Raw genomic sequence first — 54086 nt, forward strand, 5'->3', positions numbered from 1 at the left:
AGCACGATCTCGCCGACGGGATCGCGCGCGGCCGGTCGCAACGGGATCGGCATGCTCTCCTTCGGCGCCACCGCCTCCGCCGCCTTCGATGCGCTGGCGTCAAACTGGGCGATCTGCGAAGAGATCGCGCGGGATAACGGCAAGGTCGTCGATCGCCGGAACTGGCGGCTCGTGGCGCCGATGCATATCGCCGAAACGCGCGAGCAGGCTCGTGCGGACGTGCAATTCGGCATCGAAGGCTGGGCGGACTATCTGCGCAACGTCGCGGCGCTGCCGATCGTGCCGGGCGGCGGCGATGTGGTCGATGCGATGCTCGATTCGCATATGGCGGTGATCGGCACGCCGGACGAGGCCGTCGCGCAGATCGAACGTCTCCAGAGGCAGTCCGGCGGGTTCGGCACTCTGGTCCTGTTCGGCACAAACTGGGCGGACTGGACGCAGACCAAGCGATCCTACGAGATGTTCGCGCGCTATGTGATGCCTCGGATCGATGCGGTGCCCGACAACCGCGTCATCTCCGAGGCTGAATGCCGCGCCTCGCGCCCGGTGCTGGCGGGCAAGATTGGGGCGGCCATCCAGGATCGCATTCAGCGGCACATCGACGAGAAGGGTGAGCGCAACATCGCGCCCGAACTGATCGTCGCGCTGCCCAGCCACAAATCGGGCCAGTGATCAGCGGGACAAGAGAACATGGCACGCCGGATCGTCGATCTCTCGGTCTATCTCGAAAATGACGTCCTCTCGGATCCGGCGCCTTATCGACCACGGATCACCTATATTGATCACAAGACATCGCTGCCCGACCTGATCGGCTTCTTTCCCGGTCTGCAAGGCTCTGACCTGCCCGATGGTGAGGCGTGGGCCATCGAGCGGGTCGAGCTCATCACCCACAATGGCACGCATCTCGACGCGCCCTATCACTATGCGTCGACGATGGATAAGGGCGAACGCGCGATCACCATAGACGAAGTGCCGCTGGACTGGTGCTTTCAGCCCGGCGTGAAGCTCGATTTCGCCAAGTTCCCGGATGGCTACGTCGTCACCGCAAAGGATGTCGAGGCAGAACTGGAGCGTATCGGCCACACGCTGTCCCCGCTGGAGATCGTCGTGGTCAACACCGCTGCGGGCAGGCGTTACGGGCGAGACGATTACGTCACTGCGGGCTGCGGCATGGGATATGCCGCAACGATGTACCTGCTGGAACGTGGCGTGCGCCTCACCGGCACCGACGGCTGGAGTTGGGACGCCCCGTTCGCCCATACAAAAAGCCAGTTTGAGGCCACAGGCGATGCCGGCCTGATCTGGGAAGGGCACAAGGCCGGGCGCGAGATCGGCTATTGCCACTTGGAGAAGCTGCACAATCTGGAGTCGCTGCCGCCAAGCGGCTTCACCATCGCCTGCTTTCCCATGAAGATCCGTGCGGCGTCCGCCGGCTGGACCCGCGCCGTCGCGATCTTCGATACCTGACCCTATTTCGAGGGGCCGGCATCATGCGTGAGCGGCCGACCCGCTCGAAATCTTCTGATCGAAACCAGATACAAGACCTGGGAGATGGATGTGCACAGACTCGGCGGCAAGGTCGCGATCATCACGGGCGCGGCGCAGGGTATGGGCACCGCCCACGCCCGTGCCTTCGTGGCGGAGGGCGCCAGGGTCATGCTGAGCGATCTAAATGGTGCCGCCGGCACGGCGCTGGCCAGAGAATTGGGTGAGAATGCGCGCTTCGTCGAACATGACGTCGCCGATGCCGCCGGGTGGCGGCGCGTCGTTGCCGAGGCTGAGGCCGCTTTCGGTGCCGTGACGGTGCTCGTCAACAATGCCGGCATCATCGGCCCCGTCACCAGCACCATCGATCTTGCGGAGGCGGACTATCTCCGGGTCTGCGCGGTGAACCAGCTTTCCACCTTCCTCGGCATGCAGGCGGTGTTGCCGGGCATGGTGGCGGCGGGCGGCGGCTCCATCGTCAACATCTCGTCCATCTCGGGCATGGTCGCGATCATCGGCTCGCCGAACCTCGCTTATGTCGGCAGCAAGTTCGCCGTGCGTGGCATGACGAAGCATGTCGCCGTGGAATATGGCGACCGCAACGTCCGGGTGAACTCAATCCACCCGGGCTACGTGAAGACGCCGATGATGGTGGCTGCCACCGATGAGGATGGCGGCGGCAATGTGACGCAGATTCCACTCCGGCGCATGGCGGACCCGGAGGAGATCGCCCGCCTCGCGGTATTTCTCGCCTCGGACGAAAGTTCCTTCATCACCGGCGCCGAACATGTGGCGGACGGCGGTATGACGGCGGCCTGATCGCTTGATCGATCTGGGAAAAGGACGTCGATGGTGCTCTGCCGAACATATGATCTTCTCGCCGCCGATGATCGGATTGAGGCGCTGCGTGATGCTTTGGTCACGCTCGCCGGACGGGTCCGTGCGATCGCCGGGTGCGAGGGGGTTCAGCTTTTCCAGGATGCCGATGTGCCGGCGCACTTCCTATTTGTGGAGCAGTGGGCGACGGCAGACGCGCATCGCGCGGGCGGCGTTGTTCTCGGCAAGGCGGCCCTGTCGCATGTGCTCGCGGCCCTCGCGACGCCACCGGCCGCTGCCACGCTCATGCCGATCGCCCTGCACGGCTGACGCGAACGCGACCGTCCGTTCAGAATTCGACCCGATCTGCCCCTTTCAAAGCAAGCATCTCGCGTGCCTCGGCTGGGGTTGCGGGTTCGTGGCCCATCTCGCGCAGGATGCGAACGATCTTCTCCACCTGCTGCGCATTCGATACAGCCATCCGCCCGCGTTCGATGAACAGACTGTCCTCAAGGCCGACGCGGACATGCCCTCCCATCAGCGCGGCCTGCGTGAGGAACGGCATCTGATGCCGGCCTGCCGCCAGCACAGACCACTGAAAGGCATCGCGGCCGAACAGCCGATCCGCCGTCCCCTTCATGAACATCAAATTCTCCAGATCCGGCCCGATCCCGCCCAGAATGCCGAAGATCATCTGAATGAAGAAAGGCGGCCGCACCGCGCCCTCTTCCACGAAATGCGCAAGATTGTAGAGATGCCCGACATCGTAGCATTCATGCTCGAACCGCGTCCCGCTCTCCCGCATCGTCGCCATGATCCGGTCAATGTCGCGAAAGGTGTTGCGAAAGATGAAGTCGTCCGAGCCCAGGACATAGTCCTTTTCCCACGGATGCTTCCACGTTTCGATGCGGCGCCCCGCGCCATGGAAGGAGAAATTGATGCTGCCCATGTTCAGCGAGCACATTTCCGGCTTGAAGCGCGCGGCGGCGGCAAGCCGGTCGTCCAGCTTCATCGTCGCGGAGCCGCCCGTCGTCAGGTTCACCACCGCATCGGTACGCTGGCGGATCACCGGCAGGAACTGCGCGAAGACGGCCGGATCGCCCGTCGGCTGCCCGGTTTCGGGCACCCGCGCATGCAAATGGAGGATAGAGGCACCCGCCTCCGCCGCGGCGATCGCCTGATCCGCGATCTCGCCGGGGGTGATCGGCAGCGCATCCGACATGCTTGGTGTGTGCGCGCCGCCGGTAACGGCACAGGTGATGATGATCTTGGCCATGTCTACCCCCGTCGATGGCGAGAAAGGCCGAGGAGCTGGCGGTGCAGCCCCAGCCGGTCGCCGGATACCTGCGCGCGGGAGACCACCCCGCCCGCCACGTCGATCATCGCCGCCATCCGTAGGATTACCGGCGCGCCGGCCAACGCGCGATCGATATCCCCGAAACCGCCGGCGTAGTGCCCTCGACACAGGATGTGCACGGCCGCCCGATCGCCTGCGGTGAAGATGTGGGCGATCTCGACCGTATCGACATCGAGCAGATCGGCGAAACCCGGCCCGCCAACGAGTACGGATTCCACCGCCGGATCGCCGACTATCCCGGGCAGCCAGGCGCGGACGATCGCCTCGGTGGTCGGATCGGGCGGCAGCACCGGCTGGTCCCACGCCGCCAGGGCCGGCGGGCCGACCGGATCGGGCACACCGCTTTTCAGCTGCCGCTTGCGCGCGAAATAATCCTCCTCCGCCCATCCGTGCGCAAGACGTTCGCCTTCCATGCGGAACAGGGTGACGCCGCGCCATGCGGCGACGCGTCCGCCGTCCCGGATCGAGGCGCCATGCTCGGTAAAACGCATGGCGAGGCCCGCGTCGCCGAGGATCACGTCGTGCACGGTCACGGTCAGCCCCGGAAACTGATCGAGTTGGGCGGCGGTGGCCGGCAGATAGTCCGCATCCCGCCCGTCGAACAGATGCCCACCGATCGACAGGCGGTAGCCCGGATCCATCACCCACGCGACCGCGTCATTGTCATGCGAGGTGAGAAAATCGATCGCGAAGCCGCGCAACGCGCGTGCCGGGTGTGGCAGTGTCATGCGGAGTTCTCCGGAAAATTCCGGTCCAGTTCGCGAAGATCCTTCTTCAGGATCTTGCCCGATGCGTTTTGCGGCAGGCCCTTCACGAACCGGATCGACGTAGGGCATTTATACGCCGCGATGCGCGTGCGACTGTAGGCGATGATCGCCGTCTCTTCGGGTGCCGCGCCGGCGCGCGGAACGATATAGGCGCGCGGGGTCTCGCCCCATTTGGGATGAGGAACACCGATCACCGCCACCTGCGCCACATGGGGGTGGGCGGCGAGTATGTTCTCAAGCTCGGCCGGATAGATGTTCTCGCCGCCGGAAACGATCATGTCCTTGTAGCGATCGCATATATAGATGAAGCCGTCCTCGTCGCGTGTCGCGGCATCCCCGGTCTTCAGCCAGCCGTCCGATGTAATCGCCGCCGCGCTTTCGGCGGGTTTCCGCCAGTAACCCAGCATCACCATGTCGGAGCGGATACGGATCTCGCCAACCTCGCCCGGCTCCACCTCGCGCTCGGTGGCGGGATCGACGAGGCGCAGTTCCACCCACGGCCATGGCCGTCCGCAGGATCGCAGACGCCCCGGCCTGGGACCATCGGGATCATGGTCGCCAGGCGACAGGGTGATGACGGTGCCGGCCGTTTCCGTCGCGCCATAGGCATGGCTGAACGCGCAGCCGAACAGCGCCAGCGCGCGGCGCAGCAGCGCTTCGCCGATCGGCGCCGCCCCGTACACGATGCGGCGCAGCGTTTCCGGCCTGCCGCCGCCCCCCTCGCCATGATCGACCAGGCGCTGTACCACGGTCGGCACGAAGAAGGCATGCGTCACGCCATGCCGGTTCGCGGCCTCGACGATGCTGGCCGGATCGAGCTGATCGAGCAGCACGCTGAGGCCGCCCTGGCTCAACGCCATCATGCCGTAGCCGATCCCGCCGATGTGGAAGAGGGGCATCGCGACCAGGTTCACGCTCGCCGCATCGAACCCCCATCCCTCGCGCGCCATCCGCTCGACGAAGGAGAGGTTCGTCTGACTGATGAGGACACCCTTGGGCATGCCCGTGGTGCCCGAGGTGTAGAGCAGCAGCGTCGCCTCGTCCGGATCGACGGCGCGCGTTGGGGGTTTGGCCGGCTCGTTCGCGGATGGGGCGAGAAACGCGCAGAGTTCGGCCGATGCCGTCGATCCGGGGACCCGGCCGGCCAATGCCTCCTGCACCAGGACCAGGCGCGGATCGGCATCCGCGAGGATCTGCGCGATCTCTTCGTCGGCCAGGCGCCAATTGAGGGGAAGCATGATCGCGCCGATCCTGGCGCAGGCGAATGCGAGTTCGTAGAATATCGTTCCCGTGTGCGACAACAGAGCTACCCGGTCGCCCCGCTCGACCCCCCGACAGATCAGCAGACCGGCGAGGCGACCGCTCCGCTCGTCCATGTCGCGGAAGGTGAGCAGCGTGTCACCGTGAGCGAGACACGGAGCACCGGGCGTCGTCTCCGCAAAATGCCGCATCGCCGCGAGCAGGGTGGGCTGCGTGCCGGCCACGTCAGTAGCTCTTGGGCAGTCCCATGCCGTGCTGCGCGACATGGTTGAGCACCATCTCGCGGCTGACCGGCGCCGTCTTGTGCAGCCGCGCGATGAACCACAGGTCGGCAAGCCCGTATTCGAAGCTCAGTCCGTTGCCGCCGTGCACCTGGATCGCCTGGTCCAGCGCCTTCAGCGACGCATCGGCGGCAGTGAACTTGGCCATGTTGGCCGCCTCCGCCGCATCCTCCCCCATGTCGTAGAGCTGGGCGGCGCGGGCATTCAGCAGGCGCGCGGCCTGTACATGGATATAGGCTTCCGCCAGGGGATGGGCGACACCCTGATGCTGGGCGATCGGGGTCGACCACACGGAGCGATCGCGTGCATAGTCCGCCGCCTGCGCCAAGCCGAAGCGGGCGATGCCGTTGTTGATGGCCGCCGCCGATATCCGTTCCGGGTTCAGCCCCACGAAAACCTGCTTCAGCCCGGCCCCCCGGCGGCCGATCAGCGCCGATCCGTCGAGCGCGATATTGTCGTAGAAGGTCGTGAACTGCTTCTCCGGCGTCATCACCGCGGAATCGATCGGCCGATAACTCAGGCCCGGTGCATCGGTCCGCAGCAGGAACAGCGACAACACAGAACGCTCGTCGGTCTCCATCTCCGGATCCCGCGCGACGATCATCACCGCGTCGGACACATCGATGCCGGACGTCCAGTATTTGGACCCGTTCAGCAGGAAGCCGTCGCCGCTTTTCGTGACGTTGGTCTTCACCTTGTGCGTGTTCGATCCCGCGTCCGGTTCGGTGATCGCGAAGCATATCTTGCGCGAGCCGTTGGCGATGCCCGGCAGCCATTCGGCCTTCATCGCATCGGAGCCGTGAGCGGCGATGATCGGCGCGGTGATTGAGTTGATGACGAGTTGCAGCATCGGGCAGCCCTGCGCCGCGCATTCCTCCACCACGACATTATAGTCCGCGATCCCGCCGCCGCTGCCGCCATGCTCCTCGGGAATGTGGACGCCCAGAAAGCCCGCTTTCCCCAGTTCACCCCACAATTCCTCCGGCTCCTCGGCGCGCCGCACGCAATCCTGATAGTATTTGCGTCCGAACCGGCCGACCAGCTTGCCCACGCTTTCACGCAAGGCGCGATGGTGATCGGCCGTATCGACCAGGGGCGAAAAGAACATCGGCTGCGCGGACATCGGCAAATCCTCGTGTTGATCAGGGCCAGTCGAAGAAACCGCGTCCGGCCTTCGCGCCGACCCGGCCTTCCGCAACCATGGCGGAGAGAATGGCGGGGGGCGCGAAGCGGGGACCGTGCGCGGCCTCCAACGTGCGCGCCACATCCAGCCGGACATCCAGCCCGACGATGTCGCTCAGGCGCAGCGGGCCGACCGGATGGCGATAGGCCAGTACCGCGGCACGGTCGATATCCTCGGCGCTCGCCACCCCGTCCTCCAGCATCCGCATCGCTTCAAGCGACGCCGCGAAATCCAGGCGACTGGTGGCAAAGCCCGCCACGTCGCGAACGGTGATCGTCTCCTTGCCGATCCTGGCGCCGAATATGCGCGCGTTTTCCAGCGCATCCGAGGCGGTGGCGGCGCCCCGCACAATCTCGAGAAGCTTGATCGACCATACAGGATTGAAGAAATGCAGCCCCAGGAAATTCGCGGGATCGCGAACGCTGCCGGCCAGCCGATCGATCGACATCGCGCTGGTGTTGGTGGCCAGCAGGCGGGGCCGCCGCGCTGCCGCCAGCGTGAGCACGTCGATCTTCAGATCCAGCCTTTCGGGAACGGATTCGACGATCACCGCTAGATCCTCCGGCAGATCGTCTATCGCGCCAACGCGGCGCACACGCGCCACCACGGCATCCTGCGCCCCCGTCTCCAGCTTCCCGCGCGTGACCGCCTCGTCCAGCTTGTCCGCGATCGTGCGGATCACCGCAGCGGCGCGCCCGTCGTCCGGCTCGACCAGGGCTACCGAGTATCCCGCCAGTGCCGATACATAGGCGATCCCGACCCCCATCGTACCGCCGCCGATCACCGCCATGCCGTCCGAGCTCGTCCGTTCGCTCATCGACCACTCCAGACCGGATCGCGCTTCTCGGCGAATGCGCGTGCGCCTTCCTGCGCGTCGGCCGATGCCAGCACCGCCTCCACCATCGGGCGCTGGCGCGCCCATCTGTCGGCCACCGGCCAGTCGGGCGCCTGCGCCATGATCGCCTTGCTCGCCATCACCGAAAGCGGCGCGTTGGCGGCGATCTCTCCGGCGAGCGCCAGTGCCGCCGCAAGCGCCTCGCCCGTCGGGACGAGGCGATTCACCAGCCCGAGCCGATGGGCCGTAACGGCGTCCATCGGCCGTGCGGTCATCGCATATTCCAGCGCGATCGCCGGCGGTATCCGTTCGCGCAGGCGGACCAGCCCGCCCGACCCTGCGACCAGCCCGCGCGCGGCCTCTGGCAGGCCAAAGGATGCGCCTTCCCCCGCGACGATCAGGTCGCAAGCCAGGGCGAGCTCGCACCCGCCCGCCAAGGCATGGCCCTCCACGGCGGCGATCAGCGGCTTCTTGGTGGGCGCCTCGGTCACGCCGGCAAAGCCCCTGCCCTCCAGCTCGGGCCGTTCGCCGTCGAGAAACGCCTTCAGGTCCATGCCGGAGCAGAAGCTGCCGCCCGCACCCGTGACGATGCCCGCGCGCAGCGCCGGATCGCCATCCAGCCTGTCGAGGGCGGCAGCCATCGCCAGCGAAACCGCGCGGTTCACCGCGTTGCGGCGGGCTGGCCGGTTCAGCGTCATGACCAGCACCGCCCCGTGCCGCTCGACCAGCACCTCGCTCATCGACCGACGCCTGCGGAGCGCGACGGCGCGGACGCGCGGCCGAGGTGATAGTCGGCGAGGTCCGCCGTTTCCGTCATCCGCCACATGTCGAGAATCCGGAAGGGATTGTTCACGACGATCCGCCCCTTTGAGTTGCGCACGTAACCCTCGACGCCGGGATAGGTCCAGACCAGGCCCGCATGGGTTTCATCAACCTTGGCGTTGTACGCATCGTGCACATCGCGCCGCACGTCGACGCTCGAAATGCCCCCCGCGAACATCTGCCGCAGGAGTGACATGACGTAATGCATCTGCCGTTCGAGCACCGAGATCAGGCTGCCGCCGTGGCCATATTGCGTGTTCGGGCCGTAGAGGCAGAAGAAATTGGGATAGCCAGGAACGGTCGTACCGAGATAGGCGCGGGCATCGTCGCCGTCCCAATCCTCATGCAGCTCACGTCCGCCGACGCCAAAGACCCGCATCGGTGCAAGCATGTTCACCACATCGAATCCGGTCGCCCAGATGATGACATCGGCCGAATGCGTGACGCCATCGCTGGTGACGACGGCGTCGCGCAATACCTCTGTGACCGCCCCATTCACCAGACGGACATGCGGCCGCGCCAGCGTGCGATACCAGCCATTGTCAAGCAGCATGCGCTTGCCGAACGGCGGATAGGCGGGCAGCACGCTCGGCAGCAGATCGCGCCGCTCGCCGAGTTCCGCTTCGATATAGGCGGTCAGCCCGCGCCGGTGCGTGTCGTTGATCGCGTTGATCGAGCGCCCCTGCCCGTCCCATGCCGGATCCTGGCGCAGCGCCTCATATTGCTTGTCGTTGAATGCCCAGCTCAGCCGCAAGCGATACCACAGGCGATACAGCGGAAATTCGGCAAGGAGGTGCTGGAGCGCCTCTGGGATCGTCTGCTTGAATTTCGGGAAGGGCGCTACCCATTGCGGCGTCCGGTTGACGATCGTCAGCGAGGCGACATCGTCGGCGATCGCCGGCCCCACCTGCATTGCGCTGGCGCCATTGCCGACGAGCACGACGCGCTTTCCCGACAGATCGAGCCCCTCGTCGGGATAGCGGGCGGTATGGACGCTCGGGCCATCAAACCTGTCCATGCCGGGTATGTCCGGCAGGCGCGGCTTGTTGAACGCGCCGACACCGCTGAGGATCATGCCCGCGGTCAGCACCTCGCTAACGCCGTTCGCATCGACGATCGTGGCATGCCAGACGCCACCCGCCTCGTCCCAGCGCGCCTCCGTCACCTCGACGCCGAAGCGGATGTGGCGGTGCACGTCCCACCTGTCCGCCACATCGCGGAGATAGGCGTGGATCTCACGGCTGCCGGCGAAATAACGCGACCAAGAGAAAGGCGCGTGGGAGAAGGAATAGAGGTGGCTCGGAACGTCGCACGCGGCACCCGGATAGCGATTCTCGAACCACACGCCGCCCAGATCGCCGCGCCGCTCGACGATCCTGTACGGTATTCCCGCGGCGGCGAAGGCGATCGCGGCGCACAGGCCCGAAATGCCGGCGCCGATAATCAGCGCGTTGAACCCGGCCGGGACGGGAACCGGCCCCTCGCCTTCGCGGGATCTCGCCGGATCGGCCAGTTGCAGTTCGTGCCGGATCATCGGCGCGTAGCCGCGCGTGATAGGATCGCCGAGCGAGACACTCATCATCTCGACGAGCAGGTCGTCAGACGGTGTCGGCAGCGCGACGGGATCGCCACGGAACCAGGCGGCGATGGCCCGGCGGGCCGCCGTCCTGATTTCCGCCTGTACCGCCGGGGGCAGGCCGCCATCGTCATTGTCATCGAGCCCGCGTGTGCGTGAGGGCACGAAGCGCCCCTCGATCCATGCGCGATCGCCGGTCAGGTGAACGAGAGTGCAGGCTAGCGTCGGGATGTTCGCCTGCGCGATCGCATCCTCCAGCCAGCTCGGTTCATCCTCTTCGTTCTCCAGGGGCATCGCTCTCGTTCCCAGCGAGCCGCCCGGAGTTCGGTGACTCGTCCGGTCGCTTGCCTAACGCAGCGCCACGTCATCGTCAACGGACATGTTGACGATGACGTGGCGGGAGATATCGTCCACCGCCTCGTCTGATTTCCGCGTGAGCATCGGCAGGCTGGCGAAACCGTGGATCATCCCCTTGGCGCGGGTGACTGTCGCACGGCGACCGGCGCTCGCGATCCCGGCCGCGAGCGCCTCGCCCTCGTCGCGCAGCGGGTCGCAGGCGGCGGTGATGATGCGGGTGGGCGGCAGTCTGGCCAGATCCGCCTTCAGAAGGGACGCATCCCCCTGGGTGGAACCGAGATAGGCCGTCCAAGCCCACCGCATCCAGTCACGCGTAAGGACATGGCCAGCGCCGAATTGCCGCCACGATTCGCTCGCGCAGCGCGGATCCACGACCGGATACAGCAGGCCGAGCGCGCTGACGGGTTGCTCCGCTTGCAGCGCGACATCCACCGCCAGATAGCCCCCGGCGCTGTCGCCGCATATACTTACGCGCTCGCCGTCGTCGGACGTCGCAAACGCCCAGGCGAGGGCCGCAAGGCAATCCCGCCGCGCGCCGGGAAACGGTTGCTCGGGCGCCAGGCCATAGTCGACCGCCACGATCCGCGATCCCGTAGCGACGGCGAGCGATCGGCACAGCGCATCGTGGGTATCCAGCGAGCCGATCACGAAGCCGCCACCATGGATGAACATCACGGTGTGCCGCGGCCGCGGCGATGCGCCATAGACCCGCAGGAAGAGCGTTTTCCCATCTCTCTCCACAGCCACGGTGTCGACCGAATGCACCGCCGGTCCGCGAACCGCTGACAGTGCCGCGTCAAGCGTCTGGCGATATCTGACGAGATCCGTCTTGGCGGCCGGGGGGCGCAGCGCCGTACGCGTATCGTCCAAAATGACAGCAAACGCCGGGTCGGGCTTCTCGACTGAGACCATCCGGGAATATCATCCGGCCGCCGCCGCCGTGTCAACGTTTTCGTTGACACACGCCGGTGCGAAGGCCGGTGCGGCGAAGCGATCCGTCATCCGCCATGAAGGTCCCCCGGTTTCTCATCCAGGTCCAGGGTAAGTATCCGGCGTTCGTTCGGCCGCGATCTTGGCTGCGGCAGCAGCATATTCGACCGGCGTCAGCCAACCTACACCGCTTTTCCAACGACGCTGCGCATCGCTGGAACCTTGAGCGGTTCCGCCAAGCGATGTGTGACGACTCTCGTTATAGTCCCGTCGCCACTCCTCGATCTTGGCTCGCGCGCCCTCCAGCTGTGAATCAGCGTGCAATGTTGACCCCGTTCGGGGCTGATCGGCGTGCAAAATTGACCCCCCTGAACTGAGCGGTTCACGCCCGGCGCTTTGCGCAGGAGCGGTCGGGGAGAATGCTGGTCGTGGAGACGGTGGCGCGCATCCGGCGCGAGTTCTACGTCAAGGGTAAGAGCATCAAGGAGATCGTGCGCGACCTGCGGGTGTCGCGGAACACGGTGCGCAAGGTGCTGCGGTCCGGCGAGACGGACTTCTCCTACGAGCGGACGGTGCAGCCGCTGCCGAAGCTCGGGCCATGGTCGGCGGATCTCGAGCGGCTGCTGGAGGCCAACGAGCGCAAGCAGCGGCGCGAGCGCCTGACGCTGGTCCGGGTGTACGAGGAGCTGCAGGGGCTGGGCTACCGCGGCGGCTACGATGCCGTGCGTCGCTATGCCACGGCATGGCAGCGTGAGCGGTCGGCGGTCACGGCCGCGGCCTACGTGCCGCTGAGCTTCGCGCCCGGCGAGGCCTACCAGTTCGACTGGAGCCACGAGGTCGTCGTCATCGCCGGCGCGACGACGACGGTGAAGGTTGCGCACATGCGGCTCTGCCACAGCCGGATGTTCTTCGTGCGAGCTTATCCGCGCGAGAGCCAGGAGATGGTGTTCGACGCCCACGACCGGGCGTTCGCCTTCTTCGGCGGCGCCTGTCAGCGCGGCATCTACGACAACATGAAGACCGCGGTGGACGCCATCTTCGTCGGTCGTGAGCGGCGCTACAACCGCCGCTTCCAGCAGATGTGCGGCCACTACCTCGTCGAGCCGGTGGCGTGCACGCCGGCATCGGGCTGGGAGAAGGGCCAGGTCGAGAACCAGGTCGGGCTCGTGCGCGAGCGCTTCTTCACGCCGCGGCTGCGCTTCAGGAGCTACGACGAGCTCAACGCCTGGCTGCTCGACCGCTGCACCGCCCATGCCCAGCGTGCCGCGCATCCCGAGCTCAGGGACTACACAGTCTGGCAGGTGTTCGAGGCGGCCGACCAGCCTGCGCTCATCGCCTACCGTGGTCCCTTCGACGGCTTCCACGCCTTGCCGGCGGCGGTGTCGAAGACGCTGCTGGTCCGCTTCGACTACAACAAATACTCGGTGCACGCGAAGGCGGCGGGCGCCCGGTCGAGGTGCACGCCTATGCCGAGCGCATCGTCATCCGGCAGGACGGCGAAGTCGTCGGCGAGCATGCCCGGCGCTTCGGCGCGACCAAACGGTCTACGACCCTTGGCACTATGTGCCGGTCCTCGAGCGCAAGCCGGGTGCGCTGAGGAACGGTGCGCCCTTCAGGACTGGCCGCTGCCGGTGGCGCTGGAACGCGTCAGGCGGAGGCTGGCGGGCCATGCCGACGGCGACCGCCAGATGGTGGGCATCCTGGCGGCGGTGACGACGGACGGACTGGACGCCGTCGAGGCGGCCTGTGCCGAGGCGCTGGCCGGCGGCACCGTCAGCCGTGACGTCGTGCTCAACGTGCTCACCCGCCAGCGCCAGACCGCCGCGCCCGCCAGCATCGCCACGCCCGAGGCTCTGCGGCTCGCCCGCGAGCCCGTCGCCGACTGCGCCCGCTACGACAGCCTGAGGAGGCCTTATGGAACGTCACGCCATCCTGGAGATGATGGGAACGCTGAAGCTCGTCGGCATGCGCCATGCCTATGACGAGGTCGTCGCCGATGCCGTGAAGCGGCAGCACTCCGCTCAGCGCGTCGTCGGCGACCTGCTCAAGGCCGAGATAGACGAGAAGCAGGCCCGCTCCATCCGCTACCAGATGACGACCGCCAAGCTGCCGCTCGCCAAGGAGCTCGCCGACTTCGACTTCGCCGGCACCGGCATCAACGAAGGCCTGGTCCGCGATCTCGGCACGGGTGCCTTCCTCGAAGCGCAGCGCAACGTCGTGCTGGTCGGCGGCACCGGGACGGGCAAGACGCATCTCGCCATCGCCATGGGCCGTGCCTGCGTGCGGGGCGGAGCGAGGGTCCGCTTCTACAACACCGTCGACCTCGTGAACCAGCTCGAGGCCGAGGCCCGTGCCAGGCGCCCGGGCGCATCGCCGACCACCTGTCGCGGCTCGACCTCGTCATCCTCGACGAGCTTGGCTACCTGCCCTTCGCGCTCTCGGGCGGCCAGTTGCTCTTCCACCTCGTCAGCAAGCTCTACGAGCAGACCTCGGTGGTGGTGACGACCAACCTTGCCTTCGGCGAGTGGCCCACGGTCTTCGGCGACGCCAAGATGACGACCGCGCTCCTCGACCGGCTCACCCACCACTGCGACATCGTCGAGACCGGCAACGAGAGCTGGCGCTTCAAGAACCGCGAAGCCGCCTGAAACCCTTCCCCCGGACCCCCATCCCCCGGGTTGACCCGGTGGGTCCACAGGCACCTCCCACGGCCGTCACCGCCTGCGCTCGTGGCGGCGCGCGGCGCCGGCCGCGGGGCCCTCCTGTGGACTACCGGGACAACCCGGCTGCCATCAGAAAAGGGGGTCAAACTTGCACGCCGATACGGGGTCAACTTCCCGAGCCGATTGACACCTATATCGCCGACGTCATCGTCAGGGTTGCCGACGACTGGCTCGCCAGCCGATGGGACGAGCTCATGCCGTGGAACTGGGCTCGCGAACCTGCCAGACTGGCGGCATGAGCGTCGAGACCGTTGCCCGCCTGCACATCGTCCTCGACGACATTGACCCCGCTATCTGGCGCCGGGTCGACGTGCCGGTCACCGCCAGCCTCAAGATGCTCCACGACGTCGTTCAGGCCGCAATGGGTTGGGAGAACTGTCATTTCTGGTACTTCGAGGCCGGCGACCAACGCTCCGGCGTGCCGGACCCGATGTGGCCCGACAGCGGCATGGCCGCCGCAAAGAACGTGAAGCTCGCCGCCCTCGTCGGCCGGGGCGTGCGAGAACTCGCCTACACCTGCGACATGGGCGACGACTGGCGGCACACCATCACCATCGAAACGGTTGGTCCCGGCGCGCCGGACGTCAAATACCCACGCTTCGTCGCCGGCGACCGGCGCTGCCCGCCCGAGGACGTCGGTGGCTTGCCCAGATACGAGATGTTCCTGGAGGCCATGGGCGACCCCACCCATGAGGAACACGACCGACTGCGCGACTGGCATGGCGGCCCTTATAACCCCGACGACATCGACGAACGCTTCACCAGGCGCGCCGTCGCCGCCATCGCCATCCGCCGTCATGCCGGCAAGGTCGCTTACCAGAAGAGCCGGTCAGAACAGCAAGACGGCCCACTGGCCACGCTTACCGTACGACCCTCACCGAAGGCTTCAAGTCACACCTGCCTTCAGCACGAAAGATCGCCCCTCCCAGCCCAAAGCACCCCACGTAGGACCCACGCGCGTTCCCACACGAACGCCCGTTCGCCTTGATCCCCGCCGCTAACCTACTGAGAACGCCTCTAGGGCGCTGGTGCCGCTTACAGGACTCGAACCTGTGACCCCCGCATTACGAACGAAGCCGGTAGTCCGGATTACAGCCACTTTCAGGCACCGAGACAGGTGACCTGATCCGGCCAATCCCGCAGAAAACCGTGCCTCGTCAGAGCTGACACCGGAACCTCACCGGAGCGGCGAAAACCACCGACATCGCACCAACAGGTGCATCGCCAACACGCAAGCGCGCGGTCGGACATCGTAGTTCGGCCGGCGCTTTCGTGCGCCCAATCGACTTCCGACCCGGAGGCCGACACGATGTCGTCTACTCTGTCGATCGGCGCTGCGATCCCCGCGCGCCAAACCCGCAATCTGATCAAGGCCACGAGCGCGCGTCTCACCGGCAAGCCGCGAGGACGCGACCGCAAGGTTCGACGACACAGCTTCGATGTCGACGACCCGCGTGCGCAGGTCTTCCGGCCGATCGGCGACGGCTCGAAGGCAGGAGCGATGCGCTGGATCGATGCGCTGATCCGGACGGCGAAGGAATTCGACGTGGTCCATCGCAAGCCCGGCACGCGCGGGCCGCTGACGCCCTATGGGATCCGCGTCCTGGAGGAGCTGCTGCGCCTGCCGGATTTTCGCACAGGTCGCCTCGACCCCGCGATCGCGCACCTGCAGAAAGTCACGCGGTTCGCTCGCGCGACGATCGTCCGCGCGCTTGCGCGCCTGAAGGCGCACGGCTTCCTCGATTGGGTGCGCCGCTCGCGCACGACAGGAAACGACCGCGAGGCCGGCCCACAGCGCGCGCAGACGTCCAACGCCTACTTCTTCGACATCGGCCGCATGGCGCTCAACGTGCGGCGGCGCTTCCTCGACCTGCTGAGGCGGCGCGAGGCCGCTGTGCAGGCTCGCGCCACGCCACAAGCCCCGCCCCCGTCGCCGATCGAGGCCGGACCGCGCGACCCAGCCCTGGCGGCCGCTCTCGCTCGCCTGGGCGCAGCTGTGGAGCGCGCGAGTTCATGATCGCGTCGCTATCCCTGGCGAGGAGATAGATCAGAAGGAATGGCCTCGCTTAGGCGAGGCCATGCGCCAGATTGTTTCTCCCCCAAGGCCGAAACGGCCCACCATACGAGCCCGACCGCGCAGACGCCGCTGTCGGCGCGTGGCGGCTTGCGCCGCCCCGGGGCTTTGCGAGGGGGAGGAGCACGAACCGTGCCACCCTGCCCTCGCCGAAGCGCCCGCGGCGGTCGGTCAGATCCCGTCCAGCTCGTCAGCCCACGCCTGGAACAGGCGCCGGCGTCGAGGCATGTGCAGGGCGCGGTTGTAGGCGCCCTCCACCTTCCGATTGATCCCCTCCTCCTTCTCGTCCCGGCCACCGCCGACGTGGCCCAGCGCGCGATCGATCGCGCCGCGCTCCTCCGGGAAGCTCTCGTTCAGGATCGTCGAGAAGGTGGCACGCCAGCCGTGCGGCACATGACGCCCGGCGAACCCGGCGCGCGCGTAGAGCGCGCCGATCGCCGCCTCACCGATCGGCACACCAGCGCCGCGGGCGAAGATCAGCGCATCCGCAGAAGGGGTATCATACCCATTCTTCGCTGCCCCGCGCAGCAGCTGTACCGCCTGCGCGCTGAGCGGCACCAGGTGATCGTTGCCCGCGTCCTTCTTCTTCGCCGCGGCGAGTTTCATCCGCGCCGCCGGCACGCGCCAGGTCGGCGCGTCGCCATCTAGATCCTCGATCTCGTTCCACCGCGCACCACGCACCGCAGCCATCCGGACGGCGGTCAGCGCCAGGAAGCGCGAGGCGAGCGCCACCGCCGGCGCAGCCCGTAGATGCTCGACGGCCGCGAGCAGCGCCCGCGCCTCGCCGATATCGACCAAGGCCGGCTGGCGGCGGGCCGGTGCCGGCGGCATCAGCGCACGGCCGATCAGCCCGGCCGGGTCGCTGTCGACGATCCCTTCGGCGATCGCGTGCTGGAAGACGGCCGAGATCCGCTGCCGCACGCGCCGCGCCGTTTCCAGCCGGCCGCGCCGCTCGACCAGGCGCAGCGCGTTCAGCACCACGGGCGGGGTGATTGCGCCGATCGGCATCGCGCCGATCGCGGGAAAGACGACGCGCTCGAGACTGGCGAGGACATCGCGGGCGTGAACCTCGCTCCAGCGTGGCAGCATGTGGGCGTGCCAGCGTCGGGCGATCGTCTCGAAATTAGCGGATTGCGCTATTTCGCAATTCCGGGCTGCGGCCCGCGGATCCTCGCCGCGGGCGAGCTGCTCGCGCGCAGCCTCGCACCGCGTCCGCGCCGCATCCAGCGAGATCTCCGGCCAGGTGCCGAACGTCAGCAGCTGCTCGCGTCCTTCCCAGCGGAAGCGCATGCGGAACGAGCGGCGACCGTTGGGCGCGACGTAGAGGTGCAGCCCGCCGGCGTCGGAGAGCTTGTAAGCGGCCGCGCGCGGCCGCGCGGCTTTCACCGCAGCGTTCGTGAGCATATTGTCCTCAGGTGACGAGCAGAGAATATCCAAGCTGGATCTGCGGCGATTGCGGATCGAAAATCGGACCCAGGATCCCGCGCTCCGCCACTTGGCATGAAGGCGACCTATGTGGCTGGTGCGGGCGCGACGTTGTGACGACCGAGCCGCGTGACTTCGGCTATCCGCCGGCGCCTGCCCCGACCGCGATCACCCGCTGACGATCAGCTCCGTCACGCGCTTGCCGCCGCCGGCCGCGGCGGTGGCGATCGTCCAGGTCGTCTCGACTTCTTCGATCCGGAAGCGGTTGAAGACCGTCCGCGCGCCCGGTGTGTCGTTGATCGAGAGGATGAAGCGGCCAGCGATCGAGCCGAGCTGCTCTGCCAGACGCTCGAAGTCAGCTTGGTCGAACCCATCGCCATAGTCGGTCTCGCAACCCCAATATGGGGGATCGAGGTAAAACAACGTCTCCGGACCATCGTAGCGGCGGATCAGATCGGCATAGGGCAGCTGCTCGATAACGACGCCGGCGAGGCGCTCATGCAGATCCGCCAGCATCGGTTCGAGCTTGGAGACGTCGAAGCGGCCGGCAGTTCGCCGGTCGACGCCGAAGTTTTGTCCCCTGACCTTCCCGCCGAACGCGAGGCGCTGGAGATAGAGGAAGCGCGCTGCGCGCTGAAGATCGGTCAGCCGATCGGCCGGCAGCGCGCGCAAGCGATCGAACTCGGCGCGGCTGGTGAGCCGCCAGCGCAGCATGTCAATGAAATAGGGATAGTGCTCCTGAAGTATGCGGAACAGCGTCGCGACATCGCCGGACAGGTCGTTGATCACCTCGGCCCGTGGGCGGGCGGTCCGGCGCAGGAACACGCCGCCCATTCCGACGAACGGCTCGACGTAGGTGGTGTGCGGGATTTTCGAGATCCGCTCGACGAGACGGCGTGCGAGATTGCGCTTCCCGCCCAGGTACGGGGCGGGCGGGGAAACAGCGAGGGTCGGTTGCATTTACGCTCAGCTCTCTGGTGATGAGCACGTCGGCTACGCGCGCTGAGTGGCCACCGATCGACACGATCGGCGGGCCCGCGGTACTCGCCGCGGGATCGGTGAGGCGGCGATTGCCGCGATGATGGTGAAGGATCACTGCGCGACCAGCCGACCCGAACCGGGTGGTTAGCCGCGCAGGACCACTGGAGGCTGCGCCCCGAGTATTTCCCCGAAGGGTCTTCTATTCCACGGGCCACCCGGCGAACCGGAGCCAGTGGTCAAACCGCGCGCGCGGGCCACTTCGTACGGCTACGTCCGAGGAGGCGCCGCTGCTATGGCACAGCGACAAGGGAGTGGTCTACCGGCCACTCGCGCGAGGTGCGGTGGGGACTCCCTGCCTCGCCCACGGCATCCTGCCGCTAGAGCCACCACAATACCCCGCCGGTAGATGCCCACTAGCGGACGTTCGTTTGCGCAGTTTACAATCCGCGGATGTCATCCAAGCTAGTTCAGTACCGAGGACACTTGACGCCGACCCAAGCAGCGGAAGGTATTGCTCACGCGCGGACCAATGCCTCACGGCTGATCGCGGACGCGGAGCTACTGCTTCAAGGCGACCGTCACGCCTCCGCCAGCGCTCTCGCGATCTTAGCGATCGAGGAGCTTGGCAAAGTTCAGATCATCAAGAGCATCGTGCTTCAAAGCGACAAGGCGGGCCTGAAGCAGGCCTGGAAGGATTACCGTAATCATAGAGCGAAGAACGTGCAGTGGATCATCCCGAAGCTTGCCGCTGAAGGAGCAAGAACAATGGTGCAGATGCGGGCGGCGGCTGATCCAGATGGGGAACACACCGAGATTCTCGACGCCGTGAAGCAACTCGCCTTTTATACGGATTGCTTCAATGCTTCACCGCGGTGGAGCGAGCCAACTGACGCTGTGGACCCCAATTTCGCGGGTGCCATTCTCTCGACCGCACGCATGCTCAATCGAGAATGTGAGACAACGGTGCGAGAGCTGGAGCTTTGGACGAAAATTGTCGGGCCGCACTATGCTAAGCCAACCATGGTGGACGCCTTACTGCGGTTTCAAAAGCAGGTGTACGAGGAAGGCCTCAGCACGACCACGCCGGAAGCAATGCAGGCTTTCGTGAACGGGGGCCCAGTCGACGAACGCGAGTAGAAAACGACAGGTTTCCACCGATGCTGGTCATTCGCGCCGGAGGACCCCTCCATCGCTGCCAGGCTACAGGGCAGGAAATCTGCGGTTTTCTGAAGGCGCATCGGTCCGCGATACCCCAGTCGATACCCGCATCAGGTGGGCCAGCTGTCCACCGCCAAGCGCCGCTTGTCGTCGCATGCCTTCAGATCGATGCGGCCATCACGGATCGTCGCCTCGGTATCAGCGCTCGCCGCCGATCCGTCCGGTTGGCGGTGCGCCGGCGTCGGCGTGCAGGGCTCGCGCAGCGCCGGCGGGATCGGGCGGGGTGAAGAGATCCCGGTCGAGCTCGTCGAGCCCATGCACGCGCTCAGCAGCAAGGCAGGGAGTGCGGCCAGCAGGTGTCTGCGCATAGGTGGTCACCGTGTCCTTCGAGCGGAGAATGATGGGCTGCAGCGCGGCGGTGCGCGCGGCATAGATGCTGGCGGCCGCCTCGCCGCGGCGCGCGTCGGCGGCGGCGCGCTCGGCCGAGACGCGCCGCGCATCAGCGATCGCCGCTCGACCCTCCGCCTTCACGCGATCGAGCGTGCCGCGGGTCAGCAGCAACGCCACGCCGAGCACCGCGATCGCGACATAGGGCCACGCCTTGCCCGCGATCCGGAGCGCGGTGCGCACCCAGCCGCCGCCCGGCACAAGACCGGCGGCGAGGTCGACCAACTCGCCGCCGTCAGATACCACGCTCACAGCCGCGCCGCCTGGACGTGCATCCAGTCATAGTCCCGTGCCCGGCCGAGGCTGATCCAGCCCTCCGCCTCCCACGCGTCGAGGAAGGCCCTGCACTCCGGCCGGGCGAACGAGGCCGTGCGATGATCGGCGCGCAGCGGGTTGCGGCCGGCGTTCCAGTCGATTGCGCAGGCATAGGCGTGCATCGACTTCGTCGTGCCGCCGCGCTTGTCGCGATCGTTGAAGCAGCCGGCGAACGCGTCGAAGCCGAGCCGGTGAATGTCGGCCGGGCTGTACGCGGCGGCGATCCGCTCCATGGCGCGCAGCGCGCTGTCGGCGCACTTGCCGTGGATCAGGATCGAGGAGACCTTCTGGTCGCCGAACCAGAGCTGATACGGCGGCCTGATCCGCACGTGCCCGGAGCCGGGCGAGCCGTAGAAGGCAAGCGCGTCCTTCTCGCGCGGGAATACCGTCGACATGGTGTTTCCTTTCGGGACGTGTCTTTTGCGCGGTGGCTGGATCGACCGGGTGCTCGATCTGTTGAGACCCGTCGGCGGAGACTCGCCGCGCGTTGTAAGGAGTTGATCGATGGCGAAACTGGATCCGACCCGAGCGGCCGAACTGGAGTTCGCCTTCCTGCTCGCGATCGTTGCCGCCGCCGCCGGCCTCTATTGGTTCAGCTGAGCTCTCAGATGTCGCACAGCTTTAGGTGCATCGGCGCTGGCCGACGTCACTCCCGCGCGCCGTGATGCTTGCGCAATCCAACCGCGGCGATGCCATCGATTAGCTCCACCAGGCCGAGCATGCCGGCGTCGAAAGAGTTGATCGGCACGTCAGACGCATGACACATCCGCTTAGTGCGCCACGTCGACCTTCTCGAGCAGCGCCGCCAATTCGCCCGGCACGGGTTCGCCAAGGCTGACGTTAAAGGCCTCATGGAGAACGACCGATATCGCTTCGACCCGGCAGTGACACGCGCGCGTAAGTGCGTGCGCGGCGGCGGTCAGTTCGTCGACTGCCTGGCTGAGGGCGCACATCAGTCTTAGCTCCTGGGCAGGGTCTGGACGGTGGTGGTCAACGCCGCAAGGCTCGCGGCCAGAGTCTTGTCGGCGTCGATGCGTCTATCGGCCTGAGCCTCGCGACGGTCTTCCTCGGCCTTCCGCTCTGCGCTGAGCCGCATCCGGTCCCAGATCAGGAAGCCGATGAACAGGCCCGGCGCGCCGAACAGCTGGCCGAGCTGGATGATGCTCGCTTCGGTCATCTGCACTGCCTTCCGTTTACAATGTCGTGCTAGGGATTGCGTTGGGTTGGCGAGTCCATCCTGCGCCCTCGCACTTGGCGTCGCAGGATGATCGTCTCGCATTTCAAGGGGTTGAGTATGAGGGAAAAGTACGCCGCGCAGTCTGACGAGAGCGCGCGCGATTTGCCGCTCGCTTCGGCCCCTCGCCGCAGCATGGGCACGCTGATCCTAGAACAAGTCGTAGATGTCTGGCGGTGCTTTTGCCGTTTGGGGGATATCGCTTCTGGGGCGACCGGCCGTTGTGAGGATTGCGATGCCAGCGGTGCCGAACTTATCCCCAAGGTCGGCCTCTTTTGTGAGAAATGCCGCAGGGGCTTAGAACTCTGATGCGTCAGTCTAGGATCGACGGGGATAGTCGCCCAGTTCAGCATAAGGGCTTATCGTTGAAGCGCGATGCGGCGTGGACCGCTATCGACACCATCGTCTCCGCGGGGCTCGCCTTCCTGTTCCGGCTGGTAATGGCGCGCTTCCTGGTGCCGGCCGAGTTCGGTATCTTCGCAATGGCGCTCACCACGTTTGCGGTAGTGCAGGTCATCAACGAGTTCGGCATGGCCGCCACCGTGATCCAGCGCGCGGAGGACAAGTTCACCGACGAGGTGGTCGATACCGCCTTCGCCGCCTCCACCTTCGTCTCGCTCGGCCTTTTCGTTATCAATCTGGCGGTGATCGCGCCGATCTCCGCCTGGGTATATGGCAGCGAGCGGGTGGGTATCGTCACCGCGGTGATCGGCATCTCCTTCCTGTTCACGCCCACGGTCAGCATCGCGCGCGCGCTGCTGTTCCGCCGGCGGGACTATCGCGCGGTCACGATCGCCCGCATCGTCTCCACGCTCGCCAGCATCGCGGTAGCGGGGGTGGTGCTGTTCGTGCTTCGCAATGTTTGGGCGCTGGTGGTGCAGGTGGTAGCGAGCCAAATATTCCTAGCCATCGCCATGCACTATGTCGGCAACTGGCGCCCCCGCTTCCGCTTCTCCCGCGGCGCCTTCCGCGAGATGATCGGCTATAGTGGTCTGGTGTTCGCGAATGATGCGTTTGCCGCGGTCTCGAAGAACTTTGATGTGATTGTGCTCGGTCGAATGTTGAGCCAGACCGAAGTCGGTCTCTACAGCCTCGCCTTTTACATCACCGATATCGTAAGGCTCAACCTTGCATCCATCCTAAACCGCGTCATGTTTACGCAATATGCCTCCGTGCAGTCAGATTTGAAAATGGTCCGCTCTTACATCGTAAAGACCATGTCGCTGAACGCACTAGTCATGCTGCCGGTCATGATATGCCTGATCTTGGCAGGGCCGGTGCTGCTGCCCAAGGTGCTAGGTCCGGCTTGGCTAGGCTCCGGTCCGACGCTTAAATGGCTCGCATTCTCTGTTATGCTTAGCTCGCTTGGCGGAACAACATCGACCGTATTCAAGGCTTTGGGCAAACCGGGCGTTGAGCTCGGCATCGCGATTGGAACCTCAACCTTCCTGCTCGTACCTGCGCTATTGATCGGTGTACATGAAGCGGGCATCGCTGGCGCGGCCGCAGCCGTAGCGTTCAAGGTTCTGGTGAGCGTCATCATCCGGCAGGTCATTCTGGATCGGCTGGTCGGATCGACCTTGGTTCCAATGCTGAAGGCAACTGCGGGCTCGCTCCTCGCGCAGCTACCCCTCTTGGCTGTGTGGATAGGTGTGTCCAATCTCTTGGCTGCAAGCGACGTCGTCGAGGCACTTACTTCGGCTGTACTCGGCTGCTGCGTGTATGCTGGCGTGTTGGTCCTGATCTCTCGATTAAACAGCGATGCTTGGCCGGCGTTCAAGAGGAACGCGGCGTCGGCTACCTGACGATCGCCGCCACGTAGGTCGACACCGGCGCTGCGGCGCGCTCGGCCTTGGGCGTGTCAACGCGAAAGATGTAGCGCTCCGGCCAGGCGCGGCCGCCACCCCAGACGGTGAAGCCCGCGATCGCGTCGGGGTTGGCCGTGACGTCGGCGAGGAAGGCGGCACCGCGGCCGGCGCACGATGCCGGCACGCCGCGCCAGCTGCCCCACGCCACCTCGGTGACATAGGCCTTCATCCCCCGCTTCCGCGCGCCCTCGGCGAAGCTGGCGATGGAGGTCGCCGGGTTGGGGGTCTTGCTCGTGCATTCCGCCTTGATGCCCGCCGTGCCGGTATCGAAGTAGCGATGGCCGGAGAGCGCCACGTTCGGGCCGAAGCCGCCGACGCGATCGAGCGCGCAGCCGGCGGTTGGGCAGGTGCGCCTCGGATCGGCCTCGATCGCGGCGACGCGGGGATCGTGGAAGCGGAAGGTGGCGGAGTAGTTCGGCCACTCGACCAGGATCTCGGTGCGCGGCGCGAAGGCGCGGATGCCGGCGACGATCGCCTTCGTGTCGCGCGCCCACTGGGCATACGGCGCACGCGGTTCGGCGAAGCCCTTCGGCTCGTTCATCAGGTCGAGCTTCACGTCGGCGCCGGCCGGCAGCGCGGCCAGCACGCGCTTCCAGAAGGCAACCTGCTCCTCCACCGGCGGCCAGCGGAACTCGTGCCGGTCGAGGATGACGGGCACGCCGGCCGCGTTCGCTGCCGCCACGACGGCGCGGATCTTCGCCCACGCCTTCGCGTCGTCGAGCTGGGCGGACTTGAACGGCAGCCGGATCAGGCGGAAGCCCTGCCCGATCGAGAAGCGCACGTCGTCGGGCGTGGGGCAGAGCGCGCCGTTCAAGACGCCCTTGAACTCGCAGCCCGAGAGGTTGACGCCGGCGAGCGGCGCGGCCGCCGTCGGCGAGGGAAGAAGGGCCAGCGCGAAGGCTGCCAGGAGGATGCGGATCATAGAGCGGTCGCCTTCACGTTATCGATCTGGATGCCAGCCGCATCCGTGGCGTTGTTGGGATAGTGGATGCCGATGCCGCCGATCGCCGCATAATTGGTGTCGGTCACGGTGCCGATCAGGGTGCCGTCGACATAGGCGCTGATCGTCGAGCCTACCGCTCTGATCTCGACATGATAGGTCTGGCCGCTGGTAGGCGTCGCGGCGAGCGTGGCGAGGTTGGTGCCGGTGCCGGTCCAGCGCATGAGCCGCCACTGCGCGTTGCTCGCGTTCCAGTAGAGGCCGTATCCCTGCAGCGCGCTGCTCGACAGGCGCAGCATGATGCCGACGTAGTTCGTGGACAGGTTCCCGACGAAGGTGAAGTCGGCCTCCACCTTGTAGTCGGCCTTGGGCGGCACGACGCCGTTGATGATGCGAGGCGACGATCCCACCGTGGTCCCGCAAAGCCGGCCGCTCTTGATCGACGGGACGCTGGTCGATCCGTTGTGCTTGGACCAGGCGGAGCCGATGATCGGGGTGTAGCCCGACACGGTGATGTCCTCGCCGTCCGCCGCCTTGAACTTGTCGTAGAGGAAGGCGGTGGTGGCGGCCTCGATCGTCACCGGCGTGGCGTAGGGCGAGCCCGCATAGCCCGCCAGCGTCTCGACGAACGCGTCGGCGATCGTCCCCGATGCGGTCGGCGTGCCGCTGTAGGTGCGGTTCGCGCTGTTGACCGCGATGCCGGGGATGTTCGACGTGATGGTCGAGCCGTTCTTCGCTCCGGTCAACGTGCCGGAGACGGCCACGCCCTGGATGAAGTCCGTCGACGGCGTGAGCGCCACCAGCGCGTTGCTGTTGTCCTTGGTGCGGACGACGATGCGCTGGATGCGCTCCTGCGCGGCGGCGCCGACGCCCCGGAAGCCGACGAAGGCGTAGAAACGCTGGGTCAGGTCCAGCCCGGTGAGCAGCCCGTTCTCCATCCGCACCTCGGTCCGGCCCAGGCCGAGGCCGAACAGCCGTCCGGCCTGTGGGAACCAGCGCAGGCCAAGATCCTTCACCTCCTGCGTCGCCCCGCTTGCCCCATATCCGATCGCCTCGTAGCTGCCGCCGGCCGCGTTCCACGCGCCGCCGTTCGTCGCGGTGCCGGCGACGATGCCCGACAGCAGCACGCTGCTGCTCGCCGCCTCGCCGTTGCCGACGAACAGCGCGTTCAGCAGGCCGGAACGGATCGCCTTCTCCCGGGCGAAACCGATATACGGATAGCGCTCGCCGGAGGTCAGTCCCTTCCAGCCTTCCAGGAACAGGTCGACATAGGGGGTCTGGCTCGGCAGGAAGCCGTCATTCTCGAACAGGTAATATTCCTGCCCGCTCGACACCACGATCGTCATGCCGTTCGCATCGAACGTCGGCGCCGCCGGGCTGCCGCCCGTGACGGCGGTGAACCCTGCCGGCACGGCCGACGCGCCCTTGAGGCTGCGCGCGATCTCGCTCGCGCCGGTGGGGATCGCCGGGTCGAGCGGATCGAACCAGGTGTTCGCGGGATTGCGCTTCGGCGAGCTGGCGATCAGCAGCATGTTCTGACCCGCGCCGTTGCTGTTCGGGTTCGCCGCGGAGCCCTGCCCCTCGTAGACGATCACGCGCCGATCGGCGAAGTTGACGATGCTGGCGGCGTGCGCGCTGCTGCCGTCCGGATCGCCTGCCGTGCCGCTGCGCACCAGCACCGGGTTCGGGCGCCCGAGCATCTCGCGGCCGGTGCTGTCCAGCAGCACTTCGTAGACCGAGCGGTTGGCGCTGCCCTGGCCGGCGGTGCCGGGGCCGCCGGTCATCAGGCCTGCGAAGCCCTGGCGGGTCGCGCGGAAGCTCGACAGGTCGAGCCAGCGGGTCACGAGCCGGCTGTCGTTGGTGCTGGCGTTCGGATAGTTCGGCGCGGCACGTCCGCCCCAGGGGCTGATCTGGGACAGCAGGGTCCAAGGATTGGTCCCGTTGACGACGGGCGTCGCTCCCGGATTGTCCGATCCCCACTGCGTCTCCGGGCTGTTGCCGCCGCCGCCCTCGGAAGCGTAGCCGACATACTTCCATGCCCCGCCGGTGGCCGGGTTGACGAGGCCGGTGAACGGGTTCGGCCCCCAGTTGAAGTAGCCGCTGTGCCCGTCGCCGATCGCGTCGTCGGGAACGGCGGTGATGTTGATGTTGTTCGCCGACGTCCAGTTGAGCAGATCCGGCGACGTCGCCATGATCGTGCCCTGGTTGCTGTAGGTGGTGCCGTCGAGCCGCACCGACCGCGCCGCCGTGACCTGGAAGGTGCCGACCCAGAGGCCTGCCTCGGGCACGTAATTGACCCACATCGTCTCGGCCTGCACCGGTGTGTTCGCCGGGAAGGGGCCGATGTAGAGCGGCTCGGCCGCCGGCCGCGACGGAACGTCGTTCCACCAGCCCGCCGCCACCGCGTCGGCATAAGTCTTCCAGTTGGCCGCGACACCCGGATCGGCGACGCAGGTCATTACGTAGACGCCGCCAGTGCCGGAGCCCGGATAACCGGAGACCGCAGCATCGTGGTCCGTCGTGTAGAAGACAACGTGCCGGTCGGGAAAGGCGGTGCTCGGCGCGTAGACGATCTTTGGCCAGTACGGCCCAAGCCCGTCACCGCCGCGCGCCAGCATGGCCGCGTTCTTGCCGACGATCGCACCCTGCTTCGTGAAGACGTAGGACGAGCGCAGGCTGGTAATCGCGGGCGAGATGACCGCTTCCTCCGGCTGCTGCGGTGTAGCGATCAGCGTGGGCGGCGGCACGACAACGCCGGTGCCGAGAGAGGTGTCGATCACCGGGAACACGGCGGCGCCGGTCGCGACCAGCGCGTCGGCCGCCGCGTCGGCGAGCCGGATGCGGATCGATGGCAGCCGCGGGTTGATGGGGTCGAAGACGATAACCGTCTTGGCCATGATGGTTCTCCAGTATTGAAGGCGCTGGCGCCCGGATGGTCATCGCGCTCGGATGGCGCGTCAGGCGGCGGCCCAGTTGATGGCGGCATGGGCGGCGCGTTTGGCTGCAACGGTGGTCGCGGCCTTGATGGCGTCGACGCCGGCCTGCTCGATCCCCTCGAGGCGTGCCGCCTCGTTCTGGCTCGCATCGGCGCCGGCGACGAAGCGGGCGATCGCCTTGTCGACCGAGTCGCCGTGGGCTTTCGCGTCGGCGATCGCGTAGCGAAACTTGCGCGCGCGCACGGTCGTGTTCAGCAGGTTGAAGGCGGCGAGCAGGGCGGAAGTCGCGGCACCGACGCCGCCGAGCCCGTACCAGTTCTCGACCTCGACCGCCTTGGCGGCATATTTCGTCTTCTTCGCCCCGCCCGTGGACATGACCAGCATCGAGCGGCGCTCGCCTTCCGCCTTCACCTGGCCGACCAGCACCGCCTCGATCTTCGCCGGATCCTCGACATATTGCCGTGCCGCGACGCTCCAGCTGTAGGTCGATGCGTCGTACCCGACCGGGATCGTCTTCTGTCCCTTGCCGGTCATGTCGATGCCGGACGTGGCGACGACGTGCTCGAGCACCGCGCCGGTCGCGCTGTTGAAGATCGCGATCATCAGGGCGCCCACGAGCAGAAGAGGGTGACGGTAACGCTCTTGTCCGCACCGGCATGTTTGCGGACCTGCAGCTGGAACTCGTAGACCTTCAGCTCGGCGGGGCCGCTCGCGCTGCGCGTCGTGCTGACCTGTCCGTCATTGCCCGGCTCGCCAGCCGTTCCGGCGCTCGACGGCTCGCCGATCTGCTCGGCGCCCAGGTCGATCCAGGTCGACGTTCCCTTCTCGCGATACTGGACCTTGGCGGCCATGTTCGTCGCCGTGCCCGCGCTCCATGCGACGAGCACCGACGCCGAGATCGTGCCGTTCGGCCCGACGATGATCTCGGCCGGGCCGAAGTTGCTCGAGCCGTAGGTGGTCGCCGAGACGGTCGCTGGGCCGCCCGTGTAGCGCTTGGCCTGGTTCGGCGTGGCGTCGCGCACCTTGGAAAGGGTGAAGCGCTGCGTGGCGGCGCCGCCGCCATATTCGGCCGTCACGTCGACATAGGCGGTCTCGTCGGTGATCCCAGTGACGGTGACGACGCCGCTACCGCTCAGGGTCGCGTAGCAGCCGGTCGCCGACATGTGGAAGACGCTGCTGTTCGTGACGTTGAGCGTGCCGGAGATCACCGCGACAGCGGCGCTGCGCGGGAACTGATTGTCGCGCGGGATGCCCGCGGCATCGCACCCGATCGTCGTGGTGGGCGGCGCGATCGCGACGCTGAGCGCGTTCGCGCCGGGAGCGCCCGTCGCGCCGTCCGCGCCGCGCAGGCGGGTCCACGCATAGTCGGCCGGATTGCTGCTCTCGCCCGGCGTCGGCTTGTTCGGGGCAATGCCGATGTAGAGCCGCCCATCCGGGCTGCCGGTGGTGAAGTTCGCCGAGCCGTCGGCCGCGTCGGCATAGGCGAACCAGGTGTAGGTCGGCGAGCCGTCGGCGCCGGGGGTGCCGGGCACGCCATCGGTGCCGCGGATCAGCGACCAGGTGTAGGCGGCCGGGTCGGTTCCCTCCGTCGCCGTGGTCCTGTTGTTGGCGATGCCGATATAGGCGCGCCCGGCGCTGCCGCCGATCGTGAAGTCGACCGACCCGTCCGCCGCATTGGCATAGGCGATCCAGGTGTAGAGCGTCGTGCCGTCGGTGCCTGGCGGGCCGGGCAGACCGTTGGTGCCGTCGACGCCATCGACGCCGTCGCCACCGGCCGCGCCCATCGCCGACCAGCTGATCCGGTCGATCCGCGCGCCCGGGTAGGCGAAGCTGCTGTCGAGGTAGAAGGCGCGGCCGGCGGCGACCGGCACGACCCGCACCGGGATGCCGTCGGTCAGGTAGGTCACCCGGCGGCCGTCGTAGATGATCTGGAAGACGGTGGTGGTGGCGTAGACGGTGCCGGTCGCGCCGATCACGTAGGCGCCATCCTCCCAGATCTCCCAATGACCGTCGTCGGCCAGGAAGAAGGCGTGGTCGATCGAGACATAGTCGGCGTTCGTCGCCGGATCGGTGTTGATGCCCATCATGATCTGGGCGTTCGTCTGGCCGGCGCGGAAGCTCAGCTGGCATCCGCCGGTCCACGTCACGTCCGAGTAGACGTCGCTGTCCCAGGCGGCGGCCCCGCCATTCTTCAGCGCATAGTCGGGCCCGACGACGCAGTTGCCCCGCGCGACCAGGCCGAACAGCGCCGGCCCGCGATAGGGCGCCCACGCATAGTCGGCCGGGTTGATGCTCTCGCTCGCGGTCGTCCGGTTGATCGCAGTGCCCTGGAAGCCGCGCGCGCCGGGCGCGCCGAGCGTGAAATTGACCGAGCCGTCCGGCGTGTCGGCATAGGCGACCCAGGTGTAGAGCGTCGCGCCGTCCACACCGTTCGCGCCCGGCGCACCGGCGGTGCCGTCGGCGCCGTCCGCGCCGTCGACCCCGGCGCGCGCGAGGACGCGCCACCAGGCGTTGCTCTCGGTCGGCAGTGTCGGCGGCGCGTTGCCGGCGGTCGCCACGGGGTTGATGTAGACCCACGACGAGCCCTGATACTGGACGATGTTGCCCTCGCGGTACGTCCGCCCGGGATCGTAGGCGCCGAGATCGATCAGCGCGCCGTAGAAGGCAACGTCGCCGAGCTGGTGCACCGTCTCGGTCCGCTCGGCGCCGATCGCCAGCCGCCACCAGGGTGCGGCACCTGGTACCTGCGTGACCGAGGCGACCGGCGGCAGCGCCGATCCGTCGGCCGCGAGCGTCAGCGCCGGAGCGCCCAGCCCGACCGGCGCGACGAACAGCTTGCCGAGCCAGGAGACGCCGGCGACCGCGTTGACGCTCGCCGCGACCCGCTGGATCGTGTCGCGCGCCGTCGTCTGCGCCGTGAGGTTCAGCGAGAGATTGTACGGCCGGGCCGCGTCCAGCGCCGCGAGCGAGGCGGCGTCGATCCGGCCGGCGCCGCCGGACAGCGTCGCGAGGCGAGCGACGATCCTGCCCGGCCGCCTGATCCAGCCATCGGCGCCGCCGGCGTCGCCCTGGACGAGGAAGCTCACCTTCCCCGTCGGCGGCGCGCCGAAGCGCGCGAGACCGGCCGCCTTCGCGGTCGCCCACCGGCCCGCCGGGATCGCGGCCGCGACGAGCGCGGCGTGGCCCGGATAGTCGCCGGCCGAGGCGCCGTAGCGCGCGAGCCGCTCCAGCGCCGCCGGCACGTCGTTGATCGGGCCGTTCGATAGCTGAAAGACGCTGCCGGCGACGTCGACGAGCGTGCCCGCGACGTAGCGCGGCGCGCCGATCGCCAGCGGCTTGACCTGCCCCTTCAGCGACGCCGGCCCTTCCGCCCCGGTCGTGCCCGCATAGGCGGCAAGCAGCGGCCCATCGAGCCAGCGATCGTCGACCGCGAAGGCTATGTCGGCGCGACCGTCGGCGCTCTGCGGCTGCGCCGTCACCCGCCCGTCGAAGCGCAGGGTCCAGCTGGTCCAGGCGGCGCCGACCTCGCCGGTCCATAGGCGAAAGCGCGCATCGGCGAGCATGTAGCGCGGCAGCGCCGGCCACGGCTCGATGCCGATCGTCAGCGAGGATGAGGGCGCCGTGATGCCGCCGCCGAAGCTGCCGTCGAACAGGTCGTAGCGCAGGGTCGGCAGCTTGGCGATCACGGGCCACCAGTCCTGCCCGTCGAGGTGGCAGACGCGCATGTCGTCGTGGCTCGCCGCGCGCAGCGTCACGGGCGCGCCCGCGACGGGATCATGGCCGTCGATGCGGACGATCACGCCGAGCATCAGATCAGGCTCACGAGGTTGGCCTGCCACTGCCAGCCGGCCGCGTTCCGTTGGATCGCGCCCAGGTCGCCGATCAGCGGGCCGAAGAAGGTGCGCCGCGTGCGCATGGAGTGCGGCGCGGGATCGGTGATCAGCGCGACCGGATCGGTGACGTTGAACCGCTCGAGCAGCGGCAGCACCTTCGCCTCGATCTCGTCGCGGCTCGTGCTGGCGAAGGTCAGGCCCGTCGTGCGCAGCGTCGGCGCCCGCCGGCGCAGCAGCACGCCGCGGGCGGAGAAGTCGGTCGCGCCGAACGGACGAACGCCGACGGCGCGGCCAAAGCTGAAGTTCCGCTCGAGCACGATCCGCTCGCCGAGCACGATCCGCCGCGCCCGGATCGATACGCGCGCCGGCGTGATCCAGGCGATCCGCCAGTAGCGCGCCGGCAGCGGCGGCGTGCCGTCGTCCGGCGCGCTCCACAGGAACATGCCGTCGCCGTTCACCAGCGCCTCGGCGCTCGCATAGGGCAGCAGGTTCGGGCTGCGCCAGTAGTTGGTCGTGAAGGCCGCCCCCTGCGCCTCCGTCGCGGCGAAGACATAGCATTGCGTGCCGGCGATCAGGCCCGCGAGGCCGAGCAGCAGCATCGTGTCGACGGTGCGGTCCGAGCCGAGATCGACGTCGACGGACATGAAGTAGCCGCCGTCCGTCGGCCCGCCCAGATCGCCGCCGACCTCCCAGACCATGCCGCGATAGTCGTTCGCCAGGTATGCGGCGGCGCCGGCCGACGTCGGCGCGCTCACCGCTGTCATCGGCAGCGGCGGGATGATCCACGCATTTGCCATGGCCCTACCCGAACAGCTCGAGGGAGGTCGTACCGGCCTCGAGATCGACCTCGACGCCGGTGACGATGAAGGTGCCGCCCGCCGCCTGCTCGCTGTCCGCCAGCGTCACCGTCGGCGTGCCGAGCGAGGGGTCAAGCCAGAGCACGTCCTGCACCACGACGACGAAGCGCCGCCGCTCGACGCCGAGCAGGCTCGCCCGCGCGTCGATCACCGCCTGGGCATCGCCGATGGCGTCGAAGAAGCCCTCGGCCGGCGCCGCGATCGCGTCACGCGCCGAGGGATAGCGTGAGCGGATCGCGGTATTCGACCAGGTGGCGACCACCTGGTCGCGCAGGCCGGCGGCGTCGAGGGCGGGATCGAACGGCATCAGACATAGCCTCGCGCAGCGCCGAGGCCGCTCAGCGCCGTGCCGCCGCGGGCGACGATCGCCTCCAGCGCGGCGCGGATCGCCGGCAGGTCGCCCAGCTGGCCGCTCATCTGGTCGAGCAGGTCGGTCGCCGTCGACGTCGCGGTCGCCGTCTTCTCGGCCGCCGCGGCGGTCGCTTTCGCGAACGGATCGGCCGCAGCGGCGCCGGTGATCGGCGTGGCATTGCCGATCGTGGCGATCGCCTTGCCGGTCGCCGCCTGCACCGTGTTCAGCGCGTCGAAATAGGCCTGGGTCGAGCCGTAGAGCTCGCGCTCGACGTCGAGGAAGGACTGTGCGGCGGCGAGGTACTTCTGCTGGTCGATCGAGACGCCAGCGTTGATGTCGGCGAGGTACGGATCGAGCGCGGCGCGCGCCGCCGTCTCCTGGTCGCGCAGCGAGTAGGGCGAGTCGCTGCCCGTCTTCATGCCATCGAGGAACGCCTTCAGGCTCTCGGCCGCGTCGCCGGCGCTCTTGCGCGCATCCTCGAGCTCTAGCCGGTAGAGCTTCTCCGCGTCGGCGCGCTGCTCGGCCGAGGCGCCGCTCTCGTCGAGGATCTTGACCATGCCGGCGAACTTCTCCGTCACCGCGTCCACGGCCGCGCCGACCGGATCGAGCCGGGCCTTCAGCAGCTTGGGGATGCTCTCCAGCGTCACCGCCTTCTGCAGCTGCGCATCGAGGTCGCCGCCGCTTTCCAGCAGCCGCTTGGTCGCAGCCGACACGCCTGTCAGAACGCCGTCCTTCAACGCGTCGGCGATGGCGTATTTTACCGCCGCCTCCTGGTCGCCATCGAAGTCGATCGCGCCCTTGGCCTTCTTCGTGATGCCTCGGCCGGAGGTGTCGACGCGATAGTCGCCGTGGCGCACGCCGATCGAGACGGACGGATTGCCGGCCAGGCTTCCGCCCAGCTGGTCGGCGATGTTCTGCAGTCCCTCGATGACGCTCCCGGCGGCATCGATGCTCGCCGCCTTGAACTTGGCGCTGTTGCCGGTCGTGCTCGTGATGCCGAGCTCGTCACCGGTAAAGCCGATCGTCGACGAGCCCTTCTTCGTCTTCTTCAGGAGCTTGGAGATGACCGGCAGCGCGACCGCGGCGACGGCCAGGTACGGCGCGGCGGCCGAGAGGCTGCCGGCGAGGCCGCTGGCGCCGCCGAGCAGGCCGCCACCGGCGGCAACCGCACCGCCTCCGCCGGCGGTCTCAGCAAAGCCGAGCACCTGTGAGACGTTGTTGATCCCGCCGCCGGCGGCAGTGGAACCACCCTTCAGCAACCCTCCGATGCTGCCGATCGAGCCGAGCAGGCTGCCGAGCGGCGAGCCAGTCCCCGATGCCGAGGAGATGATCCCGCCGAGGTTCGTCGACTTGCCCGACAGCAGCGCGAGCGTGTAGCGCGCCGCAATCTCGCTGATCACCGCCAGGCCTTGACGCTTGAAGCTCTTCCAGATCGAGCCCGAGCCACCCTCGAACGCACTGGCGTAGAAGTCCGCGAGGTCTCGGACATTGTCCTCCTGGCGGCGGTACGTCTGCGCATCGATCTCGGCCTGAGCTCGCGCCGCCTGCTCGCGCCGATCCTGCTCGTCGTTGAACCTCCGATCGCTCTCTTCGTCCTGACGCTTGATGACATCGCTGATGCCGGGGGCGTCGCCGAGCGACTTGTAGAAGCGCTGCGCCGCTTCGGTAGCCTTGTCGGCGCCGAGCTCGACGTCGGTCCACTTGACCTTGACCCCGTTGACGGCTGCCGAGATCTTGTCGATCTCCGACACGGCCTCCTTCGCGCCTGCCCTGACCTTCGTCGTGTCGACCTCGGGCGCGAGCTTCGGCTTTGCAGCTCCGCCGCCGAACAGGCCCGCGCCGATCCCGGCGGAGTTGAGCTTGAAGCGCGCATTGATGTCGCGATCGCGCGCATCGGCCTGCAGCTGGTCGCGCGTGGCCTGAGCGCCCTTGTTATAATCCGCGAGGAGGCTGGTGCCGCTGGCCTTACCGGTCAGCAGGGTGAGCGGGCGGGTCAGCGGGCTGTTGTTGAAGCGGCTCGCCAGCAAAGCGGTCAGCCGGTCGATGTCGGCGAAACTCTTCTGGATGTCGCGCTCGATGTTGATCCCGGCGCTGTGCGCTCGTCCTTCCAGGAGCGTGAAAACCGCGTCGCCGGCACGGTAGAGCGGGTCGAACGCGTCGGTGAGACCCGCCAGCACACTGCGGGTTTCCACCCCGAACTGCGCCGCCCGCTCCTCGAGCGATGCGAAGTCGCCGCTCGCGTCGACGACGAAGTTGGAGATGATCTTCGAGAACTCGCCGCCCCGGTCGAAAGCCCCGAACGTGACGACGGCCGCGTCGTGGATCTTCTGCGTCGCTTCGCCGAAGGTCACAGGCAGCTGGCCGAACTCGGCATCGATGCCGGCGGTGAACTTGCGGTCGGTAAGCGCCTTGTAGAGCACATCCGCGCTCAGCTTGCCGTCCGCAGCCATCTGGCGCAGCGCGCCGCTCGATACGCCCAGGCTGTCCGCCAGCAGCCGCAGGATGCGAGGAGACGCCTCGGCGATCGAGTTGAACTCGTCGCCGCGCAGAACGCCCGAAGCGAGCGCCTGGCCGAACTGCAGCGTGGCGCTGGCGGCCGCGTTGGCGTCGGCACCACCGATCTTGAGGGCCTTGCTGAACGTCTCCGTCGCGCGCGCCGCATCGGTCTGGGATTTGCCCAGCCCCTCGGAGGAACGGAGAAACGCGGCGTAGAGGTCCGTCGTCGCGGCAAGGCTGTTGCGCGTCTCACCGGCTATCCGCGCGACGTCGGATTGAGCGGTGCCGAGTGACCCGAATGTCGCCGTCGCCAGCCTCAGCTGGCTGTCCAGCTTCTTCGATTCGTCGGCGAGCTGGAGATACTCGCGCGCAAGTCCCGCAACGCCGATGCCCGCGAGCGCGCCGGTCACGGTGCGACCGAGCGCTGAGAATGTTGCCCCGACGCGATCGCCTGCCTGCTTGGCGCGCTGCTCCAGGCCGCCGAAGGTGCTGTTATAGTCCGAGGAGAACCGCTCGCCGGCCAGCTTCAGCCGGGCGATGATGTCGAATGATGGCATCGGTCGCTCCCGCTATCTGAGGTTGCGGATGCGGGCGAAGAAGTCTTGCGACAGCTCGCCCTCGGAGGCGTTGACGATCGGCTCGATCGAGAACCGGTTCGCGTGATCGACGAAGGGCACGAGGAAGAAGATGACGATCGTCGTGTTGCCGCGGCCCGTGGCGCGACGCTTCTCGGTGTTCAGGCCGGCGATTTGCTTCTTGCCGCGCAACACGCCTTCGTCGAGGACGAGCAGCGACGCGCGGTGGCCTGGCCGGTAAACGAAGCGGAGCCGCGCGCCGTTTCGACGCTCCCACTCGCCTGGCGTCAGGTCGCGCAGCCGCCCGCGGGATCCAGCTGCGGCGGTCGGAATGGCGAGGTACTGGCCGGTCTTGCCGCGGATGCGACCTGGTATCGTGAAGAAGGCGAGAGCGCCCTGGGTGCGATCGCGCCCCTTGAGGAACAGGGTGCCGACCGGCTCCCGCGCGATGCCGGTAGCGGGATAGGCCTTCGAGTTCCACGCGCGCCACAGCCGACCGGGTACGGCTGCCTGGGTCGCCTGCTCTAGGCGACGCTCGAGCGCCTTCGTCTGGTCGCGGATGGCACCGGTGCCGGCGCCGAGCACCGCGCGCGCCGAGCGGTCCCGCTCGGTTCGGAGCTTCTCCAGGTCGACGGAGAACTGGCCGACGAAGCCCATCAGCCTTCCTTCGCGTTCAGCCAGGCCTCGAGCAGCATGAAGGCGTCCATCAGCGCCGCGGGCTGGTCGGCCGGCCCGCCGGCGCAGGGCAGCGCCCGGCCGCCCATGGGCCCGCCGTGGGCACGGCAGCTGAGCCAGAGATCCACGACCGAGAAGATGCCGCGAGGGATCGCCAGGAGCGGGTTCTGCTCCCAGATGCGCCCGGCGATGTCCCAGCCCCCGCTTTCCTCGGCGCTATACTCGAAGTCGGCGGGGTGCTGCCGGCAGACGAGCGCGCCTCTCAGTTTCCCAGATGCTGGCCCGCGTAGGCGAGATTGTAGGCGGTGCGGCCGGCGACGCGCAGCTCCAGCGGATCGATCGCCGCCATCGCCTCCGGCTTCACGCCGGACCAGTCGCGGGCGAACGGCACGTCCAGGTTCTCCACCCCGACGCACCACTTCTGGAACGCGACGATCGGCGCCAGCGCCTCGCGTCGCTGCTGTTGGGCGATGAGGCTGCGGTAGGCCGGATAATGTTCGATCAGCACCGCCTCGGCCGCCTCGAGCAGCGCGATCTCGTCATCGGCCAGGCTCTCGCCGTCCTTCAGCGCCGCCTGCTGGGCGGACAGCTCCTTCAGCCGCGCCGCGTCGTCCGGTGCCGTCTCGCCGATCAGCGCGTCGATGCCGGCGCCGAACGCCGCACGAAGCTGGAAGCCGTAGACGATGCCGGCGCGATGCTCGCCGGAGAGCTCGCCCTCCAGGATCTCGCGCTCGGTGACGGACGGCGCGCGCAGCAGGTAGACCGGCTTCGGCTCCTCCTGCTCGCGCCAGGGCGGGGTCCAGCGGATCGGCTGGCTCGTCGACATCGCGATCATGCGGGTGCCCTCAGTCGAACATCAGGATGCTGTCGCCGTCGCGCCCGTAGGCGTCGACGGAGAGGCTGCGCGCTTGGGCGGTGATCTGCTCGGACTGCAGCTTGCCGCGATCGCCATCCTCGGCCACGGTCTTCTGCACCCGCGGCAGGGTCAGCGCCCAGCGGTTGCCGGCGCTGATGCCGCACGAGAGCGAGGCGTTCATCAGCGTGCCGCCCTGGATGTCCGCGATCGAGTTGCGGTACGCGATCAGCGTCGCCAGCGGGTCCATCTTCAGCAGCGGGATCCGGTCGGTGATGACGCTCGCGCCGAAGCCGTTGTTCGTGTTCGGATCGTCCGGCGTCTCGAGCGTGCCGCCATTCTCCAGCGACCACTGGCTGATCGGCATCGGCAGGCGGTTGAGCAGCACGACGGCATCGAGGGCGGTCGACTGGGCGAGGATCGGCGCCGAGTGGCTCGGCAGCACGAGGCCGGAGGGCATGGGCGAGTCAACATCGCCCACATAGATGCCGGTGTACGAGAAGTCGGCGAAGCCCGCGCGCGCCGTGTTGCCGCTATAATCCACGGTGCCGCGGCAAGCGACGAACTTGCGCAGCTTGCCGTCGCGAGGCACGTAGATCGTGGCGGAGGGATGATCGGTCAGCCGCGCCGTCAAATCCAGCGGACTGGTGCCGGCATAGGTCCAGTTGTCGTTGATCGCGACGCTGGTGGAGGCATCCAGCGGCGTCAGGAACGTCTTGGTCAGCAGCGCGACGCGGCCGGCGCTGTACGAGCTCACCAGGGCGGTGCTGCCCGCTCCCGCGCCGGCCGTGATGATCAGCCGCATGCCGCGATAGGCCTCGGCGGTTGCCGCATGGGCCGCGTTCAGCGTCGCCGAGGTGGCGGAGCCCGCGCTGCAGAGCGACGTCGCCTTTGCGGCGGTGAACTGGCCGCGCTTGCCGCAGGCCTGCAGCGCCTGGTGCAGCGGCGGCTTCACGGTGGGGCTGTAGGTCACGCCGGCACCGGCGCCCTTGATCTGCGAGCGGAAGCGGATCGTCGCCGGCTGGCCGATCACCAGCGGCGCGCCGCCGACGAGCGAGCCGGTCGCCTCGCTCGATGCCTCGGCGGTGAACGGCGCGCTCGTCTGCACCGAGTTCGCCTCGACGTTCACCGCATCGGTGACGCCGGGCAGCGCGTCGACACCCTCGGTGGCCTCGAGCTTGAGCAGCACCGCGACGTTCGCGGTGCGGATAATCGGGTCGGACATGTCGATCTCCTCAGATCAGGCGAAGCGCGACGGGTCGCCGCGAGGGGTCGCGAACTGGATCGCGAAATCGGTGGCGAAGGCGATGCGGCCGGTGGAGGCGAGCTCGGCGACGTCGACGCGGGTGTCGCCCTCATCGATCCGGCTGACGCCGCCGGCGAGCTCGTCCAGCGGCGGCTCCGTCACCAGCGCCGCGACGACGCCAACGTAGAGCTCGCCGATCGCTTCGCGCGCGCCGTCGCCCTCGGCGAAGCCGTCGACCGTCACCTGCAGCTCGTAGGTGGTGCTGCCGGCCTCACCGTCGACGATGCGCTGGCCGTGATCGTGCACGCCGAGCGCGGGGAACGCGTCGGGATCGCCCGACGGCATCAATTCGACGCGATCGGCGCTCATGCCGGCCACTTCGGCCAGGCGCGCGACGATCGCGGCGAGGATCTGCGAGCGGGCGGCGGTCACCGCTTCATCACGACGACGTAGCGGCCGATGTCGTCACGGTCGGTCACGTCGTCCACCTTCCAGGTGACGCCCGCCCGGACGATCACGTTGCCCTTGCGCGGTCGTTCCGGCAGGTCGGCCTGGTCGAGCTCGAAGCTCACCTGCCGCAGCGTGCTGCCGCCGCCGACGAACGGCTGCGCCGCCTCGTCGGCGTAGATCGCCCGGATCGGCGCGGCGTCGAGGCCGGCGCCGGTATAGACGACGGCCTCGCGGAACACCGCGTCGATCGCGGCCAGGCCGGCGGCGAACGGGTCGGCCATCAGGCCTCGTCCACCTCGACCGCGCGCAGATCTTCGACGAGCACGGTGGCTTCCTCGATCGAGATATCGGCCTCGGGCGCGTCGCCGACGGCGAGGATCGCGCCGGCGTCGACATAGAGGCCGTTCTTGTCGAGCGCCGGGCCGTGCAGTTGGACGTTCGGCATAATGCCCTCCTCGGATGCGGCCGGCGACAGCAGCTGCGCCGCGATCGCCGGCCGTTGTTGGTGGATCAGGCGGCGACGCCGTTCAGGCGGACAGCGCAGGTGGCGTCGCCCGCGGCCGCGTCGCCCAGGGCGGCGCCGATGAACAGGTTGGTCGACGCCGTCTTGGTGACGAGCTTCGCCGCATTGTCCCAGTAGAGCTTGGTGCCGGCGGTGAAGTCGGTGCCGGCGGCGGTGCTCTTCGGCAGCGTCCAGACGCCGACGACGTCGCCCTCGACCGGGGCGCCCTGGGCGGCATCGCACTGGGCGACGGCGAACAGCGAACCGACCTGGAAGCCGCCGCCGGAAGCGACGGCATTGGGGGCGGTGAAGGTGCAGGTGTCGCCCTTGTGGCGATAGTTCTTGGCCATGGTCTGTCTCCAGAAGCGACGACGCGCAGGCGGCTTACCGCCGGCGCGTCGTCAGATTGCGGTGGTGGCGAAGCGCCGGCGATCAGGCGCCGGTCGACTTCCAGAGGCCGCGGTGATCGATGACGGCCGCCGCGAAATCGAGGCTCGCCTTCATCTCGACGCCGTCGACGGTGAAGCCCATGCGGCTGGACATCTGCACGCCCTCGGAGCCCTCGAGATAGGCGTACTCGACCGTATCGACCTGGGCGTTCGACGCCACGCCGTACCAGGCGGTGGTGGAGTTGCCGTCCAGGATGGCCTCGACGATCGGGTCGAGCGCGGTGCGGCCACCGGCGCGAAACTCGTTCACGTCGGTCGCCTTGGCCGGCACGAACTGGCTCGAGGTGAACTGGTAGGCCAGCTGCTCCTGCGTCGCCGGCGCCAGCAGATGCTCCGGCATCAGGTTCAGCTCCTCCGACTGGAGCCCCTTCTGCAGGCGCATGTCCTTGCGCATGGCGGCCAGCGACGTCGCCGAGATCGCGCCCGAGCCGAGATTGCCGTGATCGGCGTGGAACAGCGCCTTGCCGTCGGGCATCGTCGGGTTGGACGTGATCTGCGCATATACCGTCCGGTTCTCGAGTCGGGCGGCCGAGCCGGCGAAGCCGGTCGTGATCCGCTCGAGCGCGCGCAGATCGTCGTTGATGATTAGCTGGCGGGTCACGGCGATGATGCGGCCGTAGGTCACGACGGCGTAGCTGACCTTGCCGTCGCTCGCGGTGCCGTAGCGGAACTCACCGGCCTCGTTGACCTTCACCAGGTCCGGCATCGCCGACATCTGGATGACGTCGACCGAGCGGAAGTCCGGCGCGTTCGGCGCGCGACGCGCCCAGGAGCGATAGCTCGGCTGGTTCTCGTCATAGGCGGCGCGCAGGCGGCGGTTGAGGCCGTTGCCGACCAGGTTCGAGAAGTCGCTCGTGCTGTGCAGCGCGCGCTCCGCGATCTCGTTGGGGGTGAGGCCGCGGACGCTGACGCCGCTGGCCGCCAGATGCTCCTCGGCCATGCGCAGCAGCGACATGCCACGATAGGCCCGACCAACGTCCGCCAGTTCCGAGCGCGGCGACATGCGGTGGAACAGATACTCTTCCATGCCGCGGCGCATGGTGTCGCCGGCGTCGCGCGTCACGGTCACGCGGCTGGTCGTCGGCGCCTGGCTGTCACGCTCGGCGAAGCGGCGGCCGATGTCGGCCATCAGCGCATCGCGCGTCAGCGGCGTCGCTTCGTGGCGCTCGATCAGCTCGAACGTGGCGTCGTCGGTCAGGCCGGCGTTGCGCGCCGCGGTGCGGATCGCCGCAACCGTCACGGCCGCGGGCACCTGCCGCTGTTCGATCACGACAGGCGCGATCACGTCAGCGACGACTTCGACGGCGCGGGCATTGTCGACCGGGGTGGAAACGCTGGCGATGGCAGGAGCGGCCGCAGCCGCGCCGGTGGGGAGGTTGCGTCGCATATCATCTTCCTCTTGGCTGCCGTGTGCGGGGGTGCCCGGTGCGGATCGAACCACGGCGTTCGGATCGGCGGGAACGGGGACGAGACTGGCCTCAAGCAACTCCCAGGCGACGGCGCGCCAGGTCTCGTGATCGGTGTCGTCGGTAGCGGTGATCTGCCAGCGGGTGACCCGGTAGCCGATCGAGATCGCGCGCAGCTCGCCGGCGGAGACACGCGTCTCGATGGCGCGGCCGGCTTCGGTGTCCGCGAACTGCAACACGCCGATCAGCTGGCCACCCTCGATCCGGACGGAGAGGATGCGGCCGATGACGCCGTCCAGCTGATATTGGTTGTGCGTGTCGAGCAGCGGGCAAACGCCACCAGTCACGCGTGCGAGGTCGATCGCGTCCGCCGAGATCTCGAGCTCTTCAGTGAAATAGTAGCGGCGTACCGCAGTACCGGCAGAGAGAACCGCCTCTACCGTGCGTGCGGTTGCGTCGTAGCTGTCCGGCGCCACAGCAAGGCTGCGCACGCCGCGGCCGCCTGCCTGCGGCTGCCGGCGCTCCTCCGGGTCGATGCTGGGCGCGCTGCGTGTCATCGGTATGGCGTCGCGCAATCGTGCGGCGACGATCGCCGCTGCAGTGCCGGTGCTCGCGCTCGTAACGATTAGGATGCGCTGAGTGGACGGCGCCGGTGGCGCCTTCGGATTCTTGTCCATGTTGGTCTCCGGATCAGGCCGCGTCGGCGGCGTCAGCGCTGTCGTTGGCGGCCGCGTCGGCCTTCTTCGCGTCGCCGCTCTCCGGCTTCGGCGGGTTGACCAGCTTGCGCGGATCGCCGTCGAACATGACGCCGGGCCCAAGCGCCGCCTCCGCATTCGCGAGATCCTCGGCATATTGGGCGAGGAACTCGAGATAGTCGTAGCCGCGCTCCTCAACGAGCTGGCTGAGCGTCACCTTGCCCATCCGCAGGTTGGCGAGATCCGCCTGAGCATCCTTGTAGGGGTCGACCGAGATGAAGCCAGGCGGCGTCCAGCGCCAGCCGAAGCTCGCGACCGGCAGCAGGCCGGCGGCGAGGGACGCCTCGCGGTAGCGCTGCGCGATCACGCGGCAGAGCTTGTGCACCACGACGAGCCACTGGATCCGCTCCATCCGGCGGCGGAAGCCATGATGCCCGGCGCGCCAGCTCGAATAGTTCACGCCCGAGAAGTCGCCGGTGGCGTGCTCGTACATCACGCCGGCGGCCGCCGCGGCCTCACGCAGGTAGAATTGCGCCGCCTCGGCGATGCCTGGCGCGCTCGGCGGCGTCGCCATGGTGACATCCTCGCCCGGAAACAGGCGCGTCATCATGCCCGGCTCGAACTTGTCGACGAGCTTGCCAAATTTGCGCTTCAGCGCCTCGCCCGTTTTCGGATCGGAGAGCGTCACCGGATCGCCGTCGCCCTTGTCGGTGATGAAGCCGGCCATGCACGAAGCGATGCGCTTGCGGACGAGCTCGGCGTCGAGATAGCCGCGCAGGTCGCGCAGCGTCATCACCGCGGGCGCCAGCAGCGGCATGCCCCGGTCCTGCCCGGGCCGCAGCTTGTTGTAGAGGTAGACGATCTCGTCGGCCGGCACGCGATCGCTGACGAGCGTGCGGGCGCGGAACTGGGCGACGTTGCCGGGATGGTGCGGGAGAAGCCAGTAGGCGACCTTGCGGCCGCCGGCGTCATATTCGATCCCGCGATCGATCAGGCCACCGCTCCGCGTCGTGCCGTTCTTCAGCGGATCGAGGAAGTCGGGCTCCATCACCTGCAGCGACAGCGGCGCGGTCGTCACCTTGGCGTCGAACTGCAGGCGGCGGAAGCGGACGATGGCGGCGCCCGATTCCGCCATGCCCTTCGTCGCCGACCAGAGCAGCCCGTTCAGGTCATGGTCGCCGTCATGATCGCAGACCTCGCCCCAGCTCCGCCAGTCGCCGGAGACCTTCTTCGCGTTGCGTCCCTTCAGCCCTGTCGGCGCACCGACGATGCCGGTGCCGACGACATGGTCGGCAAAGGTGTCGACGATCTGCAGCGCCCAGCCATTGTTGCGCACCAGGTCGCGCGAGCGGTTGCGGACGATCTCCTCGTTGGCGCCCGCCTCGGCATTGGCATCGGTGCCGCCGGCCTGCCAGCTGGCGGTGCGGTGGTCGCGACGCGCCGCCTCGTAGGCGCGGCCGTGCATGTCCATCTGCCGCCGCGCAGCCAGACGCCGCGCGCCGGCGACGGGCGCCACCCAGCCGATCGCCTGGTCGAGCCAGGTCACCTCAGAACGCCGCCACGGACGTGCGGCAGCGGCCGCTCAGCGCGTCGCCCTGCATGTCCGCCTGGATCATGCGCAGGATGTCGCGCATCTCGCCGAGCGATCGATAGGTCACCTCGCGGCCATCGGCGTAGCGCACCTTCAGCGCTCCCGTGGCGATCGCGGCGCGCAGCTGCTCTGCGTCGTTGCTCGTGAACGCCATCGGCAACTCCTCATAGCCAGCTCTCGCCACCGTCGGCGCCGGACCGGCTGATCCAGGCATCCTCGGCGGCCGGCGCCATCTCGGGCGCCGCGATCGCGACGAACCGCGTCGCCAGGTCCTCGGTGCGTTCGTTCAGGCGCAGGCCGAAATGGATCAGGCCCTGCAGCGCCGCGTAGGCATAGACCCGGCAGTCCAGCGCCTCGTTTGCCTTGCCCTTCGGGCACTCCCAAACCGTGAAGCGGGAGCCCGCCATCACCTTCAGGATGCGGCGCTCGACGATCAGCTGCTCGTACCAGGCCAGCTCGCGCTTCGCATGGAAGTGCATGAACCCGGGCCCGGGCTCGCGAACCTCTTCCAGCCTGGCGCGGATCGTGTCCTTCGCCGCATTCACCCCGATCACGGTCGGCTTGTACTGCGACCGCTTCCGCGTTGACGGCTTCACCGTCGGCCAGATCGGCGCGCGCTGGCCGCTCTTCTCCGACGCGCCCTTGATGGCCCACACCTTGCGGCCCAGGCGCGCCTTGGCGAACGCATAGACCTCGTTGGTGCGGTGACCGCCCGAATCGATGCACGCCGCCTCGACCGCGAACGCGCGACCGTCGGCGCGGCGAAAGGTGCGCAGCAGCTGCTCGTCGACGCGATCCCAGAGCTCGAAGCTCGAGGTGTCGCCCTCGATTACGACGTAGCCGAGCGACCAGCTCTCCTCGTTCGTGCCCCAGCCGACGAACTCGAGCTCGACGCGATCGTCCTGCGTGTCGCCGCCGACGGTGATCAGGCCGACCCCGTCCGGCACCTCGCCCGGCCAGGTCTCGGCTCGCGCCGCCAACGTCTCCGCCTTCAGGTCCTTGCCCGTCGCACGCCGGTGCGGCCGGCCGCGCTGCGTGTTGTCGAACACGACCCGCTGATCCGGGTCGTCCTTCATGTCGAGCCACTTCGTCGCCTGCTTCGGCGGCGCATCCTTCGGCCACGGCGAGAACAGCTTGCCGGCGGTGAAGCTGGCATGCTCGTTGTCGACCGGCCACTTGCCGCAGTGCTGGCATCGCGCGCGGTAGACCGCCCAGCGCGGGCCGGCCCACCAGTCCCACGTCTGCAGCACCGGGTCGGCTGGCCGGCTGTCGCCTTGCCGCCGCCATGCTTCCTCGTAGACGGCGAGCGGGTCCTGGTGCTTGCCGCAGCACAGGAACGCCTTCGTCTGGTGCCAGCGCGTCGTCTTCAGCGCCTGTAGTCGGGCACCCTCGTCCCAGCCGACGCCGCAGGCCTCGCAGTAGATCTTCGCCGTGCGCGGGTGGTGCGCGATGACGTTGCCGGCCTCGTCGAGCTCCTTGTCCCACTCGACGTGCCTGAAGAAGTCGATGAAGTTGCGGTGGCGGCAGTGCGGGCACTCGACCGAAGCCTGCCGCTGGTCGCCGGCGAGATAGCTCGCCTCGATGCGGCTCTCGCCCTCGATCGTCGGCGAGCAGACCCGGACCGACAGATATTCCGAGAAGGTGGCCTGGCGCTCGTCGCCGAGCCCGATCGCGTCGCCCTCGCGCGTCAGGACGTATTTGTCGACCTCGTCGTACATCGTGATGCAGACGGGTCGCCGGGCGAGGTTGTCGGGCGATCCGGCGCCAGCCAGGGCGAGGAAACCGCCCGGAAAGCCCTTGTAGAGCAGCGTCTCCTCAGCCGACCGGCTCTTGCGCGAGCCCATCAGGTCCCGGAGCACCGGCGTCGCCCGGATCATGGGCGAGATACGCTCCTTCGAGAACTGCTCGGCGGCGGCTTCCTTCGGCTGCACGAGCAGCATCGGCACCGGCTTGATGTGCGCGTGGTAGCCGACGATCGTCTCGAGCAGCGCCGTCTTGAGCAGCTGCGTGCACACCATGGCGGTGAGCACGTGCACCCCCGGCTCGGTCACCGCGAGCATCGGCCCGCGCGCCACCTCTACGGTCGAGGTCCGCCATTTCCCCGACGTGGAGCCCGCCTCCTTCGCGAGCCGTCGGTAGCGATCCGCCCAGTCGGGCAGGTTGATCCAGGGCGGAGGCGTGAGGCCGCGGCGCCAGGCGCGCCGCAGCCGCTCATCCTTCGCCGGCTTCTGCGAACTCCGCTTCCGGCTCTCCGAGATCCTGGAGCTGCTGCTGGACATGCTTGTTCAGCGCCTCCACCACCGGCTCCGGCGCTACACCCAGCTCGGCGGCGATGAGCGGCCCGACCCGGGCCGGCCAGTTCATCCAGGCGTCACGGATTTGGCGCGCCTGCTCGAACAGGATCGCCTCGGCCACCTCGATGTCGACGAGGTCGCCCGCCTCCTTCCGCGCAGCCAGCAGGTTCTTCGCGGCGAGCGCATTCTCCTTCACCTGCTCGGCGACGCCGGTCAGCGCGAAGCGGCCGGCGAGCACCTGCGCGATGAAGTCGACGACCTCCTCCGGATCCGGCTGATCGCCGATCGCGGCCGGCGGCGGGAGCACTGCGGACAGCGGCGCCGTCACTGCCTGGGTGCGGACATTCGGTGCGGACATTTGCGTGGTGTCCGCACCGATGTCCGCACCCGCAGCGCCGCGGCGGTTGGTTCGTCTCCAGCCCGATCCGACCAGCGCCGCGTCGAGCTTGCCGTCTTCCGAAAGCCGCAGCTTTCCGGCCGTTATCGCCCGGCGCACCAGCTTGTCGTCGCACCCGTCGAGCCGCGCGAACTCGCGCACAGACACCAGGTTCAGGGGTGCGGACATTTCAGGTGCGGACCCCTTTCAGAACCCATAGCTGGGAACGCTTCGAGCCTTTGCGCCCCGTATACGAAACTGGCCGGGAAGGACCCGAACCGGGGGGGATGGCCGGTTCGGGGGCGGCCAACCGGGGGCGGCGGCCGGTGTCGAGGTCAATCGAACTCGGTTCGTCGCATTTCGGCGGGCGACGCTGCCGGGCTGATCGTGATGGCGGTCTCGATGAGGGCCATGACCCTCGCCCGGGCACGCGCACCATCCTGCTCGTGTCTCGCGATCTCGGCGTCCAGCCGGTCGCGCCGGCCACGAGCACCGGCAGCTTTGAGATCGGCCACGGCGATCTCGCCGATCGCGTCGTCGAGCACGCGGGGATCGATCCAGCGGCCGCCAGGCAGGCGCTTCATCTCCTCGCGCATCAGCGGGAACTCGAATGCCTCAGACCTCATGCGATGCGCTCCCGCACCCAGTGCAGGACCTGCTCAGCGGGCAGGCGCACCAGCGGCTCATCTTTGGCGAGCAGCAACATCACCGCGATGCCGACGCACCGGGCGAAGAGACGAACGCCCTCATCCATCAGCGCGTCACCACACCGTCCTGAACGACGCGCTCGAGCAGGAAGACCTCCTCGGCCGGCGGGACGGAGAAGCCGAGTGCGTACAGCTGCTGCGCATGCTTGCCTTCGAGCCCCTTCTTCGTCTCGACCTTGTCGACCGAATAGCTGACCCGCACGTAAGGTTTGGCCCAGCGATGCTCGCGCAGCTTGGCAAGGGCAGCCGCGTCGTCGCCGCCGGCAAACTCCAATCTGGTGCGTCCGGCCTTGCTGCCGATCATGCAGCCGCCGAGCTCCAGCGTCTTGCGCTTGCCGGTGAGCAGGGCGGCGCCCGATCGGCCCCACCAGGCTGCCAGTTGCTCGCGCAGCTCGCCTTGCTCGTGGAGCAGCGGCACGACGATGCCGTCTGCAACGGCGTTGCTCCGCGCGATCGCCTCCTCGCGGCCAGCCTCCGCCAGTGCGATCTGATGGCCGAGCGCCGCGAAGCGCTCGAGCAGCGCGGTCGCCTGCTCTACAGGCGCGGTGATCCGCAGCTTCATGCCTGAAGCCCTCCCAGCGCGTCGGCGGGAGCCGAGCGCATCTTCAGCTGGCGCGTCGCGACATAGCCGCGCTCGACGTCATCAAGCAGTTCGCGGATCTGCGCCTTGCTGAGGGCGACGATATCGCCTGGCGCTTCCTCGACAGAGGCGCGAATCTTGCCCAAGTCGATCATCGGCTCACCAGATGTAGCCGCGGCCGCAACGGCCGATCGGCGGGTTTTCGGGACGACCAGGCCCGCGCACCGCGCGACGCATGCGGATCGCGAGCTGCTCCACCTGGTCGACATGGCCGTCGTGCTGTGTCTGCGACGGACGGCCGGCACGCATGGCCCCGATCAGCTTGTCGAGGTCGGCACTCACGCGCTCGAGCTCGTCGGCTAGGGGCGATTGCGGCTGGGCCATGGAACGGGAGCTCCGGAAGCCGAAGCGTTCAGGCTCCGGACGCGGCTGTGGCGGGGCCGTTCCTGCCGCTTACGTGTCGATTTCGCGCCCTTCCCTTGCGGGAAGTTCCCGAAAGGAAAGGGGTCAGGCGGCCCGTCTTTCCCGCGCCAGGCAGGTCCACCAGAGATCGAGCGCGACCGTCAGCAGCCGCCGTGCGCGTGGCATTGAAAGGCCGTGGCGGCGTGCGGCGATCGTCAGGCCTACGTCGTGAACGATGATATCCAGCAGCGGATCGGCGAAGCGCGCGATCGTGTCGCGCCAGCTGTCATAGGCACGCTCGGCCTGGATCCGCCCGAGCCGTTCCTCTTCCAGCCGACCATGCACGCCGCCGTCCACCCGCGCCTCGAGGCTTGCTGTGCGAACCGCGACATCGGCGACGATGATGCGGTAGGCCTCGCCGATCTGCTCGGCGGCGGCGAGCTGATCCTTGTCGAGCGCGCCGCTTTCGAACAGCCGCGCCAGCGAACCCGACCGGCGTCGTTCGGCATGGTCGTGTGTCTCGGCGGTGCCCTGCTTGTGTGACCAGCGCTCCCGCAGCGCGACCCGGGCCTCGATCGCAGGCGCCAGCGGCATTGGCGCGGGCGAACTCGGCAGCCGCACCACCACCCGGCGGCTGCCCTTCTTCTTCCTCCGCGGCATTTGCGAAGCCGTGTCGATCCGCGGCCGCGGGCGGCCGAGCACCAGATGCTCGAACCGTTGTCTCTCGCGCTCGATGATTGAGATCGTCATGCTGCCCTCCGCTCAGTCCTGCTCCGGCAGATGCTCGAACGCGGGCAACAGCGGCAGCTTATCTTGCGGGAAGGGCCGCATCGCTTGATGTGGACCAACGACGACCCAGCCAATGCTTCGCAGCGTGCTTTCCAGCAGCACGCGCGAGCGGGCGACGTCGAGCACCTTCAGGCTGCGCTGCGCGCCGGGCGTCTTCTCAATGATGCCGCGGTCGATCAACTCGCCGACGAGTTCGCGCGCCCGCGGCTTGCTCACGCCAAGATGTCGCCCGATCTCGTCGAAGCTCGGGCTGGTGCCGGAGCGGGCGATCCGCTCGATGATGAAAGCCAGCGCCTGATCTCGACGGGGAGGCGCGGACGGAACCTCCTGCATGACAGGAACATAGCGTGAAGGTGAAGCGACCGCCAGAGTAATGCCTCCGCTCGTCGCCCGAACAGCGACGGAGGGACCCTCCGCCGTGGTGGCGCAATGCCGCACAGATCCGCGTCGTTTCCTGCGCCCGATCGCCTAGATACCCTCGTAATACCCGAGGGTCGGGATCGGTAATACCGATTACGAACCCGAAGCGATCAGCGCGAGACCACCGGTGATGCCGCCAACCGTCAGCGCTATGATGGCAATGGCGGTCGCCACCCACTGCCAGCGCCACGTGTTGAGGTCGGCTTTGGTCGGCAGGTCGTTCAGCCGATCAAGGATCGTCGCTTGGCCTGCGCGCAGGTCGTCGAGATCGCGACGTACATACTCCATATGGGTTTCCAGCCGGGTGACGCGCTCTTCCATGGGTTCCGAAGTGCCCCCGCCGCCGCCGCCATGCAAGAGGCCCTCGCCGCGGGACTGCTCGCGGATCTGCTTCATCGTGGCAAACTGCACACGCAGTCGATCGTCAACTGTCATCGGTATGCACCCCGATGGTACGGACCTTCTCGAGGAAGATCCCCTCGATCGTATCGAGCTGGCGGCCCGCCGACTCGAGTGCATCGACTACACCGGGCGATGGGTCGCGTTGCCCCCGTCGAGTTGCCGCGATCAGGTAGCTAATCGCATTGGATAGGCTCGCGATCATGACGAGCATATCGGAATTGGAAAACCTCAAAGTGTCGTCTGAAGCGGATTGCGTGTCTTCAGTCATCTGAGCACCGGTTAGACAGCATAGCTAGATGATCGGCAAGCTCCATGCCCCAGCTCATTTCATTCGCGCATACCACACCATCCGCCGCGATCAGGTCGGCAACCGCTCGCTTCAGGACCGCCGTTGACGTTCGACTTCGCGCATAGTGCCTGAGCGCTGCAAAGAAGGTGTCGGCATCAGGTGCCAATCGGCGCGCGTGCGCGAGGATCTCGTCGATTGGCGGATCGCCGGCCCACTCCTTGCGTAACCATATCGAGCAGACGAAACGTTCGATCGGCTCCAATTCGAGGAGATGCCACTTTCCGTCGCAGTGAGCTATGAACGCAAGCACGTTCAACCCGGCGATCAGCGTCGCCTTCTGCGTTCGATCAAGCCCCCACGTCGGCGCCTTCTCACGTATCGATCTGGGCTCGAAGCGTGCGAAGTAGCTGCCATCGCCAAGCACTTCGCCGGTGTAGGCGTCGGCAACGGAAACAATCCTATCGCAACGGAACTGGCGATAGCCACCCGCGACCGAGCAGATCGCGCCGACATAACCATGCTCGCCGAAGATGTCGTAGCGGCGGCAGGTTATTAGCCGAGCTTCACCCACATATTCGATCACGCATACGAACGCTGTTATCGGATCAGGTTCTGCCTCACGTGCCGGCTCTTTCATGACGAGCGCCTCTTCCCGCTCGATCACGTCCGCCACGCTAACACGTGTTGGAGGAAGGATCGCCTCTTGACCAGAAAAGCGTTCTACTAGCCCCATGACTCCCCCTGCCTCTAACGCCTGACATCCCCGCGATAGTCGGTCTTCGAGCTGTGGATCGTCGGCCGATCCTGTGACGGGGCGGTGCAGGCCACACCCATGGCCTCCGCCAGATCCAGCAGAAGGCGTCGTTGCCCAGCGTCGAGCCCGCGAAAGCGATCGACGAGCCGCTCCTCGCTCGCGGAAAGCTGGACAGGCTGAAACTCGTCAGCGCCGACACCGGCCAATGCCATGACGTCAGCTGGGTCGATGCCGCGATCGGCAAGTATCACCGCCACTTTGCGTGCAAATTCGAGCGGAAGATGGGGCTTCTTGAAGTCGTTTGCATCTTCATAGCGCGCGTAGGAGGATGTCGGGACCCCCAGCTTGTCCGCCATCCCACGGATCGTGAGAGGAGGGTTGGCGCTCTGCCGCAAGCGCTTCAATCCAAGAGCCGCTGAGGACATAGGACGATGGTGTGCGGATATCCCGCACACGTCAGCACCGATTATACGTTGACTTGCTGTCCGGTTTTCCCGCACAAGTCCGCACATGGCTTCGGGACTGCCTCTCTTCACGCGATTCGGCGGCATTCGGCCGATGGCGAAGACGCTCGGAGAAGCGTCATCCAATGTGCAGGACTGGAAACGGCGGCGCCGCATCCCGACGAGCAAGCAGCCGAAAGTTCTCGAGATCGGAAACAGGATCGGCCTGAACCTGACCGCCGAAGACGTGATGTTCCCGTTTCCGGAGGATCGCCCGGCCGATCACGCCCGCAAGCCCCATCCCGACTTCGGCGACATGGAACCGGCGCGATGAGGCTCCCGACACACGCTCGTCATCTACCTTTCTGCCGCCGGCAGACCGGCCGTTGCCTGCACCAAGTGATCGGGCGCGTTGACCGTTTGCCCTCATCCTCTGGAGCTCACCGGCGCCGGTTGTCCCCGACAATCGGCACTGCCTTTTCTCGCGGAGGCCGTGGATGAGGGGGCCGGGCAGCTGGTGCGAGACCTGCCACAACACGGGCGACATCGATTGCCATTGCGGCGGCGATCTGTGCGTCTGCGGCGGCGGCAATGGCGACGGCACCGATCCCTGCCCCGACTGCCACGGCGAGCCCGGGCATGACGGCGATTTCGACGACTGCTTCGGTGAGCCGGCGTGACGAAGCCGCGCCCGCCCCTCTCGATCGATCTCGCGCTCGCCCGCATCGCCGGTCAGATCGAGGGCGGCTGGGCCGAGATGGCGCGCCTGGTCGACCGGCACGAGAGCACTGTGCGACGCTGGGGAGACGAAGCCCAGCCTGAGCAGCTGCCGCTCCCCGCCGCGATCGCGCTCGACATCGCGTACGAACGTGCCGGTGGCGTTGGCCAGCCGATCTTTCAAACCTACGAGCTTCAGCTGGGGATCGCGCGAGAGCACGCCTTCGCGGATCAGGTGGCGATCGGCCATCAGACATGCGTCGTGATCCGGGAGAGCGGCCAGGCGCACGAGGCGATGGTGCTCGCTGCGCTGCCGTCCGCGTCCGAGCACGACCGCGTAAACGCCCTCCGCGAACTCGAAGACGTTGCGCGCGAGGTTAATACGGCGCTCGCGCTACTCAGCCGTGCGCGCGCGCCACCGGACACCAGCTGAGCCCCACTCCCACGAGACTGCCCGCCCGATCCGGCCGCCCTGCGACTTCCTGACCGCAGGGGCGGCTTCGTGCTGCCCGAGAAAGCTGCTGCCGTGCCCTTGCACCCAGACGATTGCCGCTGCTCTCGATGCGTCCACCCCGCCGATCGCCGCGGCTGCACGCGCTCGGCGCTGGTGCTCGTCGCTGCCACGCTCATCCTCTGGCTGCTGCTGGCGGCGATCGTCGGGCTGATCCAGCGATGACCCTTTTCTCCCCTTCACCCCTCGTCGGAGCACCTGCCATGCTGCCGAAGACTGTTCCCCTCACCGAAGCGGCGCGCGCCGGATTGCGCGCCGCCAACGCCGTTCTCATCCAGTCGATCGTCGCGGACACCGATCGCGCCGCTCGCGCCGATCTGCACGCCCAGCTGGTTGAGAATTGCGCGCTGCTGGGTCTGCTACCGCCGGCGCTCGCCGCGTTCGGCACCGTGCCGGCGGATCGCCGGCCATGAGCCCCGGGACGTATCTGCGCCTCCGTCGGGAGGCGACCGGCCTCTCTCTGCGCGAGCTGGCCTACCAGTTCTTCACTCCGCCGCTCGACTTGGCTGAGGTCGAACAGCTGCTCGTCAACGCCGAGGCCGATGATGCGCCGTTGGATGCCGGTTCGCTCCACCGAGTGAACCTGTTCGTCCCGCTCGACATCGAGATCTACGCCTCCCTGCTCGCCGAGCTGCCGACGCGATCCGTCTGTCGACGCTGCGCCTGCTCGTGGTTCGATCCCTGCCAGGACAGTTTCGGCCCCTGCGCCTGGGCGGACGCCGCCGCGACGCTCTGCACCCGCTGCGCCCGCATCGAGGCGACGGCCGAGAAGCAGAAAAGGCCGGTGGCATGACCGGGTCGACCATCTTCGACCGGGTCGATCCCGAGGGTCTCGCGATTGCCACGAACGCGTTCGGCCTCGCGTTCATCGGCGCCAACCTTCGCGTCTCGCCGGCGATCGTCGCCAGCGATAGCGTCTCGCCTGCCGCATTGATTGTCGGGCTCTGCAAAGCGCACGCGGCGGGTCTCGCCAGCGCGATCGTCGCCGCCTCGCGGCTTGATCCTGCCGACGCGGTCCTGGTCGCTGCTTTCGAGGAAGCGGTGATCGCCGACTGCACTGCCTACATTCGCGCCGAGCTCGCAAACGCGCGCCTCGAAGAGGGGCGACGCTGATGGCCCGTCGCCCCGCCGATCGAGCATGCGCGGAGTGTGGCGCGACAATCACGCACCAGTCGAAGACCGGCCTGTGCCAGCTCCACGCGATGCGGCGCCTGCACTCCGATCCCGTTTACAACGAGCGGCGCCTCTCCGGCCTTCGCTCGCATTTCGCAGCTCCGGCCGCCCGCGAACGGCTGAGCCGGCAGCTGTCCACGTGGCGAGCGGGAATGACCGACGAGCAGCGCGATCGCCTACGCGAGAAGGGCCGCCGCCTGGTGCGCGATTTCCTCTCGCAGCCGGAGATCCACGCCCGGTCGCAAACGCCCGAGGCGCGCTCGGCCGCCGTCGCCAGTACCGACCGGGCCAAGTTCGGCTGGTGCCCACCCGAGCTGCGACCCGCCTACCACCGGCTCGTGAGGACAAAGCGCATCCCGGCGGCGGAGGCGCGGCGGATCATCGAGGCGGAGATCGCGGGCACGATCGAGCACGCCCGGCGCGAGATCGCCTCGCGCGATCTTGCCGTGCGTCTGCGCCAGGAACGCCAGCGGCGGGAG

At 67.8% G+C, this 54086-nt stretch carries 62 protein-coding genes and 2 pseudogenes (2 of these 64 cut by a window edge); 20 read left to right on the plus strand and 44 right to left on the minus strand.

Features of this window, described 5'->3' with window-relative positions; genetic code table 11:
- The 4 genes from GNT64_RS09515 to GNT64_RS09530 form a co-directional block, all read left to right on the plus strand.
- A protein-coding gene (locus tag GNT64_RS09515) for an LLM class flavin-dependent oxidoreductase (protein WP_156679318.1) crosses the window boundary here: on the plus strand, positions 1-672 show its 3' portion. 531 nt of this gene lie to the left of the window's left edge; 672 of the gene's 1203 nt are visible here — the last part of the coding sequence; its start codon lies beyond the left edge, outside the window; it ends in the stop codon at positions 670-672.
- 18 nt (positions 673-690) lie between these two features.
- On the plus strand, positions 691-1467 hold the full coding sequence (locus tag GNT64_RS09520; RefSeq protein WP_156679319.1) for a cyclase family protein: 777 nt from the start codon (positions 691-693) through the stop codon (positions 1465-1467).
- Positions 1468-1551: 84 nt separating this feature from the next.
- Entirely contained in the window at positions 1552-2304 is a 753-nt protein-coding gene (locus tag GNT64_RS09525) for a glucose 1-dehydrogenase (RefSeq protein WP_156679320.1), read from the plus strand.
- A 30-nt stretch (positions 2305-2334) separates the two neighbouring features.
- On the plus strand, positions 2335-2631 hold the full coding sequence (locus GNT64_RS09530; RefSeq protein WP_156679321.1) for a putative quinol monooxygenase: 297 nt from the start codon (positions 2335-2337) through the stop codon (positions 2629-2631).
- Positions 2632-2650: 19 nt separating this feature from the next.
- Here GNT64_RS09530 and kce read toward each other — a convergent pair whose 3' ends face one another.
- From kce to GNT64_RS09565, 7 genes are read right to left on the minus strand one after another with little or no spacing between them, the layout of a single operon-like run.
- Positions 2651-3577: a 3,5-dioxohexanoate:acetyl-CoA acetone transferase gene (kce, locus tag GNT64_RS09535; protein WP_156679322.1), complete on the minus strand. Its 927-nt coding sequence runs from the start codon at positions 3575-3577 to the stop codon at positions 2651-2653.
- A 2-nt stretch (positions 3578-3579) separates the two neighbouring features.
- On the minus strand, positions 3580-4494 hold the full coding sequence (locus tag GNT64_RS09540) for a nuclear transport factor 2 family protein (protein WP_156679323.1): 915 nt from the start codon (positions 4492-4494) through the stop codon (positions 3580-3582).
- A complete protein-coding gene (locus tag GNT64_RS09545; protein WP_197277347.1) occupies positions 4383-5909 on the minus strand; it encodes a class I adenylate-forming enzyme family protein in 1527 nt (508 codons plus the stop codon). Before GNT64_RS09545 ends, GNT64_RS09540 begins: the two co-directional genes overlap by 112 nt.
- 1 nt (position 5910) lies before the next feature.
- Positions 5911-7074 (minus strand): acyl-CoA dehydrogenase family protein, encoded by a 1164-nt coding sequence (locus GNT64_RS09550; RefSeq protein WP_156679325.1) that lies wholly within the window; start codon positions 7072-7074, stop codon positions 5911-5913.
- A 34-nt stretch (positions 7075-7108) separates the two neighbouring features.
- Positions 7109-7966, minus strand: a complete 858-nt coding sequence (locus GNT64_RS09555; protein ID WP_197277348.1) for a 3-hydroxyacyl-CoA dehydrogenase family protein — start codon at positions 7964-7966, stop codon at positions 7109-7111.
- Positions 7963-8724, minus strand: a complete 762-nt coding sequence (locus GNT64_RS09560; RefSeq protein ID WP_156679326.1) for a crotonase/enoyl-CoA hydratase family protein — start codon at positions 8722-8724, stop codon at positions 7963-7965. The genes GNT64_RS09555 and GNT64_RS09560 overlap by 4 nt, the downstream gene beginning before the upstream one ends.
- The gene (locus tag GNT64_RS09565; protein ID WP_231639508.1) at positions 8721-10214 is read right to left on the minus strand and encodes a flavin-containing monooxygenase; all 1494 of its coding nucleotides are present in this window, start codon (positions 10212-10214) and stop codon (positions 8721-8723) included. Before GNT64_RS09565 ends, GNT64_RS09560 begins: the two co-directional genes overlap by 4 nt.
- Between GNT64_RS09565 and GNT64_RS21845 the strand changes: the two genes are divergently transcribed.
- The gene (locus tag GNT64_RS21845) at positions 10101-10541 is read left to right on the plus strand and encodes a hypothetical protein (RefSeq protein WP_231639627.1); all 441 of its coding nucleotides are present in this window, start codon (positions 10101-10103) and stop codon (positions 10539-10541) included. The two genes, GNT64_RS09565 and GNT64_RS21845, sit on opposite strands and share 114 nt — an antisense overlap.
- Before the next feature lie 189 nt (positions 10542-10730).
- On the opposite strand, the gene GNT64_RS09570 is transcribed toward GNT64_RS21845, so the two are convergent.
- The gene (locus tag GNT64_RS09570; RefSeq protein WP_156679328.1) at positions 10731-11651 is read right to left on the minus strand and encodes an alpha/beta hydrolase; all 921 of its coding nucleotides are present in this window, start codon (positions 11649-11651) and stop codon (positions 10731-10733) included.
- A 437-nt stretch (positions 11652-12088) separates the two neighbouring features.
- Here GNT64_RS09570 and istA point away from each other — a divergent pair.
- From istA to GNT64_RS09595, 4 genes and pseudogenes are all read left to right on the plus strand, one after another.
- Positions 12089-13651 (plus strand): annotated as a pseudogene (gene istA, locus GNT64_RS09580) (IS21 family transposase).
- Positions 13584-14317: pseudogene (gene istB / locus GNT64_RS09585) on the plus strand (IS21-like element helper ATPase IstB). The pseudogenes istA and istB overlap by 68 nt, the downstream one beginning before the upstream one ends.
- A gap of 310 nt (positions 14318-14627) precedes the next feature.
- Positions 14628-15380: a plasmid pRiA4b ORF-3 family protein gene (locus GNT64_RS09590; protein ID WP_156679329.1), complete on the plus strand. Its 753-nt coding sequence runs from the start codon at positions 14628-14630 to the stop codon at positions 15378-15380.
- A 321-nt stretch (positions 15381-15701) separates the two neighbouring features.
- Positions 15702-16409: a hypothetical protein gene (locus tag GNT64_RS09595; protein WP_231639418.1), complete on the plus strand. Its 708-nt coding sequence runs from the start codon at positions 15702-15704 to the stop codon at positions 16407-16409.
- 228 nt (positions 16410-16637) lie between these two features.
- Here the strand turns inward: GNT64_RS09595 and GNT64_RS09600 are convergent, their stop codons facing one another.
- Together GNT64_RS09600 and GNT64_RS09605 are read right to left on the minus strand one after the other, a co-directional pair.
- A complete protein-coding gene (locus GNT64_RS09600; protein ID WP_156679330.1) occupies positions 16638-17870 on the minus strand; it encodes a tyrosine-type recombinase/integrase in 1233 nt (410 codons plus the stop codon).
- A gap of 189 nt (positions 17871-18059) precedes the next feature.
- Complete coding sequence (locus GNT64_RS09605; RefSeq protein ID WP_156679331.1) at positions 18060-18851, minus strand: DNA adenine methylase; 792 nt, start codon at positions 18849-18851, stop codon at positions 18060-18062.
- Positions 18852-19355: 504 nt separating this feature from the next.
- Between GNT64_RS09605 and GNT64_RS09610 the strand changes: the two genes are divergently transcribed.
- Positions 19356-20009, plus strand: a complete 654-nt coding sequence (locus GNT64_RS09610) for an AbiV family abortive infection protein (protein WP_231639420.1) — start codon at positions 19356-19358, stop codon at positions 20007-20009.
- 219 nt (positions 20010-20228) lie between these two features.
- On the opposite strand, the gene GNT64_RS09615 is transcribed toward GNT64_RS09610, so the two are convergent.
- The 4 genes from GNT64_RS09615 to GNT64_RS09630 all read right to left on the minus strand — a co-directional run bounded on the left by GNT64_RS09615 (position 20229) and on the right by GNT64_RS09630 (position 21969).
- Positions 20229-20702 carry a hypothetical protein gene (locus tag GNT64_RS09615; RefSeq protein ID WP_156679333.1) on the minus strand — a complete coding sequence of 158 codons (474 nt, stop codon included), beginning with the start codon at positions 20700-20702 and terminating at the stop codon, positions 20229-20231.
- A gap of 23 nt (positions 20703-20725) precedes the next feature.
- Positions 20726-21187, minus strand: coding sequence for a M15 family metallopeptidase (locus tag GNT64_RS09620; protein ID WP_156679334.1), 462 nt, complete (start codon positions 21185-21187; stop codon positions 20726-20728).
- A 375-nt stretch (positions 21188-21562) separates the two neighbouring features.
- On the minus strand, positions 21563-21745 hold the full coding sequence (locus GNT64_RS09625; RefSeq protein ID WP_156679335.1) for a hypothetical protein: 183 nt from the start codon (positions 21743-21745) through the stop codon (positions 21563-21565).
- A gap of 5 nt (positions 21746-21750) precedes the next feature.
- Positions 21751-21969 (minus strand): hypothetical protein, encoded by a 219-nt coding sequence (locus tag GNT64_RS09630; RefSeq protein ID WP_156679336.1) that lies wholly within the window; start codon positions 21967-21969, stop codon positions 21751-21753.
- 87 nt (positions 21970-22056) lie between these two features.
- On the opposite strand from GNT64_RS09630, the gene GNT64_RS09635 reads away from it, so the two are divergent.
- Positions 22057-22335, plus strand: a complete 279-nt coding sequence (locus GNT64_RS09635) for a hypothetical protein (RefSeq protein WP_156679337.1) — start codon at positions 22057-22059, stop codon at positions 22333-22335.
- A 56-nt stretch (positions 22336-22391) separates the two neighbouring features.
- Positions 22392-23831, plus strand: a complete 1440-nt coding sequence (locus GNT64_RS09640) for a lipopolysaccharide biosynthesis protein (RefSeq protein ID WP_197277349.1) — start codon at positions 22392-22394, stop codon at positions 23829-23831.
- Here the strand turns inward: GNT64_RS09640 and GNT64_RS09645 are convergent.
- The 30 genes from GNT64_RS09645 to GNT64_RS09785 all read right to left on the minus strand — a co-directional run bounded on the left by GNT64_RS09645 (position 23824) and on the right by GNT64_RS09785 (position 51119).
- Positions 23824-24816: a cellulase family glycosylhydrolase gene (locus tag GNT64_RS09645; RefSeq protein ID WP_156679339.1), complete on the minus strand. Its 993-nt coding sequence runs from the start codon at positions 24814-24816 to the stop codon at positions 23824-23826. The two genes, GNT64_RS09640 and GNT64_RS09645, sit on opposite strands and share 8 nt — an antisense overlap.
- Positions 24813-27731 (minus strand): LamG-like jellyroll fold domain-containing protein, encoded by a 2919-nt coding sequence (locus GNT64_RS09650; RefSeq protein WP_156679340.1) that lies wholly within the window; start codon positions 27729-27731, stop codon positions 24813-24815. The genes GNT64_RS09645 and GNT64_RS09650 overlap by 4 nt, the downstream gene beginning before the upstream one ends.
- Before the next feature lie 60 nt (positions 27732-27791).
- Positions 27792-28373 carry a hypothetical protein gene (locus GNT64_RS09655; protein WP_156679341.1) on the minus strand — a complete coding sequence of 194 codons (582 nt, stop codon included), beginning with the start codon at positions 28371-28373 and terminating at the stop codon, positions 27792-27794.
- Positions 28373-31579: an RHS repeat domain-containing protein gene (locus GNT64_RS09660; RefSeq protein ID WP_156679342.1), complete on the minus strand. Its 3207-nt coding sequence runs from the start codon at positions 31577-31579 to the stop codon at positions 28373-28375. The genes GNT64_RS09655 and GNT64_RS09660 overlap by 1 nt, the downstream gene beginning before the upstream one ends.
- Positions 31579-32400 carry a hypothetical protein gene (locus GNT64_RS09665; protein ID WP_156679343.1) on the minus strand — a complete coding sequence of 274 codons (822 nt, stop codon included), beginning with the start codon at positions 32398-32400 and terminating at the stop codon, positions 31579-31581. The genes GNT64_RS09660 and GNT64_RS09665 overlap by 1 nt, the downstream gene beginning before the upstream one ends.
- Before the next feature lie 4 nt (positions 32401-32404).
- Positions 32405-32767: a hypothetical protein gene (locus tag GNT64_RS09670; RefSeq protein WP_156679344.1), complete on the minus strand. Its 363-nt coding sequence runs from the start codon at positions 32765-32767 to the stop codon at positions 32405-32407.
- A complete protein-coding gene (locus tag GNT64_RS09675; protein WP_156679345.1) occupies positions 32767-35865 on the minus strand; it encodes a tape measure protein in 3099 nt (1032 codons plus the stop codon). The genes GNT64_RS09670 and GNT64_RS09675 overlap by 1 nt, the downstream gene beginning before the upstream one ends.
- Positions 35866-35877: 12 nt before the next feature.
- On the minus strand, positions 35878-36540 hold the full coding sequence (locus GNT64_RS09680; protein ID WP_156679346.1) for a DUF6441 family protein: 663 nt from the start codon (positions 36538-36540) through the stop codon (positions 35878-35880).
- A gap of 280 nt (positions 36541-36820) precedes the next feature.
- Positions 36821-37393 (minus strand): hypothetical protein, encoded by a 573-nt coding sequence (locus GNT64_RS09685; protein ID WP_156679347.1) that lies wholly within the window; start codon positions 37391-37393, stop codon positions 36821-36823.
- Positions 37394-37403: 10 nt separating this feature from the next.
- Positions 37404-38636 (minus strand): hypothetical protein, encoded by a 1233-nt coding sequence (locus tag GNT64_RS09690; RefSeq protein ID WP_156679348.1) that lies wholly within the window; start codon positions 38634-38636, stop codon positions 37404-37406.
- 15 nt (positions 38637-38651) lie between these two features.
- Positions 38652-39089: a hypothetical protein gene (locus GNT64_RS09695; RefSeq protein WP_156679349.1), complete on the minus strand. Its 438-nt coding sequence runs from the start codon at positions 39087-39089 to the stop codon at positions 38652-38654.
- Positions 39086-39388: a head-tail joining protein gene (locus tag GNT64_RS09700; protein ID WP_156679350.1), complete on the minus strand. Its 303-nt coding sequence runs from the start codon at positions 39386-39388 to the stop codon at positions 39086-39088. Before GNT64_RS09700 ends, GNT64_RS09695 begins: the two co-directional genes overlap by 4 nt.
- Positions 39388-39552 carry a hypothetical protein gene (locus GNT64_RS09705; RefSeq protein WP_156679351.1) on the minus strand — a complete coding sequence of 55 codons (165 nt, stop codon included), beginning with the start codon at positions 39550-39552 and terminating at the stop codon, positions 39388-39390. The genes GNT64_RS09700 and GNT64_RS09705 overlap by 1 nt, the downstream gene beginning before the upstream one ends.
- A gap of 65 nt (positions 39553-39617) precedes the next feature.
- On the minus strand, positions 39618-39959 hold the full coding sequence (locus tag GNT64_RS09710; protein ID WP_156679352.1) for a DUF2190 family protein: 342 nt from the start codon (positions 39957-39959) through the stop codon (positions 39618-39620).
- A gap of 82 nt (positions 39960-40041) precedes the next feature.
- Positions 40042-42141 carry a prohead protease/major capsid protein fusion protein gene (locus GNT64_RS09715; protein ID WP_231639422.1) on the minus strand — a complete coding sequence of 700 codons (2100 nt, stop codon included), beginning with the start codon at positions 42139-42141 and terminating at the stop codon, positions 40042-40044.
- Between the two features lie 13 nt (positions 42142-42154).
- Positions 42155-43705, minus strand: a complete 1551-nt coding sequence (locus tag GNT64_RS21855) for a phage portal protein (protein ID WP_156679354.1) — start codon at positions 43703-43705, stop codon at positions 42155-42157.
- Between the two features lies 1 nt (position 43706).
- Positions 43707-43904 (minus strand): phage head-tail joining protein, encoded by a 198-nt coding sequence (locus tag GNT64_RS09725; protein WP_156679355.1) that lies wholly within the window; start codon positions 43902-43904, stop codon positions 43707-43709.
- Positions 43905-43914: 10 nt separating this feature from the next.
- Positions 43915-46029 carry a phage terminase large subunit family protein gene (locus tag GNT64_RS09730; RefSeq protein ID WP_156679356.1) on the minus strand — a complete coding sequence of 705 codons (2115 nt, stop codon included), beginning with the start codon at positions 46027-46029 and terminating at the stop codon, positions 43915-43917.
- A complete protein-coding gene (locus tag GNT64_RS09735) occupies positions 45962-46582 on the minus strand; it encodes a hypothetical protein (RefSeq protein WP_156679357.1) in 621 nt (206 codons plus the stop codon). The genes GNT64_RS09730 and GNT64_RS09735 overlap by 68 nt, the downstream gene beginning before the upstream one ends.
- 173 nt (positions 46583-46755) lie before the next feature.
- A complete protein-coding gene (locus GNT64_RS09740) occupies positions 46756-47016 on the minus strand; it encodes a hypothetical protein (RefSeq protein ID WP_156679358.1) in 261 nt (86 codons plus the stop codon).
- A gap of 26 nt (positions 47017-47042) precedes the next feature.
- Entirely contained in the window at positions 47043-47174 is a 132-nt protein-coding gene (locus GNT64_RS22170) for a hypothetical protein (protein ID WP_277873263.1), read from the minus strand.
- Positions 47174-47689 (minus strand): host-nuclease inhibitor Gam family protein, encoded by a 516-nt coding sequence (locus tag GNT64_RS09745; protein WP_156679359.1) that lies wholly within the window; start codon positions 47687-47689, stop codon positions 47174-47176. Before GNT64_RS09745 ends, GNT64_RS22170 begins: the two co-directional genes overlap by 1 nt.
- Complete coding sequence (locus GNT64_RS09750) at positions 47686-47862, minus strand: hypothetical protein (protein WP_156679360.1); 177 nt, start codon at positions 47860-47862, stop codon at positions 47686-47688. The genes GNT64_RS09745 and GNT64_RS09750 overlap by 4 nt, the downstream gene beginning before the upstream one ends.
- 4 nt (positions 47863-47866) lie before the next feature.
- Positions 47867-48091 carry a hypothetical protein gene (locus tag GNT64_RS09755; protein WP_156679361.1) on the minus strand — a complete coding sequence of 75 codons (225 nt, stop codon included), beginning with the start codon at positions 48089-48091 and terminating at the stop codon, positions 47867-47869.
- Between the two features lie 123 nt (positions 48092-48214).
- The gene (locus tag GNT64_RS09760) at positions 48215-48811 is read right to left on the minus strand and encodes a hypothetical protein (protein ID WP_156679362.1); all 597 of its coding nucleotides are present in this window, start codon (positions 48809-48811) and stop codon (positions 48215-48217) included.
- A gap of 60 nt (positions 48812-48871) precedes the next feature.
- Positions 48872-49231, minus strand: a complete 360-nt coding sequence (locus GNT64_RS09765; RefSeq protein ID WP_156679363.1) for a LexA family protein — start codon at positions 49229-49231, stop codon at positions 48872-48874.
- A gap of 180 nt (positions 49232-49411) precedes the next feature.
- Complete coding sequence (locus tag GNT64_RS09770; protein ID WP_156679364.1) at positions 49412-49729, minus strand: hypothetical protein; 318 nt, start codon at positions 49727-49729, stop codon at positions 49412-49414.
- 13 nt (positions 49730-49742) lie between these two features.
- Positions 49743-49988 (minus strand): hypothetical protein, encoded by a 246-nt coding sequence (locus GNT64_RS09775; RefSeq protein WP_156679365.1) that lies wholly within the window; start codon positions 49986-49988, stop codon positions 49743-49745.
- A complete protein-coding gene (locus tag GNT64_RS09780) occupies positions 49981-50682 on the minus strand; it encodes a hypothetical protein (RefSeq protein WP_156679366.1) in 702 nt (233 codons plus the stop codon). Before GNT64_RS09780 ends, GNT64_RS09775 begins: the two co-directional genes overlap by 8 nt.
- Positions 50683-50756: 74 nt before the next feature.
- Entirely contained in the window at positions 50757-51119 is a 363-nt protein-coding gene (locus GNT64_RS09785; protein WP_156679367.1) for a hypothetical protein, read from the minus strand.
- A gap of 154 nt (positions 51120-51273) precedes the next feature.
- On the opposite strand from GNT64_RS09785, the gene GNT64_RS09790 reads away from it, so the two are divergent.
- From GNT64_RS09790 to GNT64_RS09825, 8 genes are all read left to right on the plus strand, one after another.
- Complete coding sequence (locus GNT64_RS09790) at positions 51274-51540, plus strand: carph-isopro domain-containing protein (protein ID WP_422396629.1); 267 nt, start codon at positions 51274-51276, stop codon at positions 51538-51540.
- Positions 51541-51703: 163 nt separating this feature from the next.
- Positions 51704-51886, plus strand: coding sequence for a hypothetical protein (locus tag GNT64_RS09795; protein WP_156679369.1), 183 nt, complete (start codon positions 51704-51706; stop codon positions 51884-51886).
- On the plus strand, positions 51883-52356 hold the full coding sequence (locus tag GNT64_RS09800) for a hypothetical protein (RefSeq protein ID WP_156679370.1): 474 nt from the start codon (positions 51883-51885) through the stop codon (positions 52354-52356). Before GNT64_RS09795 ends, GNT64_RS09800 begins: the two co-directional genes overlap by 4 nt.
- 93 nt (positions 52357-52449) lie before the next feature.
- Positions 52450-52599, plus strand: coding sequence for a hypothetical protein (locus tag GNT64_RS09805; protein ID WP_156679371.1), 150 nt, complete (start codon positions 52450-52452; stop codon positions 52597-52599).
- 38 nt (positions 52600-52637) lie between these two features.
- Complete coding sequence (locus tag GNT64_RS09810; RefSeq protein ID WP_156679372.1) at positions 52638-52847, plus strand: hypothetical protein; 210 nt, start codon at positions 52638-52640, stop codon at positions 52845-52847.
- Positions 52844-53227, plus strand: a complete 384-nt coding sequence (locus GNT64_RS09815) for a hypothetical protein (protein WP_156679373.1) — start codon at positions 52844-52846, stop codon at positions 53225-53227. The genes GNT64_RS09810 and GNT64_RS09815 overlap by 4 nt, the downstream gene beginning before the upstream one ends.
- Entirely contained in the window at positions 53224-53547 is a 324-nt protein-coding gene (locus GNT64_RS09820) for a hypothetical protein (protein WP_156679374.1), read from the plus strand. Before GNT64_RS09815 ends, GNT64_RS09820 begins: the two co-directional genes overlap by 4 nt.
- A gap of 212 nt (positions 53548-53759) precedes the next feature.
- On the plus strand, positions 53760-54086 hold the 5' portion of the coding sequence (locus GNT64_RS09825; protein WP_156679375.1) for a hypothetical protein. Its footprint extends 9 nt past the window's final position; 327 of the gene's 336 nt are visible here — the first part of the coding sequence; it begins with the start codon at positions 53760-53762; its stop codon lies beyond the right edge, outside the window.

This window comes from Sphingomonas profundi, assembly GCF_009739515.1.
Taxonomy (GTDB): domain Bacteria; phylum Pseudomonadota; class Alphaproteobacteria; order Sphingomonadales; family Sphingomonadaceae; genus Alterirhizorhabdus; species Alterirhizorhabdus profundi.

Excerpts from the sequence above, each read along its gene's own strand:
- GNT64_RS09630 (WP_156679336.1), bottom strand. The coding sequence starts at position 21,969 with ATGACCGAAGCGAGCATCATCCAGCTCGGCCAGCTGTTCGGCGCGCCG.
- GNT64_RS09745 (WP_156679359.1), bottom strand. The coding sequence starts at position 47,689 with ATGAAGCTGCGGATCACCGCGCCTGTAGAGCAGGCGACCGCGCTGCTC.
- GNT64_RS09645 (WP_156679339.1), bottom strand. The coding sequence starts at position 24,816 with ATGATCCGCATCCTCCTGGCAGCCTTCGCGCTGGCCCTTCTTCCCTCG.
- GNT64_RS09675 (WP_156679345.1), bottom strand. The coding sequence starts at position 35,865 with ATGCCATCATTCGACATCATCGCCCGGCTGAAGCTGGCCGGCGAGCGG.
- GNT64_RS09790 (WP_422396629.1), top strand. The coding sequence starts at position 51,274 with ATGGCTTCGGGACTGCCTCTCTTCACGCGATTCGGCGGCATTCGGCCG.
- GNT64_RS09715 (WP_231639422.1), bottom strand. The coding sequence starts at position 42,141 with ATGGACAAGAATCCGAAGGCGCCACCGGCGCCGTCCACTCAGCGCATC.
- GNT64_RS09570 (WP_156679328.1), bottom strand. The coding sequence starts at position 11,651 with ATGGTCTCAGTCGAGAAGCCCGACCCGGCGTTTGCTGTCATTTTGGAC.
- GNT64_RS09810 (WP_156679372.1), top strand. The coding sequence starts at position 52,638 with ATGCTGCCGAAGACTGTTCCCCTCACCGAAGCGGCGCGCGCCGGATTG.
- GNT64_RS09765 (WP_156679363.1), bottom strand. The coding sequence starts at position 49,231 with ATGCAGGAGGTTCCGTCCGCGCCTCCCCGTCGAGATCAGGCGCTGGCT.
- GNT64_RS09670 (WP_156679344.1), bottom strand. The coding sequence starts at position 32,767 with ATGCCGTTCGATCCCGCCCTCGACGCCGCCGGCCTGCGCGACCAGGTG.
- GNT64_RS09750 (WP_156679360.1), bottom strand. The coding sequence starts at position 47,862 with ATGATCGACTTGGGCAAGATTCGCGCCTCTGTCGAGGAAGCGCCAGGC.
- GNT64_RS22170 (WP_277873263.1), bottom strand. The coding sequence starts at position 47,174 with ATGGATGAGGGCGTTCGTCTCTTCGCCCGGTGCGTCGGCATCGCGGTG.
- kce (WP_156679322.1), bottom strand. The coding sequence starts at position 3,577 with ATGGCCAAGATCATCATCACCTGTGCCGTTACCGGCGGCGCGCACACA.
- GNT64_RS09605 (WP_156679331.1), bottom strand. The coding sequence starts at position 18,851 with ATGCAACCGACCCTCGCTGTTTCCCCGCCCGCCCCGTACCTGGGCGGG.
- GNT64_RS09665 (WP_156679343.1), bottom strand. The coding sequence starts at position 32,400 with ATGGCAAATGCGTGGATCATCCCGCCGCTGCCGATGACAGCGGTGAGC.
- GNT64_RS09705 (WP_156679351.1), bottom strand. The coding sequence starts at position 39,552 with ATGCCGAACGTCCAACTGCACGGCCCGGCGCTCGACAAGAACGGCCTC.
- GNT64_RS09550 (WP_156679325.1), bottom strand. The coding sequence starts at position 7,074 with ATGTTCTTTTCGCCCCTGGTCGATACGGCCGATCACCATCGCGCCTTG.
- GNT64_RS09555 (WP_197277348.1), bottom strand. The coding sequence starts at position 7,966 with ATGAGCGAACGGACGAGCTCGGACGGCATGGCGGTGATCGGCGGCGGT.
- GNT64_RS09620 (WP_156679334.1), bottom strand. The coding sequence starts at position 21,187 with ATGTCGACGGTATTCCCGCGCGAGAAGGACGCGCTTGCCTTCTACGGC.
- GNT64_RS09690 (WP_156679348.1), bottom strand. The coding sequence starts at position 38,636 with ATGTCCGACCCGATTATCCGCACCGCGAACGTCGCGGTGCTGCTCAAG.
- GNT64_RS09685 (WP_156679347.1), bottom strand. The coding sequence starts at position 37,393 with ATGATCGCGATGTCGACGAGCCAGCCGATCCGCTGGACCCCGCCCTGG.
- GNT64_RS09725 (WP_156679355.1), bottom strand. The coding sequence starts at position 43,904 with ATGGCGTTCACGAGCAACGACGCAGAGCAGCTGCGCGCCGCGATCGCC.
- GNT64_RS09530 (WP_156679321.1), top strand. The coding sequence starts at position 2,335 with ATGGTGCTCTGCCGAACATATGATCTTCTCGCCGCCGATGATCGGATT.
- GNT64_RS09595 (WP_231639418.1), top strand. The coding sequence starts at position 15,702 with ATGTCGTCTACTCTGTCGATCGGCGCTGCGATCCCCGCGCGCCAAACC.
- GNT64_RS09600 (WP_156679330.1), bottom strand. The coding sequence starts at position 17,870 with ATGCTCACGAACGCTGCGGTGAAAGCCGCGCGGCCGCGCGCGGCCGCT.
- GNT64_RS09755 (WP_156679361.1), bottom strand. The coding sequence starts at position 48,091 with ATGGCCCAGCCGCAATCGCCCCTAGCCGACGAGCTCGAGCGCGTGAGT.
- GNT64_RS09785 (WP_156679367.1), bottom strand. The coding sequence starts at position 51,119 with ATGGCGGACAAGCTGGGGGTCCCGACATCCTCCTACGCGCGCTATGAA.
- GNT64_RS09655 (WP_156679341.1), bottom strand. The coding sequence starts at position 28,373 with ATGATCGCGATCTTCAACAGCGCGACCGGCGCGGTGCTCGAGCACGTC.
- GNT64_RS09520 (WP_156679319.1), top strand. The coding sequence starts at position 691 with ATGGCACGCCGGATCGTCGATCTCTCGGTCTATCTCGAAAATGACGTC.
- GNT64_RS09730 (WP_156679356.1), bottom strand. The coding sequence starts at position 46,029 with ATGTCCAGCAGCAGCTCCAGGATCTCGGAGAGCCGGAAGCGGAGTTCG.
- GNT64_RS09775 (WP_156679365.1), bottom strand. The coding sequence starts at position 49,988 with ATGACTGAAGACACGCAATCCGCTTCAGACGACACTTTGAGGTTTTCC.
- GNT64_RS09795 (WP_156679369.1), top strand. The coding sequence starts at position 51,704 with ATGAGGGGGCCGGGCAGCTGGTGCGAGACCTGCCACAACACGGGCGAC.
- GNT64_RS09525 (WP_156679320.1), top strand. The coding sequence starts at position 1,552 with ATGGATGTGCACAGACTCGGCGGCAAGGTCGCGATCATCACGGGCGCG.
- GNT64_RS09540 (WP_156679323.1), bottom strand. The coding sequence starts at position 4,494 with ATGCCCTACGTCGATCCGGTTCGTGAAGGGCCTGCCGCAAAACGCATC.
- GNT64_RS09740 (WP_156679358.1), bottom strand. The coding sequence starts at position 47,016 with ATGCGCGAGGAGATGAAGCGCCTGCCTGGCGGCCGCTGGATCGATCCC.
- GNT64_RS09815 (WP_156679373.1), top strand. The coding sequence starts at position 52,844 with ATGAGCCCCGGGACGTATCTGCGCCTCCGTCGGGAGGCGACCGGCCTC.
- GNT64_RS09660 (WP_156679342.1), bottom strand. The coding sequence starts at position 31,579 with ATGCTCGGCGTGATCGTCCGCATCGACGGCCATGATCCCGTCGCGGGC.
- GNT64_RS09635 (WP_156679337.1), top strand. The coding sequence starts at position 22,057 with ATGATCGTCTCGCATTTCAAGGGGTTGAGTATGAGGGAAAAGTACGCC.
- GNT64_RS09650 (WP_156679340.1), bottom strand. The coding sequence starts at position 27,731 with ATGGCCAAGACGGTTATCGTCTTCGACCCCATCAACCCGCGGCTGCCA.
- GNT64_RS09625 (WP_156679335.1), bottom strand. The coding sequence starts at position 21,745 with ATGTGCGCCCTCAGCCAGGCAGTCGACGAACTGACCGCCGCCGCGCAC.
- GNT64_RS09560 (WP_156679326.1), bottom strand. The coding sequence starts at position 8,724 with ATGAGCGAGGTGCTGGTCGAGCGGCACGGGGCGGTGCTGGTCATGACG.
- GNT64_RS09590 (WP_156679329.1), top strand. The coding sequence starts at position 14,628 with ATGAGCGTCGAGACCGTTGCCCGCCTGCACATCGTCCTCGACGACATT.
- GNT64_RS09680 (WP_156679346.1), bottom strand. The coding sequence starts at position 36,540 with ATGGGCTTCGTCGGCCAGTTCTCCGTCGACCTGGAGAAGCTCCGAACC.
- GNT64_RS09700 (WP_156679350.1), bottom strand. The coding sequence starts at position 39,388 with ATGGCCGACCCGTTCGCCGCCGGCCTGGCCGCGATCGACGCGGTGTTC.
- GNT64_RS09710 (WP_156679352.1), bottom strand. The coding sequence starts at position 39,959 with ATGGCCAAGAACTATCGCCACAAGGGCGACACCTGCACCTTCACCGCC.
- GNT64_RS09820 (WP_156679374.1), top strand. The coding sequence starts at position 53,224 with ATGACCGGGTCGACCATCTTCGACCGGGTCGATCCCGAGGGTCTCGCG.